Origin of the sequence: Enterobacter sp. 148H3 (genome assembly GCF_034107425.1) — a bacterium.
Classification (GTDB): Bacteria; Pseudomonadota; Gammaproteobacteria; order Enterobacterales; family Enterobacteriaceae; genus Enterobacter; species Enterobacter vonholyi.
In genome coordinates this window covers 282,255-339,925 of the sequence record NZ_JAWNEI010000002.1, presented here as the reverse complement: position 1 = coordinate 339,925, position 57,671 = coordinate 282,255, and the positions used below count along the sequence as shown (strand labels likewise).

The window sequence follows — 57,671 nt, the reverse complement described above, 5'->3', positions numbered from 1 at the left end:
CGCAGACCTTCAACCTGAATCTGACGAACACGTTCACGGGTCAGGCCAATTTCGCGGCCGACGTCTTCCAGTGTCGCAGCTTCATACCCCAGTAAACCGAAACGACGTGCCAGCACTTCACGCTGTTTGGCGTTCAGTTCAAACAGCCATTTGACGATGCTCTGTTTCATGTCATCGTCCTGCGTGGTGTCTTCCGGACCGTTATCTTTTTCATCGGCCAGGATGTCCAGCAGCGCTTTTTCGGAGTCGCCACCCAGCGGGGTGTCAACAGAGGTAATGCGCTCGTTGAGACGCAGCATGCGGCTTACGTCATCAACCGGTTTATCGAGTTGCTCGGCAATTTCTTCTGCGCTTGGCTCGTGGTCCAGTTTATGGGACAACTCGCGCGCGGTGCGCAGATAAACGTTCAACTCTTTGACGATGTGTATCGGCAGTCGGATCGTACGGGTCTGGTTCATAATAGCCCGTTCGATGGTCTGACGAATCCACCAGGTCGCGTAGGTTGAGAAACGGAACCCGCGTTCCGGGTCAAATTTCTCAACTGCGCGGATGAGACCTAAGTTGCCCTCTTCAATCAGATCCAGCAGAGCCAGACCACGATTGCCGTAACGGCGGGCAATTTTCACGACCAGTCGCAGGTTACTTTCAATCATGCGACGACGCGAGGCAACATCACCACGCAAAGCACGACGTGCGAAATAGACTTCTTCTTCGGCCGTTAACAGTGGGGAGTAACCAATCTCCCCAAGGTAAAGCTGAGTCGCGTCCAGTACACGCTGTGTGGCACCCTGCGATAACAGCTCTTCTTCAGCCAAATCGTTATCACTGGGTTCCTCTTCTACTAAGGCTTTTTCGTCAAAAGCCTCTACTCCGTTCTCATCAAATTCCGCGTCTTCATTTAAATCATGAACTTTCAGCGTATTCTGACTCATAAGGTGGCTCCTACCCGTGATCCCTGAACGAGACACCCTGGCTGGCATGCCCCGTCAAATTATCGCTGCGGCAAGTACTGCAGCGGGTTTACGGATTTCCCCTTGTAACGAATTTCAAAATGCAAGCGTGTAGAACTGGTTCCGGTGCTACCCATGGTAGCGATTTTTTGCCCCGCCTTAACTTCTTGTTGTTCCCGGACCAGCATTGTGTCGTTATGGGCGTAGGCACTCAGGTAATCATCGTTATGTTTGATGATAATAAGATTACCGTAACCGCGCAGAGCGTTACCGGCATACACAACGCGCCCATCTGCGGTCGCGATGATAGCCTGTCCTTTACTCCCTGCGATATCGATCCCTTTATTTCCCCCTTCGGAGGAAGAGAAGTTTTCGATAACCTTGCCGTCAGTTGGCCAGCGCCATGCAGAGATTGGCGAACTGGAGGTCATACTGCTGGCAGTCGGTTCAGTAGAGCTAACCACAGGTGCCGTTACCGGTGCTGTGACAACAGTCGCAGTCCCTTTATTATTCGGCAACATTTTGTTAGCAGTCTGATCACCTGAATCCTCAGAATACGTAATTACAGGTTGTGAAGCAACCACCGTGGTGGATTTTTGTGCAGGCTTAACGCTGTTATTTTGAGCTGTTACATCGGCCGCTGAAACGGTGTTGCCAGGCGTAAGCGGCGTCCCCGTCGCGTTGCCCACCTGGAGCGTTTGCCCGACTTCCAGACCATATGGGGCCTGGACGTTATTGCGCTGCGCGAGGTCACGGAAATCGTTCCCGGTGATCCACGCAATGTAGAACAGGGTATCGCCGCGTTTCACGGTATAGGTGCTGCCACCGGTGTAGCTGCCTTTCGGAATGTTCCCATACTGGCGGTTATAGACTATGCGGCCATTTTGGGTCTGAACAGGTTGTTCAACTGGCTGAACCTGCACTGGCTGTGTAACAGGATGTTGCACAGGCTGAATTTGTGGTGTTTGCTGCGGTGCAGCCGTCCCCATTTTAGGTGGCGGCGTGATTAACATTCCGCTGGACGTGTTACCGGAGCCGCTGTTTCCTCCGACGGAACTCACGGGCGCAGGCGCGTTGTTTGAACTTGTACAGCCTGCCAGCCAGAGCGAAACCAGTGATAATGCCGCAACACGGCTGATGGTGAATTTAGGGCTTCCCGCGCTCATTTATCCCCCAGGAATGTGTTAACTACCAGTGACTTAAAATTTACCGTGATGGCACGAATCTTTCGCGCCACACCATACGCTGAATTTGCCTTAATAACCCTGGATAATTCCGAGTCTCAGGCCAACTCCCCCTTCACCAGAGGCACAAAGCGCACGGCTTCCACGGTGTCGATAATAAACTCGCCGCCGCGCCGACGAACGCGCTTCAACAGCTGCTGCTCGTCCCCGACAGGCAGAACCAGAATGCCCCCCTCATCCAGCTGCGACAACAGAGCTGCAGGAATTTCAGGCGGGGCAGCCGTCACGATGATCGCGTCAAACGGGGCGCGCGCCTTCCAACCCTGCCATCCATCACCGTGTCGTGTCGAAACATTATGTAAATCAAGTTGTTTCAGGCGACGCCGCGCCTGCCACTGTAAACCTTTGATCCGCTCAACGGAGCATACGTGATGAACCAGATGCGCCAGGATCGCGGTCTGATACCCCGACCCGGTGCCAATCTCCAGCACGCGGGAGTCGGGCGTCAGCTCCAGCAGCTCCGTCATGCGAGCCACCATGTAAGGCTGCGAAATCGTCTGGCCCTGTCCGATGGGCAGCGCCACGTTTTCCCACGCTTTGTGTTCAAACGCCTCGTCTACAAATTTTTCACGCGGAACCAGGGCGAGCGCTTCGAGCACGTGCTCGTCGCTGATCCCCTGCGCGCGGAGTTGTTCCAGAAGAGTTTGTACACGTTTGTTTACCATTGCGCGTTCACTCCTGCGCGATCCAGCCAGCCCGACACCACATCATGCGCGCTATACGCGGTTAAATCTACGTGCAGCGGAGTAACCGAAACATAGCCTTCATCCACGGCGGCAAAGTCGGTATCCGGACCCGCATCGCACTTGTCGCCGGGAGGGCCAATCCAGTAAAGCGTGTTACCGCGAGGATCCTGCTGCGGGATCACCTGATCGGCAGGATGTCGGCTCCCGCAACGGGTGACGCGGATGCCTTTAATTTCATCAAGAGGAAGATCCGGCACGTTGATATTAAGAATGCGCCCGGTACGCAGCGGCTCGCGACCGAGCGCCCGCAGGATCGAACAGGTTACCACGGCAGCGGTGTCGTAGTGCGTGTGGCCATTTAACGAGACCGCCAGCGCCGGAAACCCCAGATGGCGCCCTTCCATTGCGGCCGCCACGGTGCCGGAGTAAATCACGTCATCGCCGAGGTTAGGCCCGGCGTTGATGCCAGAGACGACGATATCCGGACGCGGCCGCATCAGCGCGTTCACGCCCAGAAAAACGCAGTCGGTTGGCGTGCCCATCTGCACGGCAATATCGCCATTATCAAAGGTAAAGGTGCGAAGCGACGACTCCAGCGTCAGAGAGTTAGACGCTCCACTGCGGTTACGATCGGGCGCCACGACCTGCACGTCCGCAAATTCGCGGAGGTGTTTCGCCAGGGTCTGAATGCCTGGCGCGTGGATACCGTCATCGTTACTCAGCAATATTCGCATAATCACCCGAGGTGTTGATAAGTTCCCTGACAACACTGGTGGCAAAGCTACCTGCCGGCAGCCAGAAGCGTAACTCGACGGTCACGTCATCCCACCAGTTCCAGCTTAACTGCTGCGGATAAAGCAGCATCGCGCGGCGTGCCGCTTCAACTTTTTCCCGCACCAGCAAGGATTGCAATTCTGGCGCGTCCGCTACGGCTGACTGCTCGGCGGCCAGCGCGTCGCCCTGTGTTCCCCAGTCGCCCGTACCGGGCAACGCGGCGGTAATCATCAGCGCTTTTGCGTCCACGCGCGACTGCACATCAGCCATCTCTTCGGCCGTTGCCACAAACCAGCTTCCGCGTCCCGCTAATTGTAGCGCATCGCCAACAACAACTTGATTCGCGTCCGGTTTTTTCAGCCTTTCGCTCACAATCTGATTAAACAACGCGCTGCGGGCCGCCGACAACCAAAAACTGCGTTTATTCCTGTCACGTACCGGCGCATCGCTTTGCGCCCAGCGCAGCGCGCCCTGCAGGTTGCTGCCGCCGATGCCAAAGCGCTGCGCGCCAAAGTAGTTCGGTACGCCGCGGTCGCTGATGGCGTTCAGACGTTTTTCAACGTCTTCGCGGTGGGACACTTCGCGCAGCACCAACGTAAACGCGTTGCCTTTCAACGCCCCCAGACGTAGTTTGCGCTTGTGGCGGGCATATTCCAGTACCTTACAACCCTCAAGCTCAAATTTGCTTAAATCAGGCATCGCATTGCCGGGAACGCGCGCGCAGAGCCACTGTTCGGTGACGGCGTGTTTATCTTTCTGCCCGGCAAAGCTCACTTCGCGGGCATGAATTTTGAGAAATTTTGCCAGCGCGTCGGCCACAAAGCGGGTATTGCAGCCATTTTTCAGAATACGCACCAGGATATGTTCGCCTTCGCCATCCGGCTCAAAGCCCAGATCCTCGACCACGAGGAAATCTTCCGGGCTGGCTTTCAGCACCCCGTTCCCCTGCGGTTTACCGTGCAGGTATGTCAGGTTGTCGAAGTCTGTCATTTGCTTGCCTTCATCAGCAGCGCCACGGCTTCACAGGCAATACCTTCGCCACGCCCGGTGAAGCCCAGCTTCTCGGTCGTCGTCGCTTTGACGTTCACGTCGTCCATATGGCAGCCCAGATCTTCTGCAATAAACACGCGCATCTGCGGAATGTGCGGCAGCATTTTTGGGGCCTGAGCGATAATCGTCACGTCGACGTTGCCAAGGGTGTAGCCTTTCGCCTGGATGCGGCGCCACGCTTCGCGCAGCAGTTCACGGCTGTCCGCCCCTTTAAACGCCGGATCGGTGTCCGGGAACAGCTTGCCGATATCACCCAGTGCGGCCGCGCCCAGCAGCGCGTCGGTCAGCGCATGCAGCGCCACGTCGCCATCAGAATGCGCCAGCAGCCCTTTTTCATAAGGAATGCGCACGCCGCCAATGATAATTGGGCCTTCGCCGCCAAAGGCGTGTACATCAAAACCGTGTCCAATTCGCATTATGCCTTCTCCTGATGGGTCGAACGGGTAAGATAAAATTCCGCGAGCTGTAAATCTTCCGGACGCGTCACTTTAATATTATCAGCACGTCCTTCAACAAGCTCAGGATGGAAACCGCAGTACTCCAGCGCAGAGGCTTCGTCCGTGATGGTCGCACCTTCGTTAAGCGCGCGCGTTAAGCAGTCGTGGAGTAATTCGCGGGGGAAAAATTGCGGCGTCAGCGCGTGCCATAGATCGACGCGTTCGACGGTGTGGGCGATAGCCCGTTTGCCCGGCTCGGCGCGCTTCATGGTGTCGCGCACGGGGGCAGCCAGAATGCCGCCCACTTTGCTGGTTTCGCTCAGCGACAGCAGGCGCGCAAGGTCGTCCTGGTGCAGGCACGGACGCGCCGCGTCATGGACCAGTACCCACGGGGCGTTTCCGGCAGCCTGAATGCCTGCCAGCACGGAATCGGCGCGCTCTGCACCGCCATCGACAACGGTAATCTGTGGATGATTTGCCAGCGGGAGCTGCGCGAAGCGCGCATCGCCCGGGCTGATAGCGATGATCACCCGCGTCACCCGCGGGTGCGCCAGCAGCGCCGCCACGGCGTGCTCCAGGATCGTTTTATCGCCAATAGAGAGGTACTGCTTGGGACATTCTGTCTGCATGCGCCGGCCAAAACCTGCGGCCGGCACCACGGCGCATACGTCCGAAAAAGTTACTGCCATGTCGTAATCCTGGGCCTGATTATCGATTATTTTGTGCTGAGCCCTGATTGCGTTTAGACGCATCCGGAACCAGACGATAAAAGGTTTCGCCCGGCTTAGTCATACTGAGTTCATTGCGTGCGCGTTCCTCAATCGCCTCTTGCCCGCCATTGAGGTCATCAATTTCAGCAAAGAGTTGATCGTTTCGCGCCTTAAGTTTGGCGTTTGTTGCCTGCTGAGCCGCGACGTCATCGCTCACCCGGCTATAGTCGTGCAGTCCGTTCTTACCGAACCACAGCGAATATTGCAGCCAGATTAGCAAAGCCAGCAACAGCAGCGTTAGTTTACCCATCCTGCCCCCTGAAAAACGGCATCATCATCCCAAGACTTCCCCAGAGCACTACGCCGGGGTAACAGAGATGCCGCAACATCGCGGGCAAATGTACCACATTTTTTCCGCAGAATCGTCCTGCACAATATCGTTACACAGTTGGTTACGGTTTGAATTATGGCTGAAGTTAGCCCATGAGCCACAAAAATAACAGACCAAACATCAGAACCACCGTCACAATCGTGACCACGGTGCTGTAGAGGAGCTTACCGTTGAGCAGCGAGTGCAGCGCAATGCCGACGACAACCGCCACGGGCATTAGCGCCAGAAAGAAAGGCCAGGTGTAGAGAAAGAAGAACAGCGTGTTACCGCCGTAGATGAGAAACGGGATACCCAGCGCCAGCAGCCATGAGACGAAGCCAATGATGGCCCCAGGAAATGACCAGGTCGTTTCGTCGTCGGTCGCAAGCGGCTCCGACCCGGTGGTGGTGATGTAATGTTCACTGTTGCGCATAGCTAGTCCTGTGACCGTGACTCATCGTTCGGGAAGACAGCTCCCGAACGATACCGTCTCAGGATCTGATAATATCGTCCCGTCTGAGCAGGTCTAATAATTGGCTTACTAAATTTGTTACCAATTGTTGACCTTCCAGGTGAATTTCAGGCGATTCAGGCGCTTCGTATACCGCGTCAATTCCGGTGAAGTTGCGCAATTCTCCGGCACGCGCTTTTTTGTATAGCCCTTTCGGGTCGCGCGCTTCGCAAATCTCCAGCGGCGTATCGACAAACACCTCGATAAAGCGATCCTGACCGACGCGTTCGCGCACCATCTGGCGCTCGGCGCGGTGCGGAGAGATAAACGCGGTCAGCACCACCAGCCCGGCGTCGGCCATCAGGCTGGCCACTTCGCCCACCCGGCGGATGTTCTCTTTGCGGTCGTCGTCGCTGAACCCTAAATCGCTACACAGGCCATGGCGCACGTTGTCGCCATCCAGCAGGTACGTGCTTACGCCATGCTGATGCAATGCCTCTTCCAGCGCGCCCGCCACCGTCGATTTACCCGAGCCGGACAGCCCGGTAAACCACAGCACAACCCCACGGTGACCGTGGAGCTGTTCGCGCTGGGCAACGGTGACCGGATGAGGATGCCAGACGACGTTCTCATCATGGGCAGCCATTACTTGCCTCCCAGCAGATCGCGCGCGCCCCAGTGCGGGAAGTGTTTACGCACCAGCGCGTTCAGCTCCAGCTCGAAGGCGCTGAATTCTGAAGCCGCGGACGCCTGTTCGTTTGGCTCACGGACCATCCCCGCGCCGACGGTGACGTTCGTCAGGCGGTCAATAAAGATAAGCCCGCCCGTCACCGGATTTTGCTGATACGGATCCAAAACCAGCGGTTCGTCGAAGGTCAGATCGACCAGACCAATGCCGTTCAGCGGCAGCTCAGTGACGTCACGCTGGGTCAGGTTGTTGATATCCACCTGGAACTGAATGCCGTCCACGCGGGCGCGGGTTTTCTTGCCGGCAATTTTGATGTCATAGCTCTGGCCAGCGGTCAGCGGCTGTTCGGCCATCCACACCACATCAACGGACGCGCCCTGTACCGCCGCCAGCGTTTCCTGCGCGTCTACCAGAAGATCGCCCCGGCTGATATCAATCTCGTCTTTCAGCACCAGCGTAACCGCTTCACCGGCGCCTGCGTCCTGCAGGTCACCGTCGAAGGTGACGATGCGTGCGATGGTCGATTCCACGCCGGATGGCAGCACCTTGACGCGCTGACCGACCTTTACGGAGCCTGACGCAAGGGTGCCGGAGAAACCGCGGAAATCGAGGTTAGGACGGTTCACGTATTGCACCGGGAAGCGCATCGGCTGAGTGTCGACCACGCGCTGAATTTCAACCGTTTCCAGCACTTCCAGCAGCGTCGGGCCGCTGTACCACGGCATGTTCGCGCTTTGGGACGCGACGTTATCCCCTTCCAGCGCCGAGAGCGGCACAAAGCGGATATCCAGGTTGCCCGGCAGCTGTTCAGCAAAGGTCAGATAGCTCTGGCGGATCTCCTCGAATTTTTCTTCGCTGAAGTTCACCAGATCCATCTTGTTGACCGCCACCACCAGGTGTTTGATCCCCAGCAGCGTCGAGATAAAGCTGTGGCGACGGGTCTGATCCAGCACGCCTTTACGCGCGTCCATCAGCAGGATCGCCAGGTCGCAGGTCGACGCGCCGGTCGCCATATTGCGGGTGTACTGTTCGTGCCCCGGGGTGTCGGCGATAATAAATTTGCGCTTCTCGGTAGAGAAGTAGCGGTAGGCCACGTCAATCGTGATGCCCTGCTCGCGCTCCGCCTGCAGGCCATCCACCAGCAGCGCCAGGTCGAGTTTTTCACCCTGGGTGCCGTGACGTTTACTGTCGTTATGCAGGGAAGAGAGCTGATCTTCGTAAATCTGGCGCGTATCGTGCAGCAGGCGGCCAATCAGGGTACTTTTCCCGTCATCCACGCTGCCGCAGGTCAGAAAACGCAGCAGGCTTTTGTGTTGTTGCGCGTGCAGATACGCTTCCACGCCGCCTTCGTTGGCAATTTGTTGAGCAATAGTGGTATTCATGGCGGCTCCTTAGAAATAACCCTGACGTTTCTTCAGCTCCATGGAGCCTGCCTGGTCGCGGTCAATCACGCGCCCCTGTCGCTCGCTGGTGGTCGACACCAGCATCTCTTCGATGATCTCCGGCAGCGTCTGGGCGTTGGATTCCACCGCGCCGGTCAGCGGCCAGCAGCCGAGGGTGCGGAAACGCACCATCTGTTTTTTGATCACTTCACCCGGCTGCAGGTCGATGCGATCGTCGTCGATCATCATCAGCATGCCGTCACGCTCCAGCACAGGGCGCTCGGCGGCCAGGTACAGCGGAACGATTTCGATGTTTTCCAGATAGATGTACTGCCAGATATCCAGCTCGGTCCAGTTGGAGAGCGGGAAGACGCGGATGCTTTCGCCCTTGTTGATCTGACCGTTGTAGTTGTGCCACAGCTCCGGGCGCTGGTTTTTTGGGTCCCAGCGGTGGAAGCGGTCGCGGAAGGAGTAGATACGCTCTTTGGCGCGGGATTTCTCTTCGTCACGGCGCGCGCCGCCGAAGGCCGCGTCAAAACCGTATTTATTCAGCGCCTGCTTTAGCCCTTCGGTCTTCATGATATCGGTGTGTTTGGCGCTGCCGTGCACGAACGGGTTAATGCCCATCGCCACCCCTTCCGGGTTTTTATGCACCAACAGCTCGCAACCGTAGGCTTTCGCGGTTCGGTCGCGGAATTCGTACATCTCGCGGAACTTCCAGCCGGTGTCCACGTGCAGCAGCGGGAACGGCAGCGTGCCCGGATAAAACGCTTTACGCGCCAGATGCAGCATGACGCTGGAATCTTTACCGATGGAGTACATCATCACCGGGTTAGAAAACTCGGCGGCCACTTCGCGGATGATATGGATACTCTCCGCTTCAAGCTGCCGCAGGTGTGTAAGACGTTTTTGGTCCATAACCGTTCCTTAAGCCAAATTTACAACAGAAGAACCAAAGCCTTCTGTATCGGTTGTGTGTTGGAACCAGGCGAGCGTGCTGTGCAGCTGCACCACTTCACCCACCACTATCAGGGCGGGCATAGGGGCGTCTTTCGCCAGGGTTGCAAGATGTTCCAGCGTGCCCGTCGCAACGTGCTGATCGACGCGCGTGCCGCGAGAAATGACGGCAACGGGCGTCGTCGCCTCGCGACCGTGCTGAATAAGCTGTTCGCTGATGTCCGCCGCCTTCATCGTGCCCATGTATATCGCCAGCGTCTGGCGGCTCTGGGCGAGATGCGACCAGTCAAACGGCGTACTGTCGGCCTTGTAGTGGCCGGTCACAAAGGTGACGCTCTGGGCGTAATCGCGATGGGTCAGCGGAATACCGGCGTAGGCCGTCACCGCAGAGGCCGCTGTGATGCCGGGCACCACCTGGAACGGCACGCCCGCTTCGGCTGCCGCCTGCAGCTCTTCGCCGCCGCGTCCGAAAATGAACGGGTCGCCCCCCTTCAGGCGCACCACGGTTTTGCCCGCTTTGGCAGCGTCAACCAGCATCTGGTTGGTGTCGTGCTGCGGCACCGAGTGCTCGCCTGCCCGTTTGCCCACGCAGATTTGCTCCGCGTCGCGACGGATCAGCTCGCGCACGCCGTCGGTGACCAGATGGTCGTAGAACACGACGTCCGCGTCCTGCAGCACCTGCAGGCCGCGCAGCGTCAGGAGCCCGGCATCGCCAGGCCCCGCGCCTACCAGGATGATCTCCCCGCCCGTGCTGCCGGGGTTATCCAGTTCATCCTCGAGGATTTTCTGCGCAGCCGTTTCATTGCCGGCATGCATCAGGCTGGCGAAGCGGCCGCGAAACACGCGTTCCCAGAAGCGACGGCGTTCAGTCACGCTGGTCAGGCGGGTTTTCAGGTGGTTACGCCAGTAGCTGGCTTTCTCCGCCATGCGCCCGAGGCTGGTCGGCAGCAGCGCTTCGATTTTTTCACGCAGCACGCGCGCCAGCACCGGTGCGGTACCGCCAGAGGAGATCGCCACCAGCAGCGGCGAACGGTCAACGATCGACGGAAAGATAAACGAGCACAACGGCTGGTCGTCCACCACGTTCACAAGGCGATAACGGGCCTGCGCGGCGTCGGAGATCCGCCGGTTCAGTTCACGATCTTCGGTCGCCGCAATAACCAGCACCACGCTGTCGATTTGTGACTCGTGAAAATCTGCCTCTGCAACGACCTGCACCTGGGCCCCTGCGCGCTGCAGAAACGCGATTTTGCGATCGGCGATTTCACCCGTGCCAACAACCAGCACCGGTTTCTCTTTAATCGCAGCAAATAAGGGCAGATAGTCCACAGGCAACAACTCACTAACAACGAGGAATAGAGGGACTATAGGGGGCGGCTTAGACCGAATGAAATTACGAATTGGAATGAGTAGTTACTCAATGGAATAACGCCGTGAAAATGCTAATACCAAAAAGTGCTTAACGCGCGAAATTTCGGGCATTTAAGAGCAATTCAAATTGTGTATGGACGATCACAGTTTCATACTAGGCGGGTTATTATTTTGCTCTGTTTTTAAGGACTCACTATGTTTTCCGCAACGCGCCACCGTATTGCTGCCCTGGCGCTCGGCGTTTGCTTTATTCTTCCTGCTCAGGCAAAAAACCAACCTTATGGTGAAATCGCCAATATGCAGGCGCGGCATATTGCCACCGTTTTCCCTGGCCGCATGACCGGTTCGCCTGCGGAAATGCTCTCCGCGGACTATCTTCGCCAGCAGTTTGCTGAGATGGGTTACCAGAGCGACATCCGGTCGTTTCACAGCCGCTACGTCTATACCTCGCGAAATAAAACGAAAAACTGGCATAACGTGACCGGCAGTACGGTAATTGCGGCCCACGAAGGCAGCGCAAAAGAGCAAATTATTATTATGGCGCACCTTGATACCTACGCTCCGATGAGCGATGCCGACACGGATAACAACCTCGGCGGGCTGACGCTGCAGGGCATGGACGACAACGCTGCAGGCCTGGGCGTGATGCTCGAACTGGCCGAGCGGATGAAAGATATTCCCACCCAATATGGCATTCGTTTTGTTGCCACCAGCGGTGAAGAAGAGGGCAAACTCGGCGCTGAGAATCTCCTTAAACGCATGAGCGCCGAGGAGAAGAAAAATACGCTGCTGGTGATCAACCTCGACAACCTGATCGTCGGCGACAAGCTCTATTTCAACAGCGGGCAGAGTACACCGGGTACCGTGCGAAAACTGACGCGCGACCGTGCGCTGGCGATTGCCCGCAGCCATGGCGTTTATGCCACCAGCAATCCCGGCGGTAACCCGGATTATCCGCGAGGAACAGGCTGCTGCAACGACGGGGAAGTGTTCGATAAGGCGGGCATTCCTGTGCTGTATGTGGAAGCGACAAACTGGGCGCTGGGCAAAAAAGATGGCTACCAGCAGCGGGCTAAATCGAAAGCCTTCCCGGACGGGACAAGCTGGCACAACGTGATGCTGGATAATCAGCAGCACATCGATCGCGCGCTGCCGCAGCGGATTGAACACCGCAGCCGTGATATAGTGAAGGTGATGTTGCCGCTGGTGAAGGAGCTGGCGAAAGCGGGGAAAGCCTGAGGTTTTTAAGTATAGCGGGGCCTGATGCCCTCACCCCAACCCTCTCCCACAGGGAGAGGGTGGATAAAGGATCACCCTTCGTGCAGCCCGCACTCGCGCTTCAGCCCGAAGAATCGCGTCTCTTCTTCCGCCATTCCCGGTTCCCACTTACGCGTGGTGTGGGTATCCCCCACTGACAGATAGCCCTGATCCCACAGCGGATGGTACTTCAGCCCGTGTTTTTGCAGATACTGGTACACCGTCCGGTTATCCCAGTCGATAATCGGCAGCACTTTAAACACGCCGCGCTGCACCGCCAGCACCGGTAAGGTTGCCCGGCTGCCGGACTGCTCGCGGCGCAGGCCCGCAAACCACGTCTGAGCATTAAGCTCTTTCAGCGCCCGGTTCATCGGCTCGACCTTGTTGATCTCATTGTATTTCTCAATGCCCTCAACGCCCTGTTCCCACAGCTTACCGTAGCGCGCCTCCTGCCAGGCCGCGCTTTCCGTCGCGCGGTAGACCTTAAGGTTCAGCTTGAGCTTGTCCGTCAGCTCGTCAATAAACTGGTAGGTTTCCGGGAACAGGTAGCCGGTATCGGTGAGGATCACCGGAATGTCCGGACGGATCTGATTCACCAGATGCAGGCTGACCGCCGCCTGAATACCAAAGCTCGACGAGAGCACATATTCTCCCGGCAGGTTTTCCAGCGCCCACGCCACGCGCCCTTCGGCGTCCAGCTTTTCAAGGTGAGCATTGGTTTCTGCCAGCGCCAGAATACGTTCGACTTTTGGCAGGTCATTAAGGGCGTTTAGATCGAGTTCGGACATAGTTACCTCTCGTGGTTACTCCCAGAAATCCCTTGCGGGATCGAGCACCGGGCGAATGATGCCCGCACGCACCGTAAAGTCGCCGAAGCCTTCACCCGCTTCGCGCTCTTTCGCCCAGCGCCCGACAAGCTCGTCGATGGAATCAAGAATTTCCGGCTCGGTGATGTTCTCGCGGAACATGCGCGGAATGCGCGTGCCGATACGGTTACCGCCCAGATGCAGGTTATAGCGCCCCGGCGCTTTCCCCACCAGACCAAGCTCGGCCAGCATCGCGCGACCACAGCCGTTCGGACAACCGGTGACGCGCATAACAATATGCTCGTCCGGAATGCCGTGTTTTTCCAGAATCGCTTCCACTTTGTCGGTAAACGACGGCAGGAAACGTTCCGCTTCGGCCATCGCCAGCGGGCAGGTCGGGAACGATACGCAGGCCATCGAGTTTTCACGCTGCGGCTTAACCGCATCCATTAACCCGTGTTCGCGCGCCAGCTTCTCGATCTTCGCCTTCTGGCTTTCCGGCACGCCGGCAATAATCAGGTTCTGGTTAGCGGTAATGCGGAACTCACCTTTGTGGATCTTCGCAATTTCCAGCAGACCGGTTTTCAGCGGACGTCCCGGATAATCCAGAATACGGCCGTTTTCAATAAACAGCGTCAGGTGCCATTTATTGTCGATGCCTTTTACCCAGCCAATGCGATCGCCGCGACCGGTGAATTCGTAAGGGCGGATCGGCTCAAATTTGATGCCCGCACGACGCTCCACTTCCGCTTTGAACGTCTCCACGCCCACGCGCTCCAGGGTGTATTTGGTTTTCGCGTTTTTACGATCGGTACGGTTACCCCAGTCGCGCTGGGTCGTCACCACCGCTTCCGCCACGGCCAGCGTATGCTCGAGCGGCAGGAAGCCGAACTCGCTCGCGGTACGGGCGTAGGTTTTCTTGTTACCATGTTCGATGGACAGGCCGCCGCCCACCAGCAGGTTAAAGCCCACCAGCTTGCCGTTTTCGGCTATCGCCACGAAGTTCATGTCGTTGGCGTGCAGGTCGATATCGTTCTGCGGCGGGATCACTACCGTGGTTTTAAACTTGCGCGGCAGGTAGGTCTGGCCAAGGATCGGTTCTTCGTCGGTGGTCGCGACTTTTTCCTGATCGAGCCAAATCTCGGCATAGGCGCGCGTACGCGGCAGCAGGTGCTCAGAGATCTTCTTCGCCCACTCGTAGGCTTCGGCGTGCAGCTCGGACTCATACGGGTTCGAGGTGCAGAGCACGTTACGGTTCATGTCGTTGGCGGTCGCCAGCGCGTCCAGCCCGACCGAGTGCAGCATCTGGTGCACCGGCTTAACGTTCTTCTTCAGAATGCCGTGGAACTGGAAGGTCTGACGGTTGGTTAGACGAATGCTGCCGTAGATCGTGTTTTCACCGGCAAACTTGTCGATCGCCTGCCACTGCTTGGTGGTGATCACCCCGCCCGGCAGACGGCAGCGCAGCAGCATCGCGTGACGCGGCTCCAGCTTCTGCTCGGCACGCTCGGCGCGGATGTCGCGGTCGTCCTGCTGGTACATGCCGTGGAAGCGGATCAGCAGGAAGTTGTCGCCTTTAAAACCGCCGGTGAGACCGTCATTCAGATCTTCAGCAATGGTGCCGCGCAGATAGTTGCTTTCCAGCTTCATGCGCTCGGCGTCTGTCAGTTTACCTTCGACCACCAGTGGCCCTGGATGTTTTTCGCTCATTAGTAGACATCTCGCTGATAACGGCGCTCAACGCGCAGCTCACTTAAAAATTCATCCGCCGTTTCGGCATCCATACCGCCGAATTCGGCAATCACTTCCAGCAGTGCCTGCTCAACGTCTTTCGCCATGCGATTGGCGTCGCCGCAGACATAAATGTGGGCACCGTCATTGATCCAGCGCCACAGCTCTGCGCCCTGTTCGCGCAGTTTGTCTTGTACGTATACTTTTTCTTTCTGGTCGCGGGACCAGGCCAGATCGATGCGGGTCAGTACGCCTTCTTTCACATAGCGCTGCCACTCAACCTGGTAGAGGAAATCTTCGGTAAAGTGCGGATTGCCGAAGAACAGCCAGTTCTTACCAGACGCGCCGTCTGCCGCGCGCTGCTGCATGAAGGCGCGGAACGGCGCAATGCCGGTGCCCGGGCCAATCATGATGACCGGTGTTTCCGGGTTTGCCGGCAGGCGGAAGTTATCGTTGTGCTCGATAAAGACGCGCACTTCGCCCTCTTCTTCCACGCGATCGGCCAGGAAGCTCGACGCCCCACCCGCGCGCGCGCGGCCTTCGATGTCGTAGCGCACCACGCCGACGGTAACATGCACTTCACTCTCCACTTCGGCCTGCGAAGAGGCGATGGAGTACAGGCGCGGGGTTAGCGGACGCAGCAGGCCGATCAGCGCATCGGCATGCAGCTGAGCCGGAGAGAAACGCACCATATCGACAATCGGCGTCGTCGCGGCGTAATGCTGCAGCTGCGCCTTGTCGCCCACCAGCGGCAGCAGAGATTCGCTGCGCGTTAAGGTGGCATAATTTTCGACGATATTCGGGGTGTTCACCGTCAGTTCGAAATGCCACTGCAGCGCCTCGGATAACGGCAGCGATTTGCCGTCGACGGTGACAGGCTCGTCGCCTTTCAGCCACAGCAGCTCAACCAGCTCTTTCACCAGCGCCGGATCGTTCTGATACCAGACGCCCAGCGCATCGCCAGGCTGATAGCGCAGCCCCGAGTCGCCTAAATCGATTTCGATATGACGCACGTCTTTTTCTGAGTCGCGGCCGGTAATTTTCTGGTTCACCGACAGGCTCGCCGTCAGCGGCGCCTCTTTGGTGTACGGGCTGGTGTGGATGTCGTTAACAGCACCCGTCGCGGTGAACGCGGCCTGCGTCGAGGTCTCTTTCGGCACGCGCGCTTTTAGCACTTCAACGATGCGGGCACGCCATTCAGCGGCGGCGGTCTGGTATTCGACATCCGCATCAACGCGGTCCAGCAGACGCTCCGCGCCCAGCTCCGCCAGCTTGCTGTCGAAGTCTTTGCCGGACTGGCAGAAGAATTCATAGGAGGTATCGCCCAGGCCAAAGACGGCAAACGCCGTCCCATCCAGCTTCGGCGCTTTTTTCGAGAACAGGAACTTATGCAGCGCCACCGCTTCTTCAGCTGGTTCACCTTCACCCTGCGTAGAGGCGACCACCACCAGCAGTTTTTCCGACGCGATTTGCTTGAATTTATAATCCCCGGCGTTGACCAGGTTCACGTTCAGTTTAGCGGCCAGCAGGTCGTCGCGCAGCGCTTCGGCCACGCGGCGGGCGTTGCCCGTCTGCGAGGCGGAAATCAGGGTAATGGCCGGAATCTCAACGGCCGTAGCCGGTGCACCCGCCACAGCGCCAGGCTGCTGATTGAGCATTCCCCAGAAATAACCGGAGACCCAGGCAAGCTGAGTGGGAGAAAAATCAGAGGTGGCAGCCTGAAGGCGCGCCAGTTGCTCCGGGTTCAGGGGAAGCAAATTTGAAGGTGGGGCCTGTGTTGTCATGCGTCGTTATGTTCCAGTAGCCAAGCGGACTTTAAGCGAATAAATCCAAACTGAAGATAAGGTTAACGGCGAGGATAATAACAATTAAAGAAGGGATGGAAATAATAAATAACCAAATGGACTAACCTGTTTTACTTATCGTTCTTAACAGTAAAAGCGATTAATTAACCTATTGAAATATAATAATAAAATTAACAAAAACTGGACATTTAGCGGCTCAGTACCTATTGAGCCGTTTTAGTTAATGCTAAAAATTGTGCTTTCCGGTACTATGCGGCGGTTTTTTCCGCATTACTGAGAGCGATCATGTCCACCACACTGTTTAAAGATTTCACCTTCGAAGCCGCCCACCACCTTCCGCATGTCCCTGAAGGACATAAATGTGGCCGTCTGCACGGGCATTCGTTCATGGTGCGTCTTGAGATCACCGGTGAAGTTGATCCGCATACCGGTTGGATCATGGATTTTGCCGAGCTGAAGGCGGCGTTTAAGCCGACCTACGATCGTCTGGATCACTACTACCTGAATGAGATCCCGGGCCTTGAAAACCCGACCAGCGAAGTGCTGGCAAAATGGATTTGGGATCAGATGAAGCCGCTGGTACCGCTGCTAAGCGCGGTGATGATCAAAGAGACCTGCACCGCGGGCTGCATCTATCGCGGGGAGTGATTCTCCTCTTCCCCACGCACGTTTAGCGGCGTGAACTCATAGAGCACAAGCGCGTTACTTTCCAGCGATTCTGTAATTTGCCAGCCGTCATAAAGCCGTTCATCGCGTAAGGAAAGCGTTGGGCGCGCTTTGTGCGCAATCCAGCGCCACATCTCCTCATCAGGCCCGCTGTCGCTGTGTACTTCTTCAAGCAACGGATAGAGCGCACCGTTGTGCCGATCGAACAAATGTCTCTTTATGCGCCAGTGACCGCGCATTCCTCGCAGCTCAAGATGATACTGCTGGCGAAAACGCTGAATAAAAGCCTCCTCGCTGGAGAGCAGAGGATTGAAGACCACCACGTTACGCAACAGCAGCTGATATCGCCCCTGATGGCGGAGCAGCAGCACGCTCTTGTCGTTAACGAGCATCTCTCCCCGCAGACGCTGCCACAGCCAGAGTACCCAATAGATGGGCCGTGGAAGGCCGTGATTATATTGAAGCGCAAGGCTCGATGTATCGAGGGTGTTGTTCGCCCTCGCTTCCCCCTGTAAACCAGAATTAAGCCAGAATCCCGCCAGCCATACCTGTTCTGAAAGCCCGAGCAGATTCTGCATCAACAGCGCACCGCGAAAAAACCAGCCGTTGGTCGCCCGCGTATTCCCCGTAAGAGTATTCCACGAGAGTAACCATACCGGCAGCGTCCGCTGCCGCTGGCGAAGGGCGGCGAGGATCTGGCGGACCTTTAGCACCGGGTAATTTTCAGACGAGGAAAGATGCGCGGGATCCAGCTGCGCCAGATCGAGCAGCTCGTTGGCATCTGCCGGACATGCGAGGAAATCAGCCTCGTCCAGAATGTCAGAACGGAACAGCGCGTCACCGCTCAGCTCGCTACCATCGGGGGAGAAGCGATGCCACACCCCAAATTTTGCCTGCGGAAGGTAGGCCCTCAGCGCCGCCCGCTGCGCCCGCCAGGCGTGCTCCTGGGTTTCCTCGTTTGCCTGGGGAGACCAGTGCATGACGACGTGCCAGCCAGCGGTAATGTCGGGCAAAAATCGGTTAACCGAAAGCTGCAAAAAGCGCGTCAGGAGATCGCATCGGGTAGTGACCCCCGTGTGCAGCAGGACCGTCCAGCCTTTTTTCGCCACCCAGGTAAACAATTGCTGCAGATGATACCAACAGGCGTAGCCCGCCATTTGGGGATCGTCCCACCCCGTAGCGAACAGACGGCTGCTGAGAAAAGGTTCGGCGATATCAATACCCTCAATCGGGATCGCCTCGTGTAGCGCCTCCAGATGCCGACGAACATCCTCCCGCAGCAAATCGTCTAGCTCGCGCAGGGTGATGACCAGCCGCGTGCGGCGCAGCGCGGAAGAGAGCGGATAAAGCTGCTGCACATCCAGTATCCGCTCCTGACAGGGGGAGTAGGTTAGCGGCGAGGGTTCCCAACCGCGGGTCTCCGCGTCGTTAAGCAGGCTAAATAACGTATCCACCGCAACAGGGAAACGCTGTTCATCCACGGTCGTGCGCGGGCGGAACGCAAGGGGACGATGGCGCCCGGCCTTACGAAACTCACCCGGAGACATATTGTGATAGCGCTGGAAACTATCGGTCATCATACGTGTGCTGGCAAATCCATTCTCCAGCGCAATCTGATGCAGAGGGCGGCTGGTGAGACACAGGGCGTCAGCCGCTTTTTCCAGCCGCAGGGCAGTGATGTACTGCATAAAACTGGCTCCCGTCTCTTTTCGAAAGAGACGAGAGAGCCACGCTTCTGAGACGAACTCACTCTCTGCGATTTCGGCCAACGTAATGCGGCGGGTGTAGCTGGCGTCGATCCGCTCCAGTACACGGGCGATGCGCTTGCTTACGTTGGCGTGCTGGTTCCGGGGTTTCTGGCGGACGGGCTGCTGAAAGCGACCAATCAGCAGCAGCAGGATCTCGCTCAGCCAGCGATTCGCCTCCAGCCGGTAGCGATGCGGATCGTTGACCAGCGTCACCACCAGCAGCTGGCGCAGCAGGTGCCGAAGCTCGTCACACTGCGGCCAGCGCCCGCCTGACTCCTCCGGAACCGCATAATCATGGGCAAAAAAATCATTGTACAGCTGGATTACCCAGCGTCCGGATAGAACGACACGCAGAGTCACATTCGCGTTCTGGCTGATAAGCCTCCATCGCTGATGGCGGTTTATCACTACAAGGCCATTTGTCGGGACCCTTTCTTGTCCCGCCTCGGTTTGCAGTTCAGCTTGCCCTTCCAGCACCCACAGTATCGTCAGCAAATCGCCTTCATCCTGCGCGAACAGGCGAATGTCCTCAACGGCTATCGCAAACTCATTTCCACGATGTTCCATTCGCCCCCTCCACGAAGACAAAAAATGACGCACTCTTTTTTGTCATAACCGAATCATATGAAAAACAATCAGAAAAAAGGCGTCGATTTACAACAAAAAAGGACATTTTCCGGCAATGCGATCGACATAAACTCGAAACTAACACCATTTGGCAGGAAAAGGATAACAAAAATGACACATCCAATTGTTGACGCGCTGCGAGGCTCCGAGGCTCAGTTCACTGAATTACGCCGCGAGTTTCACCGACATCCCGAAACAGGCTTCGAGGAGCACAAAACCAGCGACCGCGTCGCGTCACTCCTGGAGCAGTGGGGCTATGAGGTCCACCGGGGAATGGCCAAAACCGGGGTAGTCGGCACCCTGAAGGTAGGAAACGGCAGCAAACGTCTGGGCCTGCGCGCCGATATGGATGCGCTGCCGATGCAGGAAAATAGCGGCAAAACGTGGAGCAGCACGGTTGAAGGTAAATTTCACGGCTGCGGGCACGATGGCCACACCACTACCCTGCTTTATGCCGCAGAGTATCTGGCCCGAAGCCGCAACTTTAGCGGCACGCTGCATCTGATTTTTCAGCCAGCCGAAGAGCTGCTGTATGGCGGGCGCGTCATGGTTGAAGATGGCCTGTTTGAACAATTCCCCTGCGACCATATTTTTGGCCTGCACAACATGCCCTCCCAGCCGCTTGGGAAAATTGGCCTGCGCGATGGCGCCATGATGGCCTCCTCTGACACCGTTCATATTGAAGTGAACGGCGTAGGGGGTCACGGCGCCGTTCCGGAACACACCGTTGATGCCACGCTGGTTGCCTGCCATATCACCCTCGCCCTGCAGTCGATTGTGTCGAGGAATATCACCCCATTCCAGCCGGTCGTCGTAACCGTGGGCAGCATCCAGGCGGGACATGCCCCGAATATTATCAACGATAAGGTATTAATGAAGCTGACCGTGCGCACGCTGGACGAAGCGGTGCGTCAAACCGTCCTGCAGCGAATCCACGACATTGCCGTGGCACAGGCTGAAAGCTTCAACGCCACGGCCACGATTCGTCATGTGAACGGCAGCCCGGTGCTGCGCAATAGCCCGCAGGCCAATGATATGGTGCGCACGGTGGCGACCGACCTGTTCGGTCAGGATGCCGTCACGTCGGTGAATGCCTTTATGGGAAGCGAAGATTTTGCGTTCATGCTCGAGAAAAACCCCAACGGCTGTTACTTCACCCTCGGCGCGGGCGATGAGCCGGAGCGCTGCATGGTGCATAACCCAGGCTACGACTTTAACGACAAGCTTCTGCTTACCGGCGCGGCACTCTGGAGTGCGTTGACCGAGCACTATCTGCGCTGATTCGCACCAACCCCGGAGGGCCGCACGATGAGTACCGTACCCCTGACAGGCACACCGTCCTACGCCGGTAACGATCGGCTGCTGGCCGGTATTGTGATGAGCGTTCTGACCTTCTGGTTATTTGCGCAGTCGGTGATAAACGTTGTCCCGGCAATGAAAAACAGCCTCACTATCTCCCTTGAAACCCTCACGCTGGCGGTCAGCCTCAGTGCGCTATTCAGCGGCTGTTTTGTCGTTGCCTGCGGCGGCTTTGCCGATAAGTTTGGCCGCGTGCGTATGACCTACATTGGCCTCGCGCTGAGCATCATCGGTAGCGCCTTGCTTTTCGTGTCGTGGGAGCCGGTTCTGTTTCTGCTGGGGAGAGCGGTACAGGGGCTGTCAGCGGCCTGCATCATGCCCGCAACTCTGGCGCTGATTAAAACCTGGTATCAAGGCAACGCTCGCCAGCGGGCAATCAGCTTTTGGGTCATCGGCTCATGGGGCGGCAGCGGGCTGAGCTCGTTTGTCGGCGGCGCCATCGCCACCACGCTCGGCTGGCGATGGATCTTCATTTTTTCCATGCTGGTGGCAGCGGCATCGCTGCTGCTGATCCGCGGCACGCCGGAAAGCCGAAGCGACGGCGCGAGCCGCCATAAGCTGGATATTGGCGGTCTGGTGAGCTTTGTCTGCATGCTGGTGCTGCTGAACCTGTTTATCAGCAAAGGCCACAGCTGGGGCTGGAGCAGCGGCCTGTCGCTGCTGGTGCTGGGGGGCGCCGCGCTGGCAGCAGCCTGCTTTGTGCTCACCGGGCGACGCAAGGGTGACGCGGCGTTGATTGATTTTGCCCTGTTTAAAAACCGGGCCTACAGCGCCTCGGTATTCTCTAACTTTTTGCTCAACGGCTGCATTGGCACCATGATGATCGCCAGCATCTGGCTGCAGCAGGGCCACCGTCTGTCGCCATTGCAAACCGGCATGATGACGCTGGGGTATCTGATTACCGTGCTGGCGATGATCCGGGTAGGGGAAAAGCTGCTTCAGCGCTACGGCGCGCGCCTGCCGATGATGACCGGGCCGCTGCTGACCGCAACGGGCATCACGCTCATCTCCTGCACGTTTTTAAGCAAGGAGATCTACATCGTCACCGTCTTTCTCAGTAACATTTTATTTGGTCTGGGGCTGGGATGTTACGCCACGCCGTCAACGGATACGGCGGTGATGAACGCGCCAGAAAACAAAGTCGGGGTGGCCTCGGGGGTGTACAAAATGGGCAGCTCGCTGGGGGGAGCGATGGGGATCGCGGTTACCGCGTCGCTCTATGCGCTGCTGCTGCCGCTGGGCATGGCCATCGCCGCACAGTATGCCCTCCTTTTCAACAGCGCGATGTGTCTCGCTTCGGTGGGAGTGACCTGGGCGTTACTCCCTTCAGGTCGGGCCCCGCGATAGGCGGGGCCACGAAAGGGTCAGGCAATATTCAGGTACTTGTGCGTCTGCATCGACAGGCGCCAGTTGCGCGCAATACAGGTTTCAATGCACAGGCGCGTCGCGTCGTCTTTCTGGCTGATCGGCTGTAGCGCAATGACGCGCTGCTTTTCATCCGTCAGCGTTGCCAGCAGTTCATCCAGCGCTTCGATATCACGCACGCGCCCAACCGGGTGCTTAATCTCATCCGCGCGTTCCAGCGCCTGAGACAGCACGTCATACCCGCCGCGCATATTCACTTTTGGCGATACCGTCACCCAGGTGGTGTGTGAACAGCGCACTTCATGGGTGCCGCTGGTTTCAATCTGGCAGCTGTAGCCGTTCTTTTCGAGCAGCTCGGTCAGCGGCGTCAGATCGTGGATGCAGGGCTCACCGCCGGTGATCACCACGTGACGCGCCGTCCAGCCCTGACGACCAATAATGGCCAGCAGATCTTCTGAACTGCCCGCGCCCCACTTATCGCTCTCTTTGGTTTTCGCCAGAATGCTAAACAGCGACACTTCCCGATCTGCGAGCTTATCCCACGTATGTTTGGTATCACACCAGGCACAGCCAACCGGGCATCCCTGTAAACGAATGAAAATAGCGGGAACGCCGGTAAAGTAACCCTCGCCTTGCAGGGTCTGGAACATCTCGTTAATCGGGTACTGCATAGTCATCTCAGTAAAGGGGATAAACGATAAGTATCGCAGATCCCCGCCTGATGGTCATGCTCCATCGGTGCTTTGCGCGCCAATCGCCGCCATAAAACGCTCGGTAATTTGCTGTGGACGGGTGATCGCACCGCCGACAACGACCGTATGCGCCCCTAGCGCCAGGCATCTGGCCGCGCGTTCAGGCGTATCCACGTTGCCTTCGGCAATTACGGGGACCGTTACGGCAGCCAGCACGGCCTTCAGGAACGCGCAGTCGTTCTCAGGAAGCGAATGGCCCACCGTTTCCGCCGTATAGCCATAAAGCGTGGTGCCGACGCAGTCAAAGCCCAGCGCCTGCGCCTTCACGGCCTCTTCGACCGTTGAAATATCCGCCATCAGCAATACTGAGGAGTAACGTGAGCGTATGCGCGTGACCAGCGTTTCCAGAGATTCTCCGCCGGGACGCTCCCGCGCCGTCGCATCAAGCGCAATGATTTCCGGAGATACGGCCATGAGCTCATCCACCTCTTTCATTGTCGCGGTGATAAATACCTCGCTTTCCGGGTAATCCCGTTTGATGATGCCGATAACAGGCAAAGAGACCTGCTGCTTAATGGCCTCGATATCCACCACGCTGTTGGCACGAATTGCGGCGGCCCCGCCCTGTGCCGCCGCCAGCGCCATTCGCGACATAATAAACGGGCTATGCAGCGGTTCATTTTCCAGCGCCTGACAGGAGACGACCAGTTTTCCCTTCAGGGTATCCAGTACAGTTTTCATTACGATAAGATCTCTTCCACTTCGTTTTTGATAATCGTGACGTGCGGGCCATAGATGACCTGAACACCGTTGCCGCGCACGATAACGCCACGCGCCCCGGTGGCTTTCAGCGCCGCGTCATTCACTTTGCTGCCGTCCTTGACCGTAACGCGAAGACGCGTGGCGCAGCAGTCCACCTCTTCCAGATTGTCTTTTCCGCCTAATCCGGCGATCACCGCAGCGGCGCGTTCGTTTTGCGGCAGGCTGACCTCGTCAGCCATCGCCTCCTTTTCCCGACCCGGCGTGGCGAAATCAAAACGGTTAATCAGATATCGGAAGGTAAAGTAGTAAAGGAAAAACCACGGTACGCCGGCCAGCGGAACGAACATCCAGTTGGTTTTGGCCTCCCCCTGCAAAATGCCGAACAGCACGAAGTCGATGAAACCGCCAGAGAAGGTTTGCCCGATGGTGATATGCAGCATGTGTGCGAGCATGAACGCCAGCCCGTCAAACAGCGCATGAAGGACGTAAAGCACCGGCGCAATAAACAGGAAGGAGAACTCAATAGGCTCGGTAATCCCGGTAAGGAACGAGGTTAACGCCGCAGAGAGCAGCAGCCCGGCAACGCGCTTTTTGTTCTCGGGTTTAGCCGTGTGGTACATCGCCAGACACGCGCCGAGCAGGCCAAACATCATCGTAATAAAGCGCCCGGACATGAAGCGTGACGTGCCCTCATAGAAATGCTGCGTGTTCGGGTCGGCCAGCTGGGCAAAGAAGATCCGCTGCGTGCCTTCCACGAGGTGTCCGTTGACGATTTCACTCCCGCCAAGCGCGGTAGTCCAGAAAGGCAGATAGAAGATGTGGTGCAAACCAAACGGGCCCAGCATGCGGAGAATAAAGCCGTACAGCAGGGTGCCCAGATAACCCGTAGCATCCACCAGCCCGCCCAGACCAAAAATCAGCTTCTGGAAATGCGGCCAGACCACGGTCATGAGCGCACCGACGAGTATCGCCGCCAGGGAGCTGATAATGGGGACAAAGCGCGAGCCGCCAAAGAACCCGAGGAACTGTGGAAGCGCAATTTTATTAAACCGATGATGGAGTGCGCAGGTCACCAGTCCAATCACCACGCCGCCAAACACGCCGGTTTCCAGCGTCTGAATACCCAGCGTCATGCCCTGCCCCACGGCCCCCGGGTTCTCCTGCGCCAGTTTGCCGGTGAGGATCAGCAGCGCGTTGATGGTGGCATTCATCACCAGAAACGCGAGTAATGCCGCCAGCCCGGCCGTGCCCTTATCGCTTTTTGCCAGCCCGACGGCCACCCCAACGGCAAACAGCACCGAGAGGTTCGCAAACACGATGGATCCTGCGCTGCTCATGATGGTGAAAATGGCCTGCAGCCAGCTCACGTCTAAAAACGGATAGGCTGCCAGCGTGTTGGGATTCGATAGCGCGCCGCCTATCCCCAGCAGCAGACCCGCCGCAGGCAACACGGCAATCGGCAACATAAAGGATTTGCCAAAGCGCTGCGCTTTTTCAAACCATCCTCCTGAAGAAGCCCCACTGAATATTTGCATCATTTTTTCATCCCCTCATTAAACGATGAAAATTTTTACCATATAAATATTTAATAGTGAAAATTATCATCAAAAACCAGGACGACGATCATACTTTTTCAAAATGACTGGCATCTTTCCCCCGCTTTCCGCCACACTAGTCGCAGAGAAACGCATTAAGGATCGAGCATGTCAGACCATGAAAACCTGCTGCTGAAGCTACGCCAGGAGGCTTCCGGGTACAGCCCAACACAACAAAAACTCGGCGAGTTTGTCCTCAGCGATCCTGCCCGGGTGCTCTATCTGACGATCACCGAGCTGGCGCGCGAGAGCCACACCAGCGAGGCCAGCGTCACGCGTCTTTGCCGGACGCTGGGCTGCAAGGGCTATAACGAATTTAAAATGGCGCTTGCGCTGGATATTCAGCAGGGCCAGCCCGCGCGTCAGGCGGGCGATGAGATTGATAACGTCGTGGATGAGTCGGTGCAAGCTTTGCAGGATACCGCCCGGCTCCTTGACCGCACGCTGCTTGAAAAGGCCGCACTGGCGCTGCACCAGGCGCAGTCCGTGCAGATTTATGGCGTTGCGGCCAGCGCGATCCTCGGGGAGTATCTGCACTACAAGCTGTTGCGGTTGGGCAAACCCGCGCAGCTGTTCAGCGATATGCACCGCGCGGCCATGAATGCGACAGCGCTTTCAAAAGAGACCCTGGTCGTGGCTATCTCCAGTTCGGGTTCAACGCGGGATTTACTCCACGTGGTGAAGCTTGCCCGCAAGCGCGGCGTTAAGGTTCTGGCACTCAGCAATACGCCACGCAGCCCGCTGGCATCCCTGAGCGACATGCTGCTGGTTGCGGCCAAACCAGAGGGTCCCCTTAGCGCGGGCGCACTCAATGCTAAGGTTGGGGTTATGCTGCTGGTCGAGCTGCTGACCACGTCCATGATTGCGCTGGATGGTCATTACGGCGACGTTAGCCAGCAAACAGCCAGCGCCACGCTTCCCCTTTTGCTCTGAAAATCATTCGCAGGCTAAATAAATCGGCCTGCGACTTATATTGTCTGATTTTCGTTAAGTGGGGTTTTCATCATTTATCCGGCAAATGTTTGGTGTAACAAAGTATTATATTTATTACATTTTGAATTAAGTCCACCATTCGGCATAGGCCTTATAAAATATATTAAATTCAACGAGTTAAAATTTAAATTTTAATAGATTGAATTTTTACCATTGCGATAATGTCCAATATCTTCACCTGATTTCCTTTCCTTAAAATAAGCTTAAGACGCCATTGATTTCGGCGTTTTATTATTTAAATGCCGTTTACTTTTGCACGCCTACAATCCGCCTCATCAATCATAATGAGACGGTATTAATGAAGATGTTATTGATTACAGGCGTGACCGGATTTCTGGGCGGTGCAGTTCTTGAAAAAATCCTGACCAACGAGCAATCCATAGAACTCCTTTTGCTTGCGCGCGCCAGCGATCCGCAGAGCGGGCTGGAGCGCGTGCTGGAGAATATGCGCAAGTTCAACGTTCCTGAGGACAAACTGGCCTCCCTGAATGTGGACAATATCCTGATTGGCGACCTCAGCCAGCCAGAAGCCTTCCTGAACGATCCCCGTCTGGATCGGGTCACGCATGTCGTGAACTGTGCGGCCGTCGCCTCATTTGGTAACAACCCGCTGATCTGGAAGGTCAACGTTGAAGGAACGCTGGCGCTGGCGCGCCGCATGGAGCAGGTCACAGGACTGCAGCGTTTCCTCCACGTCGGCACCGCGATGTCATGCACGCCGGAGCAGGATTCCCTGGTCGCCGAAAGCGCTGAATTCAGAGAGAATGCTGAACACCTGGTGGAATACACGTTTTCGAAGTCAACCATCGAACAGCTGATGCGCCAGGAGTGCCCTAACCTTCCCCTGCTCATCGCCCGTCCGTCCATCGTCGTTGGCCATACCCGTCACGGCTGCACGCCGTCGAGCAGCATTTTCTGGGTCTTTAGCATGGGCCTGATGCTGCAGAAGTTCATGTGCTCAATGGAAGACCGGATCGACGTTGTGCCAGTGGATTACTGCGCCGACGCGCTGTTAATGTTGCTTAACAGCAACGCGCGTCCGGGGGAAGTAGTACACATTTCTGCGGGGGAAGAGAATAGCGTTCGCTTTGCGGATATCGATCAGGCAATGGCGCAGGCGCTGGAGAAAGCCCCCGTCGGGGATAAATATGCCCAGGTCAGCTACGAAACGCTGGTCCGAATGCGCCGCGAGTTGAAACATATTTTTGGGCCATGCAACGAGCGTCTGATGCTTAGAGCCATGCGGTTATACGGTGCGTTTGCGACGCTTAACGTGCGTTTCAGCAACGATAAGCTGTTGAGCATGGGGATGCCGAAGCCACCCCGGTTTACGGATTATATCGCCCGCTGCGTGCAAACTACCCAGGGGCTGACCATTCCGGAGCAAATGGCGGTCGATTTTAAATAGCCAAAAAAAATGCCAGTCATTCGACTGGCATTTTCATTTTAAGGCTTAAGCAATTATGCCTGGCCTTTGATCTCTTTACGACCGTTGTATGGTGCTTTTTCACCCAGCGCTTCTTCGATACGAATCAGCTGGTTGTATTTAGCAACACGGTCAGAACGGCTCATAGAACCGGTTTTGATCTGGCCTGCAGCGGTACCCACAGCCAGGTCGGCAATGGTAGCGTCTTCAGTTTCACCAGAACGGTGAGAGATAACCGCGGTGTAGCCAGCGTCTTTCGCCATTTTGATCGCAGCCAGAGTTTCGGTCAGAGAACCGATCTGGTTGAATTTGATCAGGATGGAGTTAACGATGCCTTTCTCGATGCCTTCTTTCAGGATCTTGGTGTTGGTTACGAACAGGTCGTCACCAACCAGCTGGATTTTGTCGCCCAGTACTTTAGTCTGGTATGCGAAGCCAGCCCAGTCAGACTCGTCCAGACCGTCTTCGATAGACACGATTGGGTACTGTTTGGTCAGGTCTTCCAGGAAGTGAGTGAACTCTTCGGAGGTGAACGCTTTGTTGCCTTCGCCAGCCAGAACGTATTTACCGTCTTTATAGAATTCAGATGCTGCACAGTCCATCGCCAGGGTGATGTCTTTGCCCAGCTCGTAGCCAGCAGCTTTAACTGCTTCTGCGATAACAGCCAGTGCTTCTGCGTTAGAACCCAGGTTTGGCGCATAGCCACCTTCGTCACCAACAGCAGTGTTCATGCCTTTAGCTTTCAGAACTTTAGCCAGGTTGTGGAACACTTCAGAACCCATACGTACCGCTTCTTTCAGGGATTTCGCGCCAACTGGCTGAATCATGAATTCCTGAATATCAACGTTGTTGTCTGCGTGCTCACCACCGTTGATGATGTTCATCATTGGTACAGGCATGGAGTATTTGCCTGGGGTGCCGTTCAGTTCAGCGATGTGCTCGAACAGTGGCATACCTTTAGCAGCCGCAGCCGCTTTGGCGTTCGCCAGGGAAACAGCGAGGATTGCGTTCGCACCGAAGTTAGATTTGTTTTCAGTACCGTCCAGATCGATCATGATCTTGTCGATGCCAGCCTGGTCTTTGGCGTCTTTGCCAATGATTGCCTGAGCAATAGGACCGTTTACAGCGCCAACCGCTTTCAGTACGCCTTTACCCAGGAAGCGAGATTTGTCGCCATCGCGCAGTTCCAGCGCTTCGCGAGAACCGGTAGAAGCACCTGATGGAGCAGCAGCCATACCAACGAAACCACCTTCCAGGTGAACTTCGGCTTCAACGGTCGGGTTACCACGGGAGTCGATGATTTCACGACCGATGACTTTAACGATTTTGGACATTAGATTTTCCTCAGTACAAGTTAAACTAAAACTCCAGACAAACAACGCGTACCAAAGGTACGCGTTGCCGTTCTAACTTTTTTTACTTCGCCTGACGCTTCTGGTAGTCGCTGGCGGCTTTAACGAAGCCTGCAAACAGCGGATGCCCGTCACGTGGCGTTGAAGTAAATTCCGGGTGGAACTGGCAGGCGACAAACCACGGATGGTTTGGCACTTCAATGATCTCGACTAACTGATCATCCCCGGAGCGTCCCGCAACACGCAGGCCCGCGGCTTCAATAGGTTTCAACAACATGTTGTTGACTTCATAGCGGTGACGATGGCGCTCGGTGATGACCGGCTCGCCATACAGCTTGCGAACCACGCTATCGTCAGTCAGCTGGCAGGCCTGTGCGCCAAGACGCATGGTGCCACCCAGATCGCTCTTCTCGGTACGGACTTCGACGTTACCTTCTTCGTCACGCCATTCGGTGATAAGCGCCACAACAGGGTACTTACAGTCTGGCACAAATTCCGTAGAGTTCGCGTTTTCCATTCCCGCTACGTTGCGCGCAAATTCGATCAGCGCAACCTGCATACCCAGACAGATGCCGAGGTATGGAATATTGTTTTCACGCGCATAGCGCGCGGTGGCGATCTTGCCTTCTACACCACGGTAGCCGAAGCCGCCAGGGATAAGGATAGCATCCAGATCTTTCAGGATTTCAACGCCACGCGTTTCAACATCCTGCGAATCAATCAGCTTGATGTTAACGGAGACACGGTTCTTCAGACCACCGTGTTTCAGCGCTTCGATCACTGACTTATAGGCATCCGGCAACTCGATATACTTGCCGACCATACCGATAGTCACTTCGCCTGCCGGATTGGCTTCTTCGTAAATAACCTGTTCCCATTCAGACAGGTTAGCTTCCGGACAGTTCAAGCTGAATCGTTTACAAATATAATCGTCCAGGCCCTGAGATTTCAACAGGCCCGGGATTTTATAAATGGAATCGACATCTTTCATTGAAATAACGGCTTTTTCAGGCACGTTACAGAACAATGCAATTTTCGCACGTTCGTTCGCCGGCACCGCGCGATCGGAGCGGCAAACCAGGATGTCTGGCTGAATACCAATAGAGAGCAGCTCTTTAACAGAGTGCTGAGTCGGTTTGGTTTTCACTTCACCTGCAGCTGCCATGTACGGCACCAGCGTCAGGTGCATGAACAGCGCGTGTTCACGGCCAATGTCTACCGCCAGCTGACGAATCGCTTCCAGGAATGGCAGGGATTCGATATCACCCACGGTACCGCCGATTTCAACCAGCACCACGTCGTGGCCTTCGCCACCCGCAACAATGCGTTCTTTGATGGCGTTAGTAATGTGCGGGATAACCTGAACGGTTGCACCCAGGTAGTCACCACGGCGCTCTTTACGCAGAACGTCGGAGTAGATGCGACCAGTCGTGAAGTTGTTACGACGGGTCATTTTGGTGCGGATGAAACGCTCGTAGTGGCCAAGATCCAGATCGGTTTCAGCGCCGTCTTCAGTAACGAACACTTCCCCGTGTTGGATTGGGCTCATGGTGCCCGGATCGACGTTGATGTACGGATCCAGTTTCATCATGGTCACATTAAGGCCACGGGCTTCAAGAATGGCTGCGAGGGAGGCTGCGGCAATGCCTTTACCCAGAGAGGATACGACCCCGCCGGTCACAAAAATATAGTTCGTTGTCATGCTGAACCTGAGAAGTTAGGGTGAAACGATGGAATAACCAGGACGGGAAAGTAGTATACCCGAACACGGCGAGCGCCACAAACTTTCATTCTCCGTCTCCATTCCAGGCCATGACAAACATAAGGAGTGAGAAAATAGCCCCTTTTGGGTAAATGTTTTTGACGCAAATCAAGCGCTTGTCATTTAAAAAATCACACAAATTGCGCTTGATCGCAAAATTTCGTTAGAGATCACATTCCTGGCGCTTTACTTCCTGCCAGACTTCTTCCATCGCGTCGAGGTCAATACCGCTCATTTCCAGGCCTCGCGAGGCGACAATCCGCTCCACTTCGCGAAAGCGGCGTTCGAACTTAAGGTTGGCTTTTTGCAGCGCCGTTTCCGCTTTTACACCCAGGTGGCGAGAAAGGTTGACGGTCGCAAACAGCAGGTCGCCCATCTCTTCCTCAAGCTTTGCTTCATCCACCACCGCCTGCTGCGCTTCATGCATGACCTCGTCAATCTCTTCGTGCACTTTATCCAGCACCGGGCCGAGAGAGGTCCAGTCAAACCCCACCGCGGAGCAGCGTTTCTGAATTTTGTGCGCACGCATCAGTGCGGGCAGGCTCAGCGGAATGTCGTCCAGCGCGGAGTGCTGGGATTTTTCTGCCCGCTCGGCGCTTTTGATCTGCTCCCAGCGGGCCAGCACTTCGGTGCTGTTTCCTGCGGTAGCGTCACCGAAAATATGGGGATGACGGCGCTCAAGCTTGTCGCTGATTGCTGCGCAGATATCGTCAAAGTTAAAGCGCCCTTCTTCCTGCGCCATTTGTGCATAGAACACCACCTGGAACAGCAGATCGCCCAGCTCGCCGCGCAGGTCGTCAAAGTCTTCGCGGGAAATGGCGTCCAGCACCTCATAGGTCTCTTCCAGGGTGTACGGGGCGATGGTAGCGAAAGTCTGCTCTTTGTCCCACGGGCAGCCGTTTTCCGGGTCGCGCAGGCGTTTCATGATGCCGAGCAGGCGGTCGATTTGAGTCATAATTCTGTCCTGATAAAAAAATGCCGGGTGGCGGCGTTGCCTAACCCGGCCTACGGAAGAGGATGTTTAGCCGCCGTGCAGACGACGCGCGTCAATCACATCCGGCACCTGGTTCAGCTTGCCAAGCACGCGGCCCAGCACCTGCAGGTTATAGATTTCGATGGTCATATCGATGGTGGCAAGCTGCTCGCGGGTATCGCTGCGGCTGGCGACGCCCAGCACGTTGACCTTCTCGTTGGCAAGAATGGTCGTGATGTCGCGCAGCAGGCCGCTGCGGTCGTTGGCGGTAACGCGCACCACCAGCGAGTAGCCAGCGGAATAGCTTTCCCCCCAGACCGCTTCCACGATGCGCTCAGGCGCATGGGACTGAAGCTCGGCAAGCTGGTCGCAGTCGGAACGGTGAATTGAAATCCCGCGCCCCTGGGTGATAAAGCCGACGATATCGTCGCCTGGAATTGGCTGACAGCAGCGGGCAATGTGGTGCATCAGGTTACCTACACCCTCGACCACCACGCGGCCGTTGTCTTTACTGCGCTGCTGCGGCGCGTAGGTTTTCTGCTGCAGCTGCTTCAGCGCCGCAGCATCCTGTTCTTCCGCGCTTGGCTTATTGAACTGCGCCTGCAGGAAATTCACCATCTGATTCAGACGAATATCACCGCCGCCAATGGCCGCTAACAGCTCGTCAAGCTCGTTGAAGTTGTAGCGCGGCAGCAGGAATTTTTCCGCCTCTTTCAGGCTGATTCCGATATGCTCCAGCTCGTCGTCGAGGATCTGGCGACCGGCAAGGATGTTCTTGTCACGATCCTGCTTACGGAACCAGGCGTGAATCTTCGAGCGCCCGCGGCTGGTGGTGACGTAGCCCAGGTTAGGGTTAAGCCAGTCCCGGCTCGGGTTGGGCTGCTTCTGGGTAATGATTTCAATCTGGTCACCCATCTGCAGCTGATAGGTGAACGGTACAATACGCCCGCCGATTTTCGCCCCGATGCATCGGTGTCCCACATCGCTGTGGATATGGTAGGCAAAATCAAGCGGCGTAGAGCCGGCCGGCAGGTCGACAACGTCCCCTTTCGGCGTAAAGACATACACCCGATCGTCAAAGACCTGGCTGCGCACTTCGTCGAGCATCTCGCCGGAATCGGCCATCTCTTCCTGCCACGCAATCAGCTTGCGCAGCCAGGCAATGCGGTCTTCGTGGCCAGAACGCGCCCCACCGGAGGTGCCTTCTTTGTATTTCCAGTGCGCGGCAACGCCCAGCTCGGCGTCTTCATGCATCTGTTTGGTGCGGATCTGAATCTCAACCGTTTTACCGCCAGGGCCAAGCACCACGGTATGGATAGACTGGTAGCCGTTCGGTTTTGGGTTGGCGACATAGTCGTCGAACTCATCGGGCAGATGACGGAAGTGAGTGTGTACTATCCCCAACGCGGCGTAGCAGTCCTGCAGACGCTCGGCCACGATGCGCACGGCGCGCACGTCAAACAGCTCGTCAAAGGCGAGGTGTTTCTTCTGCATTTTGCGCCAGATGCTGTAGATATGCTTAGGCCGACCATAGACTTCGGCGCGCACGTTCTCTTCTTTCATCGCCTGGCGCAGGCCGCCGACAAACTCCTCGATATAGTGCTCGCGGTCGATACGGCGCTCGTGCAGAAGTTTGGCAATCCGTTTATATTCCGCCGGGTGCAGATAGCGGAAGCAGTAATCTTCCAGCTCCCATTTCAGCTGACCAATCCCTAAGCGGTTCGCCAGCGGCGCATAGATGTTCGTACACTCTTTGGCGGCCAGCACGCGCTCGTCTTCCGGCGCATCCTTTACCTCTCGCAGGTGGGCAATACGCTCGGCCAGCTTGATGACCACGCAGCGGAAATCATCCACCATGGCCAGCAGCATCCGGCGAACGTTATCGACCTGCTCTGAGGAGACGGAATCGGTATGAGCGGCTTTAAGCTGACGAATGGCCGCCATATCGCGCACGCCGTGGATCAGCGCGACGACGGATTTCCCGACGCTATCGCGCAGCACGTCTTCGCTGACCACGTCCGCATCCGCGAGGGGGAAGAGCAGCGCGGCCTGCAGCGTTTCGATGTCCATGTTCAGCATGGATAAGATTTCAACCATCTCCACGCCGCGCCACAGGAGAAGATCGGCGTCGGGATGCCCCTGCGTGGTGCGCAGACAATAGGCCCAGGTTTCGGTTAAGCGTTCACACGACTGCTGGCTGGAAATTCCCAGACTTGCGATCCATTTTTGTGGGTCAAACTCCCCAGCTTTATTGAGATGTGCACTTCTTACCGCAACCATTGTCCTCTCCTTTAGGGACCAGGGCCTGTCGAAGTCGACAAGCCAAACAAATTAGATGTGCTCGAACAACACCATCGATTCCAGATGCCCAGTGTGCGGGAACATGTCCAGCATTGCCAGACGCTGAATCTGGTAACCCGCGCTGAGTAATGCCTCGCTGTCCCGGGCAAGCGTTGCCGGGTTACAGGAAACATAGACCACACGCTTCGGCGCGAGTTTAATAATATGTGCCATCACGCCCGGGGCACCGGCACGTGCCGGGTCGAGCAAAATTTTATCAAAGCCCTGCTTTGCCCACGGCTGTTGAGTGACATCTTCCTCAAGATTTTGATGAAAGAATGTCACATTTTGCAAGGCGTTCTGCCGCGCGTTCTCCTGCCCTTTCGCCACCAGCGCCTCAACGCCTTCCACGCCGACGACGCTGGCCGCTTCTCGCGCCAGCGGCAGCGTGAAGTTGCCCATTCCGCAGTACAGATCGAGCACCCGATCGCTTTTCTGGACATCCAGCCACGCCAGCGCTTTCGCCACCATCTGCTGGTTAACGCCATCATTGACCTGAATGAAATCCCGCGGGCTAAACGTTAAGCGTAGCCCGTTTGACGCATACCAGGGCGCCTCACCGGTAACCTGCTCAAGTATCTCGCTTTGTGGTGCCAGGAAAAGCGCCAGGTCGTGGGAATGCGAAAAGCGTTCCAGTTTTTCGCGATCTTTTTTCGACAGCGGCGCGGTGTGGCGCAGCACCATCAGCGGGCCATTGTTTGCCATGACCAGTTCGACGTGCCCGAGATGGCGTACGCCGTCCAGCCCGGAGAGGCAAATGCGCACTTCCGGAAGCAACGCCTCAAGATGGGGCACCAAAATGGGGCACTGCTTCACGTCAACGATGTCGCTGGAGCCGGCCTTGCGAAACCCCATCTCCAGACGATCCGTTTTTGGCTGATAGCTGAGGCTCAGGCGCGCGCGACGACGATAGCCCCAGGGCTCGTCGGCAACAATTTCGTTAACGTCATGTTTGAGCAGACGCGCCAGCGCGCGGCTTTTACTTTTTTGCTGTAATTCTGTACTCGCATGCTGTTGCTGGCAGCCCCCACAAACGCCAAAATGCGGGCAGCGGGGCTTCACGCGCTCCGGGCTATCGTTGAGACGACGCTTAACCTGTCCGCGCGCGAACTGGCGTTTATCTTCCGTCAGCGTAATTTCTGCTCGTTCTGCTGGCAGTAAACCTGTTATAAACAGAGCCTTACCATTGTGACGTGCTACTCCCTGACCAAACGGATCGAGGTCCGTGGCTTCAACAGTAATGATTTCACGCGTCGTCACGCGTCGCTTTGCAGAGTAGAATTGCGCCATCGCCGAGATTTTTCTCACATAAACATAATTATCTTAATTGTCCCATAACGGAACGCCATGACCAACTACAGCCTGCGCGCGCGCATGATGATTTTGATCCTCGCCCCCACCGTTCTCATCGGTTTGCTGCTGAGTATCTTCTTTGTGGTGCACCGCTATAACGATTTGCAGCGGCAGCTGGAGGATGCAGGCGCCAGCATCATCGAACCGCTTGCCGTATCGAGCGAGTACGGCATGAACCTGCAAAACCGCGAATCCATTGGGCAGTTAATCAGCGTACTCCACCGCCGCCACTCGGACATCGTACGCGCCATTTCCGTTTACGACGAACATAACCGGCTGTTTGTCACCTCGAACTTTCATCTCGATCCGGCGGCCCTGAAGATCCCGGACGGTACGCCGTTCCCGCGCCACCTCACCGTATTGCGGCGCGGCGATATCATGATCCTGCGCACGCCGATCGTGTCGGAAAGCTATTCCCCCGATGAGTCCGCGCAATCCGACGCCAAATCCAGCAATAATATGCTGGGATATGTGGCGCTGGAGCTGGATCTCAAGTCGGTCCGGCTACAGCAGTACAAAGAAATCTTCATCTCTGGCGTGATGATGCTGTTCTGCATTGGCATTGCGCTGATCTTCGGCTGGCGCCTGATGCGCGACGTGACGGGCCCCATCCGCAACATGGTTAACACGGTTGACCGCATCCGCCGGGGACAGCTCGACAGCCGTGTGGAAGGCTTTATGCTGGGCGAGCTGGATATGCTGAAAAACGGCATCAACTCGATGGCGATGTCGCTGGCGGCGTATCACGAAGAGATGCAGCACAACGTTGACCAGGCGACGTCCGACCTGCGCGAAACGCTGGAGCAGATGGAGATCCAGAACGTTGAGCTGGATCTGGCGAAAAAGCGCGCCCAGGAAGCGGCGCGTATCAAGTCTGAATTCCTTGCCAATATGTCGCACGAGCTGCGTACGCCGCTCAATGGCGTGATCGGCTTTACCCGCCTGACGCTCAAAAGCGAGCTCAACCCCACTCAGCGCGATCACCTGCACACCATTGAACGCTCGGCCAACAACCTGCTGGCGATCATCAACGACGTGCTGGACTTCTCCAAGCTGGAAGCGGGCAAGCTGATCCTGGAAAGCATTCCCTTCCCGCTGCGCAGCACGCTCGATGAGGTTGTGACGCTGCTCGCGCACTCATCGCACGATAAAGGCCTGGAGCTGACGCTTAATATTAAAAACGACGTGCCGGATAACGTTATTGGCGATCCGCTGCGCCTGCAGCAGGTCATTACCAACCTTGTCGGGAATGCCATTAAATTCACCGAAAGCGGTAATATCGACGTCCTGGTAGAGAAACGCTCGATCAGCAGCAATAAGGTTCAGATTGAAGTCCAGATCCGCGATACCGGCATCGGTATTCCGGAGCGCGACCAGTCGCGTCTGTTCCAGGCGTTCCGTCAGGCGGACGCCAGTATCTCCCGCCGTCATGGCGGCACCGGTCTGGGGCTGGTGATCACCCAGCGTCTGGTGAACGAGATGGGCGGCGATATCTCTTTCCACAGCCAGCCGAACCGCGGTTCAACCTTCTGGTTCCACATTAATCTGGACCTTAATCCGAACGTGCTGACCGACGGTCCGATGACGGACTGCCTGAAGGGCAAGCGACTGGCCTATGTTGAGCCTAACGCCGCAGCGGCGCAGTGTACGCTCGACATATTAAGCACCACGCCGCTGGAGGTCGTCTACAGCCCAACCTTCTCCGCCCTGGCCGTTGAGCATTACGACATCCTGCTGATGGGGATCCCGGTCACCTTTACCGGCGAGCTGACCATGCAGCAGGAGCGGCTGGCGAAAGCCGCGTCGATGACGGACTATCTGCTGCTGGCACTGCCTTGCCACGCTCAGCTGAATGCAGAAGAGTTAAAAAATGACGGAGCCGCCGCGTGTCTGCTGAAACCGCTCACCGCGACCCGTCTCCTGCCCGCGCTCACGGAATATTGCCGTCTTAGCCAGCATGCCCTCCCGCTGATTAACGATGAGCAAAAATTGCCGATGAGCGTGATGGCGGTGGATGATAATCCGGCCAACCTGAAGCTGATTGGTGCATTGCTTGAGGACCAGGTTCAGCATGTTGAGCTGTGCACCAGCGGCGCGCAGGCGGTTGAACAGGCTAAGCAAATGCAGTTCGATTTAATTCTGATGGATATTCAGATGCCGGGAATGGACGGCATCCGGGCCTGCGAGCTGATCCACCAGTTGCCGCATCAGCAGCAAACGCCGGTCATTGCGGTCACCGCACATGCGATGGCGGGCCAGAAGGAGAAGCTGCTGAGCGCCGGGATGAACGATTACCTGGCAAAGCCCATCGATGAAGAGAAACTTCATAGCCTGCTGCTGCGATATAAGCCGGGTCATATCGGCGGGACGTACACGGTTTCCAGCGAGCAGGCTGAGGTAAGCGTTAATCAGAACGCCACCTTTGACTGGCAGCTTGCGTTGCGCCAGGCGGCAGGTAAACCCGATCTCGCCCGCGACATGCTGCAAATGCTGGTCGCGTTTCTGCCGGAGATCCGCAATAAGGTGGAAGAGCAGCTGGTGGGTGAAAATCCGGAAGATCTGCTGGACGCGATCCACAAGCTGCACGGCAGCTGCGGGTACAGCGGCGTGCCGCGGCTGAAAAACCTCTGCCAACTGCTGGAGCAGCAGCTGCGTGCCGGTACGCCGGAATCGGAGCTTGAACCGGAGTTCCTGGAGCTGCTGGATGAAATGGATAATGTGACGCGGGAAGCGATGAAGGTGTTGGGGAGCTGAGGTAAATGCCCGGTGGCGCTACGCTTACCGGGCCTACAATTGCGGGTGCGGCCTGATGCCCTTACCCCGCTCCTCTCCCACAGGGAGAGGGAGAACTACATTCCCTGCCCCACTTTCAGCACCGCAGCGATATTCCTTGCGGTCATCCTGACGTTCTCGCTGGCATTTTCCAGCGCGTCTTCCAGCGAGCAAATGGTGTAGATCACGCTAAACACCGCATCAATGCCGTGATCGTGTACGACGCCAACGTCCGCCGTCAGGCTGCCTGCAATGCCGATAACGGGTTTGTTAAAGCGTTTCGCCACCTTCGCCACCCCCACCGGGACTTTGCCGTGGATCGTCTGGCTATCAATGCGGCCTTCACCGGTGATCACCAAATCCGCATCGGCCACCTGGTCGGCCAGGTGTAGCGCATCGGTCACGATCTCAATGCCCTGGCGCAGCTGCGCGCCGCAAAAGGCGTACAGCGCCGCCCCCATGCCACCCGCCGCTCCGCCGCCAGCAAGGTTTAGTACGTCGATATCCAGATCCCGGGCAATGACTCTCGCATACTGAGCCAGCGCGTTGTCCAGGGTGACGATCATCTCAGGTGTGGCACCCTTTTGCGGTCCAAATACGGCTGACGCACCGTCCTTTCCGGTGAGTGGATTCGTGACATCACATGCAACTTCTATCCGACACTCCGCCAGACGTCTGTCCAGCCCGCTCAGGTCGATACGCGCGAGTTTTCCCAGTTCGCCTCCGCCCTGCCCAAGAGGTTGTTCGCTCGCGTCGAGCAATTTAGCGCCCAGCGCCTGCACCATCCCTGCTCCGCCGTCATTGGTGGCGCTGCCGCCAATGCCAATGATGATATGCTTAACGCCCGCATCCAGCGCATGCCGAATCAGTTCGCCCGTGCCCCAGGAGGTGGTTTTCAGGGGATTACGCTGTGAAGGGACGACCAGCTCCAGGCCGCTTGCCGCCGCCATTTCAATAAAGGCGCTCTGCTCGTCACCGGATAAGCCATAAAACCCGTCCACGCGCTCACCCAGCGGGCCGGTCACCGGAACATGCACAATGCGTCCATGCGTTGCCGCGATCATCGCCTCAACCGTCCCTTCGCCACCGTCCGCGACCGGGATTTTGACGTAAACCGCCTCGGGAAAGATCTCGCGAAAACCACGCTCTATCGCTGTCGCAACCTCAAGCGCACTCAAACTTTCCTTATACGAGTCCGGTGCGATAACAATTTTCATAAGCCATCCTTACGCATAGTCGTTACGTTAAGCATACACCACGTAAAAGACCGCTCATGGGAGCGGTCCCAATGCGTTTATCGTACCATGCACGGGCGTTTATTGTCGAATGTCCAGTCGGGGATCAGATACTGCATCGCCATCGCGTCATCGCGCGCGCCCAAACCGTGTTTTTGATACAGCTCATGGGCTTTCATGACCTGCTCCATATCCAGCTCAACCCCCAGCCCCGGTGTGGAAGGCACCTGAACCATGCCACCTTTGATCTCAAACGGCTGCTTAGTCAGACGCTGATTACCCTCCTGCCAGATCCAGTGCGTGTCGATAGCGGTAATCGTCCCCGGAGCGGCAGCGGCAACGTGCGTGAACATTGCCAGCGACACGTCGAAGTGGTTGTTAGAGTGCGAGCCCCAGGTCAGGCCAAACTCATAACACATCTGCGCCACGCGCACCGAGCCCTGCATCGTCCAGAAGTGCGGGTCCGCCAGCGGAATGTCGACAGACTGCAATGACAGCGTGTGTCCCATCTGACGCCAGTCGGTAGCAATCATATTGGTCGCGGTTGGTAGCCCCGTTGCTCGGCGGAATTCCGCCATCACCTCACGGCCCGAGAAGCCTTGCTCAGCCCCACACGGATCTTCCGCATACGCCAGCACGCCTTTCAGCTGTTTACCAATTTTGATCGCTTCATCAAGCGACCATGCTCCGTTAGGATCCAGCGTCACGCGCGCCTGTGGGAAACGTTTTGCCAGCGCGGTGATGGCTTCCGCCTCTTGTTCCCCGGCCAGCACGCCGCCCTTCAGTTTGAAATCATTAAAGCCATATTTTTCGTACGCGGCTTCCGCCAGGCGCACCACCGCATCCGGGGTCATCGCCTCGTCGTGGCGGAGTCGGTACCAGTCGCATTGTTCATCAGGCTGGCTCTGATACGGCAGCGGTGTCAGCCTGCGGTCGCCGACAAAGAACAGATAGCCCAGCATTTCCACTTCGCTGCGCTGCTGTCCTTCACCCAACAGCGACGCGACGTTGACGCCCAGATGCTGACCCAACAGATCCAGCATCGCGGATTCAATCCCGGTCACCACGTGAATGGTGGTACGCAGATCGAAGGTCTGCAGGCCACGTCCCCCGGCATCGCGATCGGCAAAGGTGTTGCGCACGGTGTTCAGGACATTTTTGTACTCACCCAGCGTTTTGCCCACGACCAGCGGAATGGCATCTTCCAGCGTCTGGCGGATCTTCTCCCCGCCCGGAATTTCGCCCACGCCCGTATGGCCGGAATTGTCTTTGATAATGACAATATTGCGGGTAAAGAATGGCGCATGCGCGCCGCTCAGGTTCATCAGCATGCTGTCATGGCCCGCAACCGGAATGATTTGCATGGAAGTGACGACAGGGGTCGTAAAGGTACTCATCGTGTAATCCTTTTATCAGTGACGTCCAAAAACAGGGCGCTTACGGTCAAATGTCCAGCCGGGGATAAGGTACTGCATCGGGCCCGCGTCGTTACGCGCGCCGCCCGGTAGCTTTTTATACGCCTCATGGGCTTTATGGATCCGATCCCAGTCCAGCTCCACGCCCAGACCCGGCGCATACGGTACGGCAATTTTGCCATCTATGATTTCCAGCGGATTTTTCGTCAGTCGGGCTTCACCTTCCTGCCAAATCCAGTGGGTATCGATGGCGGTCGGGTTACCCGGCGCCGCCGCGCCAACGTGGGTAAACATCGCCAGCGAAATATCAAAGTGATTGTTCGAGTGACAGCCCCAGGTGAGCCCCCACTCATCGCACAGCTGGGCCACGCGGACTGCGCCTGAGAGCGTCCAGAAGTGCGGGTCCGCCAGCGGTATGTCGACGGCGTTAAGCATCACCGCGTGACCCATTTCGCGCCAGTTGGTGGCGATCATATTGGTCGCGACAGGTAGCCCGGTGGCGCGACGGAACTCAGCCATGACTTCTCGACCCGAGAATCCTTGCTCCGCGCCACAGGGGTCTTCTGCATAGGTCAGGACATCGCCCAGCCCTTTGCACAGACTAATGGCTTCATCCAGCAGCCATGCGCCGTTGGGATCGACGGTGATCCGTGCATCAGGGAAGCGTTTTTTCAGCGCCCGGGCCGTTTCAATCTCCCGCTCGCCGGGCAGCACGCCGCCCTTCAGCTTGAAATCCTTAAAGCCGTAGCGATCCTGCGCCGCCTCGGCCAGCCGCACCACCGCGTCGCTGGAGAGCGCTTCCTGATGGCGCAGCTGATACCAGTCGTGATCGCCCGCGGTTCGGGCCAGATAGGGGAGATCGGTCTTATTGCGATCGCCAACGTAGAACAGATAGCCCAGCACGGTGACCGCATCGCGCTGTTTGCCGGGACCCAGCAGCTCGCAGACCGGAACACTGAGCGCCTTGCCCAGTAAATCGAGCAGGGCGGCCTCCAGGGCGGCAACCGCGTTGACGCGCAACTCGAACGTCCAGGCACCTTTACCGAACGTATCAAAATCTGCCGACTGATTGCCCTTATGCACCCGCTGAACCACCTTGTTCAGACGGGCGACCTCCTGACCCACGACCTGCGGAATGGCATCAACCAGCGTCTGATAAATCACCTCTCCGCCAGGAGCCTCGCCCACGCCGGTGTTCCCTGCGCTGTCTTTCAGCACGACGATATTACGGGTAAACCATGCGTTATGTGCACCGCCTATATTGAGCAGCATGCTGTCCTGCCCGGCCACCGGGATGACCTTCATCTCCGTGACGGTTGGGCTCGATTGCGTTGTCATGATCCACGCTCCGCAACAGGTTTAAGTTCGACGCGTTTGATATCCCCCACAAGCACCAGGTAACTCAGTACCGCCACCAGCGCATGCACACCCACGTAAATCAGCGCACCGTTGAAAGAGCCGGTGGTGCCGACGATGTAGCCGATAGCGATGGGCGTAACAATCCCGGAGATGTTGCCGAACATGTTGAACAGACCGCCGCTCAGGCCGCTGATCTCTTTCGGTGCCGTATCCGCCATCACCGCCCAGCCCAGCGCGCCAATGCCTTTGCCGAAGAAGGCCATCGCCATAAAGCCGATAATCATCCACTCGGCATTGACGTAGTTACAAAACACCATTGTCATGGAGAGCAGCATGCCGAGCACGATAGGCGTTTTACGTGCGATGTTCAGGGAACCGGTGCGGCGCATCAGCCAGTCGGAAATCACCCCGCCGAGCACGCCCCCCACGAAGCCGCAGATTGCCGGGACCGAGGCGACAAACCCCGCTTTCAGAATCGACATGCCGCGTGCCTGCACCAGGTACACCGGGAACCATGTAATGAAAAAGTAGGTTAAGGCGTTAATACAGTACTGGCCCAGATAGATGCCGATCATCATGCGCGAGCCGACGAGCTGCTTGATCTGCGCCCATTTCTGGCTGAACGGGACTTTCGCCGTCGAGGATTTCTGATCCATGTTGATCAGCGCTCCGCCTTCCGCGATGTACTCCAGCTCTTTTTTGTTTACGCCAGGATGCTGGTTAGGTTCGTGGATCACTTTCAGCCAGATAAAGCTGATGACAATCCCGAGTCCGCCCATAAAGAAGAAAACGTGTGACCAGCCCACCTCATGGGTCAGCCAGCCCATAATGGGCGCAAAGATCACCGTCGCGAAGTACTGTGCGGAGTTGAAAATCGCCACCGCCGTTCCCCTCTCCTGCGCCGGGAACCAGGCCGCCACAATGCGGCTGTTGCCCGGGAAGGAAGGTGCTTCCGCTAGCCCCACCAGGAAGCGCAGCGTGAAGAGCGCCACGATAATGCCGAAGCCGCTGAAGATATCGACGAAGCCCTGCAGCAGGGTAAAGGCAGACCAGATGAAGATGGACCAGAAATAGACGCGTTTCGAGCCAAAACGGTCCAGAAGCCAGCCGCCAGGAATTTGCCCGATGACGTAGGCCCATGAGAATGCGGAGAAAACGTAACCCATCCCCACCGGATCAAGGCCGATATCTTTTGCCATTTCCGAACCGGCAATCGACAGCGTGGCGCGGTCACCATAGTTAAAGGACGTGACGATAAACAGCATCACCACTATCCAGTAGCGGGCATTGGTACGCTTTTCAGCGCTGCTCGCTGCGTGGCTTAATGTACTCATTGTTGCACTCCTGAAACATAGCTTTCGCCTGGTTCATTCTGTACAGCACCGGTAGGGTAATCAGAATGAGATTGGTTTTTGTGGTTTTGGTACGGCCTGACGCCGTTTTATAGTGACCAGAAAAGTATATGAAGGAGTGCCTCATCACCTCACCGTGCAGAAACACAGTATTAAAGGATCTATGAGAGGTTGTTTATGGCATAAGCCCAAAGCAGTGGAAGATGCTTCACGGAATTGAGGATTTGGTGCGGCTTCGTTGCCGGGTGGCGGTTAAGCCTTACCCGGCCTGGAGAACTATTTAAGCAGCGTTGCCCAGTGTTCAACCCACGGGTTTGATTCGCTTTCTGGCTCCGGGTGCTCACCCGCGTCAATCAGCAGCATCTCGCCGACGCGCTGGGCGCTCTGTTCCTGCAGGAGCGCATCGAACTGCTTGCCGCCGCCGCAGAAGTTAGCGTAAGAGCTGTCGCCGAGGGCGATGATGCCGTAGTGAACATCTGGCTGATAGCCAATCTGGTCTTTAATGCCCTGGAACAGCGGCACGATGCTGTCCGGCAGGTCGCCTTGCCCGGTGGTGGAGGTCACCACCAGAATGTATTTATCTTTATACTTTTCCCAGTCCGCCAGCTCCGGATCTTCATAGACCGTGGCTTTATGGCCCTGGCTGGCGAGTATTGCCTCAGCCTCTTCCGCTACCAGCAGCGAGTTGCCGTACATTGTGCCGACAAAAATGCCTACTTCAGCCATGCTATTTTCCCATATTGAATGCGTTTACTGTTCATCCTGAACGTTGCCCGATACAAACTCAACCCTTTCATTTTCGGGGAGTTGTCCCAGCCAGCCAAACTGTGACAGCGCCTGCATCCAGACGTCGTCCAGCCCCGCGCGGATAGTCAGCGGCTCGCCGGTAAACGGGTGCGTCAGGCTGAGCTCACTTGCGTGCAGCATCAGACGATGGCAGCCAAAGTGTTCGGCCGCGCTGCGGTTCTGGCGTAAATCACCGTGTTTGCTGTCGCCAATAATCGGGTGGCGCAGATGCGCAAGATGGCGTCGCAGCTGGTGCTTACGCCCGGTTTTGGGCAGAAGCTCAACCAGGCTGTAGCGTGTGGTCGGAAATTTGCTGGTGGCCACCGGCATTTCGGTCGTCGCCATGGCGCGATAATCCGTCACGGCGGGCTGCGGGCCTTTGTCATCGCGGGCAAATTTATCGGCGATTTTGTCCAGCTCCTCCACAAGCGGGTAGTCCAGCGTGGCGGACTCGGTCAGCCAGCCCCGCACGATCGCGTGGTAGCGCTTCTGGATCTGATGTTGTTCAAACTGCTGCGCCAGCAGACGCCCCGCCTCGCTGGAAAGCCCCATCAGCAGCACGCCGGAAGTTGGCCTGTCGAGACGATGGGCGGTAAAAACATGCTGACCAATCTGATCGCGAACGGTCTGCATCACCACCACTTTCTCATCACGATCGAGCCAGCTGCGGTGCACCAGCCAGCCAGACGGTTTATTCACCGCCACCAGCCACTCATCCTGATAGAGGATCTCAAGCGTCATGCATCTTCACCGGCAAACAGGGAATCCAGTTTTTCCAGTTCCACCAGCATGACGTCGCGCGCAGGGTGCGTCGCTTCGAGCGCCATTTCATAATAGGGAGAGACAGCAAACGCCTGCGGCAGCGGGTGACCGCCCTCAAGCAGGGCGTGCATCCGCGGAATTAACACCCACTGCAGCCATTCAAATGGGGCCAGCGTATCCAGGCAGAAAGGCTGGGTGCTCGCGAACGCTTCTGGCTGCGGCGCAGTCTCCTGCCACAGCTGATGTTGGCGCAAAAGGGCTTCGATGGCGTGCAACTGAGCACGAACGCTATCGTGTTGCGTCATAGTAACCTCAACTGAAAAAGTGAACGGCGCGCAGCATAGCATTGCGGAAGGCAGAAATAAAAAAAGGGAGCACTGTAAAAACAGTGCTCCCGGTTCGTTCCGCAGCATTCCAGCTACAATTCGTGCTCCCTGCTCATCCGTGACAACTTTTCCTGAAGCCCGAAGGCCTGGTCATCCGTCTACCTTTCGCATCGTGCACACATCTTCCTGACGTGTTTGTTTCATCCTGAAACGTCCTGGCCTTCCTGACCCACCGACCATCCTGACCGGTTCTCGTTCTCCTTCCTGGAGGTGTCCCTTACGCATCCTGCGTTATCCACTTCGCTTCATCCTGAAGCCTTCCTGCAGCGCCATCCTGACGAGTCCTGAGTGAGAAACGCCATCATCCTGATGTTCGTTTCTCGTGTCGGCTTCCTGTCGACGGAGATAGAATCCGCTATTCCGCTTCGTCTTACAACCCACTCAGCCAGCGTTGTAAGACGCGAGGACTCCCTAAAAATAATAGGCAGAACAACTAATTCATTGAAAAATAGAGTGATATTAATCTGAATTTAATGAGGTAATACTGAATGTTCCAGCGATCTCTCACAAACGTTGTAAGAGATCTCTCACACGCGATATAGCATCAGGGATTACAGAAGTGGCTCAAGTCGGGTGAGGAAATCCGCAAGAGAGGGAGCGAGAGTCTCGCGATTGCGGGTACCGATAGTCTCTTTAACCACTTCACCTGACAGGTTACAGACGGAGATAACGTCGACCTCGCTGTCCAGCGTGGCAATAAAGAGCGTCGGAGAAAGCTTAAGGCGTTTTTGCGTGACAAGATGACCAATCAGGTTTTCCTGAACACGCTGCAGATCGTCTTCGCTCCAGGTCTGCAACAGCGTCAGCGTCATATCGGCAAAGCGCGCGGGCATATCCCCTGCGAACTGCGCGGTATAAAATGCGTGAACCGCTGGTTGTACCACAATGTCCATTGCCCGCTCAACAGCATTTACATTTTGCTCGCCGTCAAAAGGTTTTGGTTGCCAGATAACGTAATCGTCGAGCGAAGAGATAATACACGGTGAAGGTACGCCATATAAATCAGAACTTTGCGGCCACGTGCCCTGCTTTTCATGCCATGCGTCGCAGTAGCGGGTCGTAAAGGTAGTGAGGGCATTTACAGTTTCGATGTCCACCGATTTCTCTCTTCTTGTCAGACAGGATAAACTCAGGCCATAAGTGTACCTGTAAAGTGGCTATGAAACATGTCTTACGAAAATCATCAGGCGTTAACCGGCTTAACGCTGGGTAAATCGACCGATTACCGCGATACCTACGATGCAAGCCTGCTGCAGGGCGTTCCGCGCAGCCTGAACCGCGATCCTCTGGGTCTGCACGCAGACGCGCTGCCGTTCGTGGGTGGCGATATCTGGACGCTGTACGAACTCTCGTGGCTCAACGCACGCGGCCTGCCGCAGGTGGCGGTGGGCCACGTTGAGCTGGACTATGCCAGCGTTAATCTCGTCGAGTCTAAAAGCTTTAAGCTCTATCTCAACAGCTTTAACCAGACAAAATTTAACAGCTGGGACGACGTTCAGCACACGCTGGAACGTGATTTAAGCGCCTGCGCGCAGGGAAAGGTGAGCGTTTCATTGTATCGCCTGCACGAGCTGGAAGGGCAGCCAGTCGCCCACTTCAACGGAACCTGCATCGACGATCAGGATATTGAGGTGGAGAATTATGAATTTAGCGCCGATTACCTCGAAAACGCGGCGAGTGACAAGGTGGTCGAAGAGACTTTGGTCAGCCATCTGCTGAAATCCAACTGCCTGATCACGCATCAGCCAGACTGGGGCTCGGTGCAGATCCAGTACCGCGGCCCGAAAATCGACCGGGAAAAATTGCTGCGCTACCTGGTGTCATTCCGACATCACAACGAGTTCCACGAGCAGTGCGTGGAGCGCATCTTTAGCGATATTCAGCGCTTCTGCCAGCCAGAAAAACTGAGCGTTTACGCGCGCTATACCCGCCGCGGCGGTCTGGACATCAACCCGTGGCGCACGAACACCGATTTTGTGCCGGCGACCGGACGGCTGGTGCGTCAATAATATAAATATTTTCACAATATGCGCGGTATCTTCCGCGCTTTAGGTTGTGAAACGTCACGCGCCAGGGCTATTGTAATCAACAGGGAAAGACGATAATCATCCCGTAAGGAGCTCACTTGATTACACATATTAGCCCGCTTGGCTCAATGGATATGTTGTCGCAGCTGGAAGTGGACATGCTTAAGCGCACGGCCAGCAGCGATCTTTATCAACTGTTTCGTAACTGTTCACTTGCCGTACTGAACTCCGGAAGCCTGACAGATAACAGTAAAGAACTGCTGTCCCGCTTCGAAAGCTTTGATATCAACGTGCTGCGCCGCGAGCGTGGCGTGAAGCTTGAAGTCATCAACCCGCCGGAAGAGGCCTTTGTTGACGGGCGTATCATTCGTTCACTTCAGGCTAACCTGTTTGCCGTGCTGCGTGACATCCTGTTTGTTAACGGGCAGATCCACAACGCAGGTCGTTTCCAGCATCTCGATCTGGAAAGCTCGGTCCATATCACCAACCTGGTGTTCTCCATTTTGCGTAACGCCCGTGCCCTGCACGTTGGCGAAGCGCCGAACATGGTTGTCTGCTGGGGCGGCCACTCCATTAACGAAACCGAATACCTTTATGCCCGTCGGGTTGGAACGCAACTCGGCCTGCGTGAGCTGAATATCTGTACCGGCTGCGGTCCGGGTGCGATGGAAGCACCAATGAAAGGAGCGGCGGTTGGGCATGCGCAACAGCGTTATAAAGAGGGACGCTTTATCGGCATGACCGAACCGTCCATCATCGCCGCTGAGCCACCTAACCCGCTGGTTAATGAGCTGATTATCATGCCGGATATTGAGAAGCGTCTTGAAGCGTTTGTCCGTATCGCCCACGGCATTATCATCTTCCCGGGCGGCGTGGGGACAGCGGAAGAGCTGCTCTATCTGCTGGGTATTCTGATGAACCCCGCCAACAAGGATCAGGTTCTGCCGCTGATCCTGACCGGGCCAAAAGAGAGCGCCGACTACTTCCGCGTGCTGGACGAGTTTATCGTGCACACGCTGGGTGAAGCCGCACGTCGTCACTATCGCATCATCATTGACGATGCCGCGGAAGTGGCGCGCCAGATGAAAAAAGCGATGCCGCTGGTGAAGGAGAACCGTCGCGATACCGGCGATGCGTACAGCTTTAACTGGTCAATCCGTATTGCGCCAGACCTGCAGATCCCGTTCGAGCCAACTCACGAAAATATGGCGAACCTGAAACTCTACCCGGACCAGCCGGTGGAAGTCCTGGCTGCCGATCTGCGTCGCGCCTTCTCCGGTATTGTCGCGGGCAACGTGAAAGAGATGGGCATCCGCGCCATTGAACAGTACGGTCCGTACAAGATCCACGGTGACCCGGAGATGATGCGCCGCATGGACGACATGCTGCAGGGCTTTGTCGCCCAGCACCGCATGAAGCTGCCAGGCTCAGCCTATATTCCTTGCTACGAAATCTGCACATAACGCTTAGCGATATCTCATCAAAGCCGGGTCGCCCTGTTGCGCGTCCCGGCTTTTTTTATTCCCGATGTAATTCATACGAATCACTTATGTCTTTAACAAACTACGCACAAACGCAAACGATTACCTTGTTTTCTCAACCGTAAATTATCAGACTTAATCCAAATTTCCCGCCAGAAAATACTAAAAACACATATCTTTACAGCTAAAGACACCTATATCACGGGTCAGTCTTTCAGCTCACATGTCGTTGGTGGTAGCCTTCGCGCCCGTAAATTCTCTTTGGTGTTTTTTTAACAGATAAATGGTCTAAAGATGCCCACATCATAAGTGGATTATTGCATTTGGGATCAGGATCACTGATAGATTCATAACTAGAATGTATCTTTCCGCCCGCCAATAGTTACGGGCAAAAATTATTAAAAAACCGTCACTGAACGAATTTCATATTACCGTCAGGCACTTTTTCATCGGATTTGACTAAAAACCTGACAATTCGCTTCCTCCAGGAGATATAGATGGAAACCACTCAAACCAGCACCGTTGCTTCGATTGAATCCCGAAGTGGTTGGCGCAAAACGGATACCATGTGGATGCTTGGCCTTTACGGCACGGCAATCGGCGCTGGTGTACTGTTCCTTCCTATCAACGCAGGCGTCGGCGGTCTGATTCCGCTGATCATTATGGCTATCATTGCTTTCCCGATGACCTTCTTTGCACACCGCGGTTTGACCCGCTTCGTGCTGTCCGGTAAAAACCCGGGCGAAGACATCACTGAAGTGGTTGAAGAGCATTTCGGCGTGGGCGCAGGTAAGCTGATTACCCTGCTCTACTTCTTCGCGATTTACCCTATCCTGCTGGTTTACAGCGTGGCGATTACCAACACCGTTGAAAGCTTCATGCTGCACCAGCTGCACATGACGCCGCCTCCGCGTGCCATCCTGTCTCTGATCCTGATTGTCGGCATGATGACCATCGTGCGCTTCGGTGAGCAGATGATTGTGAAGGCGATGAGCGTGCTGGTGTTCCCGTTTGTGGCTGCACTGATGCTGCTGGCCTGCTACCTGATCCCACAGTGGAACGGTGCAGCGCTGGAAACCCTGTCCCTGAGCAGCGCATCGGCGACCGGGAACGGCCTGCTGATGACCCTCTGGCTGGCGATTCCGGTAATGGTCTTCTCCTTCAACCACTCTCCAATCATCTCTTCCTTCGCCGTTGCGAAACGTGAAGAGTACGGTAACGGCGCAGAGAAGAAGTGCTCCAGCATCCTGGCACGCGCTCACATCATGATGGTTCTGACCGTTATGTTCTTCGTCTTCAGCTGCGTACTGAGCCTCTCCCCGGCAGACCTGGCTGCAGCGAAAGAGCAGAACATCTCTATCCTGTCTTACCTGGCGAACCACTTTAACGCACCGCTGATTGCGTGGATGGCACCGATCATCGCGATTATCGCCATCACCAAATCCTTCCTGGGCCACTACCTCGGCGCACGTGAAGGCTTCAACGGTATGGTGATTAAATCTCTGCGCGGTAAAGGCAAGAGCATTGAAATCAACAAGCTGAACAAAATCACCGCGCTGTTCATGCTGCTCACCACCTGGGCAGTAGCGACCCTGAACCCAAGCATCCTTGGCATGATTGAAACCCTGGGCGGCCCGGTCATCGCGATGATTCTGTTCCTGATGCCGATGTACGCGATTCAGAAAGTCCCTGCTATGCGTAAGTACAGCGGTCATGTGAGCAACGTGTTTGTGGTTATCATGGGTCTTATCGCAATCTCTGCGATCTTCTACTCCCTGTACACCATGTTCTGATTACCACCCGCGCCGTTTTCGGACGGCGCACTCCTCCCTCTCTGACTGAAAGCAATGGACGCATCATGATTAGCGTATTCGATATCTTCAAAATCGGTATTGGTCCTTCCAGCTCTCATACCGTCGGACCGATGAAAGCCGGTAAGCAGTTCACGGATGACTTGATTGCACGCGGCATCTTGCACGACATTACGCGCGTGGTTGTAGATGTGTACGGCTCGCTTTCCCTGACCGGGAAAGGCCACCATACCGATATCGCGATTATCATGGGCCTGGCGGGAAACCTGCCGGATACCGTTGATATTGATGCGATCCCTGGTTTCATCCAGGACGTTAATACCCACGGGCGCCTGCTGCTGGCGAACGGCGAGCACGAGGTTGAATTCCCGGTTGACCATTGCATGAATTTCCATGCGGACAACCTGTCGCTGCACGAAAACGGCATGCGCATTACCGCGCTGGCCGGCGAAAAAGCGGTATACAGCCAGACATATTACTCAATCGGCGGCGGCTTTATCGTCGACGAAGACCACTTTGGTCAAACCAGTACTTCCTCTGTCGAGGTGCCGTATCCGTACAAAACGGCGGCAGACCTCCAGCGCCACTGCCAGGAGACGGGCCTTTCCCTCTCCGGCCTGATGATGAAAAACGAGCTGGCGCTGCATAGCAAAGAAGAGCTCGAACAGCACTTCACTAACGTCTGGGAAGTGATGCGCGGCGGTATTGAGCGCGGGATCACCACCGAAGGCGTTCTGCCGGGCAAGCTTCGCGTACCGCGTCGTGCGGCAGCGCTGCGCCGTATGCTGGTGAGCACCGACAAAACGACAACGGACCCGATGGCCGTGGTGGACTGGATCAACATGTTCGCCCTGGCGGTAAACGAAGAGAACGCCGCAGGAGGCCGCGTGGTCACCGCGCCGACTAACGGCGCCTGCGGTATCGTTCCGGCGGTGCTGGCGTACTACGACAAGTTTATCCGTGAAGTGAACGCGAACTCACTGGCGCGCTACCTGCTGGTGGCCAGTGCGATTGGTTCGCTGTATAAGATGAACGCGTCTATTTCCGGTGCGGAAGTGGGCTGTCAGGGTGAAGTCGGCGTGGCGTGCTCTATGGCGGCGGCGGGTCTGGCGGAACTCTTGGGCGCAAGCCCGGCGCAGGTGTGCATCGCTGCGGAAATCGGTATGGAACACAACCTGGGGCTGACCTGTGACCCGGTTGCCGGCCAGGTACAGGTGCCGTGCATCGAGCGTAACGCGATTGCCTCCGTGAAGGCGGTTAACGCGGCGCGAATGGCGCTGCGCCGCACCAGCGAGCCTCGCGTCTGTCTCGATAAGGTTATCGAAACCATGTACGAAACCGGTAAAGATATGAACGCCAAATACCGCGAAACCTCTCGCGGCGGCCTGGCGATGAAGATCGTAACCTGCGATTAAGCCTCTCAGGAAGCCTCGTTTTGCGAGGCTTCTTCCTGTTTTCCCCACCATTCATAGTTTCACGCTGCTGACAGTGTTACCCTTCATGCATGAGATAGAAGGGAGATTATCTGTGGCCGTTCATTTACTTATCGTCGATGCACTTAACCTGATTCGCCGTATCCATGCGGTACAGGGGACGCCTTGTAAAGACACCTGCCTGCACGCTCTGGAACAGCTTATCCGCCACAGCGAGCCCACCCATGCGGTCGCGGTTTTTGATGACGAAGACCGCAACACGGGCTGGCGACACCAGCGTTTGCCCGACTACAAAGCCGGACGCGCACCGATGCCGGACGATCTTCACGCTGAATTGCCCATGCTGCGCGCCGCATTTGAACAGCGGGGCGTCCCCTGCTGGGGCGCACAGGGAAATGAAGCCGACGATCTCGCTGCCACTCTGGCCGTAAAGGTAGCCAGCGCCGGGCATCAGGCCACTATCGTTTCAACTGACAAAGGCTACTGTCAGCTGCTCTCCCCAACTATCCGCATTCGCGACTATTTTCAAAAACGCTGGCTGGACGCGCCGTTTATTGCCAGCGAGTTCGGCGTCTCGCCTGAGCAACTGCCGGATTACTGGGGGCTGGCAGGCATCAGCAGCTCTAAGGTTCCGGGTGTCGCCGGTATTGGGCCGAAGAGCGCCGCGCAGCTGCTGGCCGATTTTCAGAATCTGGAAGGGATTTACGCCCGTCTGGATGAGGTGCCGGAAAAGTGGCGCAAGAAGCTGGAGGCGCATAAAGAGATGGCGTTTATCTGCCGGGAAATCGCAACGCTACAGACGGATTTACAGCTCGACGGGAATTTACAGCAGCTGCGTTTAGAACGTTAAAACCACTACACAGTTTTTTTGCCCGGTAAGCGCAGCGCCACCGGGCAAAACAAAGCACGTACTATCGCTCGTCGCGACGTCCGCCGACCGCAGCCCACCAGCGACGAATGTGCACCGTCACCTCTTCGCGGTCGTGATACAGCTGACGCGCCTGGATCTCCACGTTAATACCGTGTTCATCCATCTGCTCCTGAATGTAGGCCAGGTTCTGCGACACTTCCTCATAGCGCTTTTTCATCGGCAGCTTGAGGTTGAAAATGGTCTCACGACACCAGCCGTTGACAAGCCAGGAGGCCATCAGCGCGGCGACTTTTGCCGGCTTCTCAACCATATCGCACACCATCCACGAGATGTTGTTACGGTTCGGGCGATAGCGGAAACCGTCTTCACGCAGCCAGGTGACCTGCCCGGTGTCCATCAGGCTTTGCGCCATTGGGCCGTTATCAACGGACGATACCCACATGTTGCGTTTCACCAGCTGATAGGTCCAGCCGCCCGGGCACGCGCCAAGGTCGACGGCGTACATGCCGTTTGCCAGACGCTCATCCCACTCATCCGCCGGGATAAAGACGTGGAACGCCTCTTCCAGCTTGAGCGTGGAACGGCTTGGCGCATCGGCCGGGAAGCGCAAACGCGGGATGCCCATAAAGAAGGGAGAGTTGTTGGTGGTGTACGAATAGCCTGCATAGCAGCAGCCCGGTGCGATAAAGAAGATATGCACCACCGGACGCTTCGGCGTTTCGTAGTTCGTCAGCACGCCCGCATCACGCAGCGCCGCACGCAGCGGCACGGTGAACTTACGGCAGAACTTCATCAGCTCTTTACTTTCGTTGGTATCCGCCACTTCAACGCGCAGATCGCCGCCTTTTTCAACCACGCCCTGCAGCATGCCGACAATTGGCGTGATGCGGTCTTCCGGCGGAAGATCCTTCAGCAGCTCACCCGCAACAAACATCTGGCGAGCAAAGATCAGCGAGCTGAACGGCAGCTCGCGTGCAAGCTTGTCTGCGTCTTCGGGCTGGTAGCACTCGAATACCACATAGCCCGCGTTCTCTTTTACGCGGGCAAAGCCGAAGACTTCGCGCTTCGCCGCTTTATCGGTAATTTCCGCGGCGCACTCTTTCTCAAACCCCGGGCGACAATATAAAACAACCTTATTCATGAACAACGCCCTTGCGTTTCAGACGGATAGCTCCGATAAACATTAATACCCAACCCGCCAGGAAGCTGAAGCCACCGACGGGTGTAACGAACGCCCACAGGCGCAGATGTGAGAGCGCAAGGCAGTACAGGCTACCGCTGAATAACACGGTACCCAGCGCCATAAACACGCTGCTCCAGTAAAACCAGATACTGATACGACGCTGCATCGCCACCGCCAGCCCAAAAATAGCCAGCGTGTGGAATGCCTGATATTCAAGGCCGGTCTGGATCCAGCCCATCTCTACAGCGCCCAAAGACTTGCTTAATACATGTGCGCCAAAGGCGCCCAGTGCAACAAAAATAAAGCCACTCACCGCGGCAAAAATCAGCATGAATCGGCTGGTCATGTTTAAGTCCTGAGTTGATGCGTGCCCGGCACACAAACGTTATTGTTCATACCTGAAGCGGAATTTTTCTTGCTCGGTTGCCGCTTTCGCCAGTATCCACTGCCGGAAGGCGGCTATTTTACCCAGTTCTGCCTGACTGTCATGACAAACCAGATAAAACGCATTCTTGCTGACCAGTACATCATTAAAAGGGCAGACCAGGCGGCCAGCCTCAATTTCGGACTGCGCCATAACGTTGTTCGCCAACGCCACGCCTTGTCCGTGAATGGCAGCCTGTAACACCATCGCACTGTGGCTAAAGATGGGTCCCTGCTGCACGTTTATATGAGTAAGACCTAATTGACGGGTATAAGTTTGCCAGTCGCGGCGAGAGGCATCATGCAAAAGCGTATGCTGCGCCAGGTCAGCGGGAGACTTCAGCGCCTTGTCGCCCGTTAACAGCAGGGGAGAACAGACCGGCAGGAGATATTCTGCGTATAATTTCTCAACACGCAAGCCCGGCCAGTTACCGCGACCGTAAAAAATGGCGACATCCACATCATCGGCCAGCTTGTCCTCCTGACGATCTACCGCCTGGATTCGAACGTCGATCCCCGGATAAGCTGAGTTAAAGCTTGAGAGTCTGGGCACCAGCCACTGAATCGCAAAACTGGGCAATAAACTGACAGTCAGGGCACCTTTTGCACTGCGAGCCTGCAGCTTACGCGTGGCTTCCGTAAGCTGGGAAAAAATCTCTTTAATATCCTGAAAATAGCTCTGCCCCTCTTCGGTCAACAGCAACGAACGGTTGCGTCGACGAAACAGCTTAAGGCCCAGAAAATCCTCCAGAGACTTGATTTGGTGACTTACTGCGGCCTGTGTCACAAAAAGCTCATCTGCTGCGCGGGTAAAGCTCAGGTGACGTGCTGCTGCATCAAAAACACGTAATGCATTAAGAGGTGGCAATCGCTTTGACATGGTTATCTGGCTTAGATGTTAACGGATTTTAACAAACAGGAAACAACGTTTAACCTATTAGTTTTTTTTATCTGAGCCATTATAATTTGTCCGTTGAGGAACTACCAGCAAATACCTATAGTGGCGGCACTTCCTGAGCCGGAACGAAGAGCTTTTTTCGGAATGCGTGTTCTGAAGGGCTTTTGGCTTACGGTTGTGATGTTGTGTTGTTGTGTTTGCAATTGGTCTGCGATTCAGACCACGGTAGCAACGCTACCAATTTTTCACTTCCTGTACATTTACCCTGTCTGTCCATAGTGATTAATGTAGCACCGCCAATTTGCGGTGCTTTTTTTTCGCTTGCGATCTGTTAATGCTCGATCTCTTTCATCTCTTTCACGTCCGTGCGGTTGATCTGCTGCTTGTTCCCGTTAGCATCTTTGTACGAAATCATCCCGGTATCATTATCGGTAGTCGGTTTCCCTTCCGAAACGATAGAACGACCATCGTTGGTGTGCATCACGTAGTTATTACCAGAACAGGCGCTCAGGGCAAAAGTAAACGCACAGGCAGAAATGATTGCAGCTGTCTTATTCATGATTATTCTCCTTTAGCAATTAATGCTATTCAAACCTCGATTTATAACAGGCTAAAACATCCGCCTAACACTATTTAGCATAACCTGCTTTTTTAGGGTCATCAGGATAAGCAGACAATTCTGATAGATATCAACCTCCTTGCCCTGCAGCTGAAATTGCGCGACGATCGCTATATTGAAATGAGGAATCCCATGAACGCTTTCAGCCCTGCGCAGTTCCGCGCACAGTTTCCGGCCCTGGCCGATGCCGGTATTTATCTGGATAGCGCCGCCACCGCCCTTAAGCCCCAGGCGGTGATTGAGGCCACTCAGCAGTTCTACAGCCTGAGCGCCGGGAACGTGCATCGCAGCCAGTTTGCCGAAGCGCAGCGGTTAACCGCGCGCTACGAAGCCGCACGCGATCAGGTCGCGCGCCAGATCAATGCCGAAAGCGGGAAAAACATCGTCTGGACGCGCGGCACGACCGAAGCCATCAACATGGTGGCACAGTGCTACGCGCGCCAGCTGCTTCAGCCGGGCGATGAGATCGTCGTCAGCGAGGCGGAACATCACGCCAACCTGGTGCCGTGGCTGATGGTGGCCGAGCAAACGGGATCACGCGTGGTGAAGCTTCCGCTGGGTGCAGACCTTCTGCCCAATGTGGCTCGCCTCCCCGAGCTGATTACCTCCCGCAGCCGCATTCTGGCGCTCGGACAGATGTCGAACGTCACGGGAGGTTGCCCGGATCTGGCTCAGGCCATTCGCGTAGCCCATGCCAGCGGGATGGTGGTGATGGTTGACGGCGCTCAGGGCGTGGTGCACTTCCCCGCCGACGTGCAGGCGCTGGATATCGATTTCTATGCCTTCTCAGGACATAAACTTTATGGACCAACCGGTATTGGGGCGTTGTACGGCAAGCCAGAACTGCTGGCAAAAATGACGCCGTGGCTTGGTGGCGGCAAAATGATTACCGAAGTGTCGTTCGAGGGCTTCAAAACGCAGGACATCCCCTATCGTCTGGAAGCCGGTACGCCGAACGTGGCGGGGGTGATTGGCTTAAGCGCGGCGCTGGAGTGGCTGGCAGAAACAGACATTGTTCAGGCTGAAAGCTGGAGCCGGGGACTGGCGACGCTGGCAGAGGAAGAACTCAAAAAGCGCCCGGGCTTCCGCTCGTTCCGCGTTCAGGACTCAAGCCTGCTCGCCTTTGATTTTGCGGGCGTACATCACAGCGACATGGTGACGCTGCTGGCCGGATAC

Annotated in this window: 50 protein-coding genes (2 of these 50 cut by a window edge); 13 read left to right on the top strand and 37 right to left on the bottom strand. The window is 56.3% G+C overall.

The genetic code is table 11. The annotated features are described in order from the left end of the window. From rpoS to cysG, 13 genes are all read right to left on the bottom strand, one after another. On the bottom strand, positions 1-932 hold the 5' portion of the coding sequence (gene rpoS, locus USH94_RS03820) for an RNA polymerase sigma factor RpoS (protein ID WP_008499600.1). It extends 61 nt beyond the left edge of the window; the window shows 932 of its 993 coding nt (coding positions 1-932); the start codon lies at positions 930-932; the stop codon falls past the left edge of the window. Between the two features lie 59 nt (positions 933-991). Continuing rightward, a complete protein-coding gene (gene nlpD, locus USH94_RS03815; RefSeq protein WP_111965460.1) occupies positions 992-2,116 on the bottom strand; it encodes a murein hydrolase activator NlpD in 1,125 nt (374 codons plus the stop codon). 116 nt (positions 2,117-2,232) lie between these two features. Next, the gene (locus tag USH94_RS03810) at positions 2,233-2,859 is read right to left on the bottom strand and encodes a protein-L-isoaspartate(D-aspartate) O-methyltransferase (RefSeq protein ID WP_111965459.1); all 627 of its coding nucleotides are present in this window, start codon (positions 2,857-2,859) and stop codon (positions 2,233-2,235) included. After that, the gene (gene surE / locus USH94_RS03805) at positions 2,853-3,614 is read right to left on the bottom strand and encodes a 5'/3'-nucleotidase SurE (protein WP_111965458.1); all 762 of its coding nucleotides are present in this window, start codon (positions 3,612-3,614) and stop codon (positions 2,853-2,855) included. Before surE ends, USH94_RS03810 begins: the two co-directional genes overlap by 7 nt. Further along, positions 3,595-4,644, bottom strand: coding sequence for a tRNA pseudouridine(13) synthase TruD (gene truD, locus USH94_RS03800; protein ID WP_111965457.1), 1,050 nt, complete (start codon positions 4,642-4,644; stop codon positions 3,595-3,597). The genes surE and truD overlap by 20 nt, the downstream gene beginning before the upstream one ends. Further along, entirely contained in the window at positions 4,641-5,120 is a 480-nt protein-coding gene (ispF, locus tag USH94_RS03795; RefSeq protein WP_111965456.1) for a 2-C-methyl-D-erythritol 2,4-cyclodiphosphate synthase, read from the bottom strand. Before ispF ends, truD begins: the two co-directional genes overlap by 4 nt. Beyond that, positions 5,120-5,830, bottom strand: a complete 711-nt coding sequence (ispD, locus tag USH94_RS03790) for a 2-C-methyl-D-erythritol 4-phosphate cytidylyltransferase (RefSeq protein WP_111965455.1) — start codon at positions 5,828-5,830, stop codon at positions 5,120-5,122. Before ispD ends, ispF begins: the two co-directional genes overlap by 1 nt. Positions 5,831-5,849: 19 nt before the next feature. Continuing rightward, complete coding sequence (ftsB, locus tag USH94_RS03785; RefSeq protein ID WP_008499609.1) at positions 5,850-6,161, bottom strand: cell division protein FtsB; 312 nt, start codon at positions 6,159-6,161, stop codon at positions 5,850-5,852. Positions 6,162-6,327: 166 nt separating this feature from the next. Further along, positions 6,328-6,654 (bottom strand): DUF3561 family protein, encoded by a 327-nt coding sequence (locus USH94_RS03780; RefSeq protein ID WP_008499610.1) that lies wholly within the window; start codon positions 6,652-6,654, stop codon positions 6,328-6,330. A gap of 58 nt (positions 6,655-6,712) precedes the next feature. Continuing rightward, positions 6,713-7,318, bottom strand: coding sequence for an adenylyl-sulfate kinase (gene cysC / locus USH94_RS03775; RefSeq protein WP_111965454.1), 606 nt, complete (start codon positions 7,316-7,318; stop codon positions 6,713-6,715). Further along, positions 7,318-8,742 (bottom strand): sulfate adenylyltransferase subunit CysN, encoded by a 1,425-nt coding sequence (gene cysN, locus USH94_RS03770; protein ID WP_111965453.1) that lies wholly within the window; start codon positions 8,740-8,742, stop codon positions 7,318-7,320. Before cysN ends, cysC begins: the two co-directional genes overlap by 1 nt. Before the next feature lie 9 nt (positions 8,743-8,751). Continuing rightward, entirely contained in the window at positions 8,752-9,660 is a 909-nt protein-coding gene (cysD, locus tag USH94_RS03765; RefSeq protein WP_008499613.1) for a sulfate adenylyltransferase subunit CysD, read from the bottom strand. Between the two features lie 9 nt (positions 9,661-9,669). Further along, complete coding sequence (cysG, locus tag USH94_RS03760) at positions 9,670-11,019, bottom strand: siroheme synthase CysG (protein WP_181574044.1); 1,350 nt, start codon at positions 11,017-11,019, stop codon at positions 9,670-9,672. Between the two features lie 246 nt (positions 11,020-11,265). Between cysG and USH94_RS03755 the strand changes: the two genes are divergently transcribed. After that, entirely contained in the window at positions 11,266-12,309 is a 1,044-nt protein-coding gene (locus tag USH94_RS03755) for an aminopeptidase (RefSeq protein WP_111965451.1), read from the top strand. Between the two features lie 71 nt (positions 12,310-12,380). On the opposite strand, the gene cysH is transcribed toward USH94_RS03755, so the two are convergent. From cysH to cysJ, 3 genes are read right to left on the bottom strand one after another with little or no spacing between them, the layout of a single operon-like run. Next, positions 12,381-13,115, bottom strand: coding sequence for a phosphoadenosine phosphosulfate reductase (gene cysH / locus USH94_RS03750; protein WP_111965450.1), 735 nt, complete (start codon positions 13,113-13,115; stop codon positions 12,381-12,383). Between the two features lie 15 nt (positions 13,116-13,130). Next, complete coding sequence (gene cysI, locus USH94_RS03745; protein WP_008499617.1) at positions 13,131-14,843, bottom strand: assimilatory sulfite reductase (NADPH) hemoprotein subunit; 1,713 nt, start codon at positions 14,841-14,843, stop codon at positions 13,131-13,133. Continuing rightward, positions 14,843-16,648, bottom strand: coding sequence for an NADPH-dependent assimilatory sulfite reductase flavoprotein subunit (gene cysJ / locus USH94_RS03740; protein ID WP_111965449.1), 1,806 nt, complete (start codon positions 16,646-16,648; stop codon positions 14,843-14,845). The genes cysI and cysJ overlap by 1 nt, the downstream gene beginning before the upstream one ends. 306 nt (positions 16,649-16,954) lie before the next feature. On the opposite strand from cysJ, the gene queD reads away from it, so the two are divergent. Beyond that, entirely contained in the window at positions 16,955-17,317 is a 363-nt protein-coding gene (gene queD / locus USH94_RS03735; protein ID WP_111965448.1) for a 6-carboxytetrahydropterin synthase QueD, read from the top strand. Here the strand turns inward: queD and USH94_RS03730 are convergent. Next, the gene (locus tag USH94_RS03730) at positions 17,302-19,650 is read right to left on the bottom strand and encodes a helix-turn-helix domain-containing protein (protein ID WP_111965447.1); all 2,349 of its coding nucleotides are present in this window, start codon (positions 19,648-19,650) and stop codon (positions 17,302-17,304) included. The two genes, queD and USH94_RS03730, sit on opposite strands and share 16 nt — an antisense overlap. A gap of 171 nt (positions 19,651-19,821) precedes the next feature. On the opposite strand from USH94_RS03730, the gene USH94_RS03725 reads away from it, so the two are divergent. After that, positions 19,822-20,991, top strand: coding sequence for a M20 aminoacylase family protein (locus USH94_RS03725; RefSeq protein WP_111965446.1), 1,170 nt, complete (start codon positions 19,822-19,824; stop codon positions 20,989-20,991). 27 nt (positions 20,992-21,018) lie between these two features. Beyond that, complete coding sequence (locus USH94_RS03720) at positions 21,019-22,416, top strand: MFS transporter (RefSeq protein WP_320731316.1); 1,398 nt, start codon at positions 21,019-21,021, stop codon at positions 22,414-22,416. Positions 22,417-22,433: 17 nt separating this feature from the next. On the opposite strand, the gene queE is transcribed toward USH94_RS03720, so the two are convergent. The 3 genes from queE to USH94_RS03705 are packed head-to-tail and all read right to left on the bottom strand — an operon-like array spanning position 22,434 to position 25,426. Continuing rightward, positions 22,434-23,105 carry a 7-carboxy-7-deazaguanine synthase QueE gene (queE, locus tag USH94_RS03715; protein ID WP_023333236.1) on the bottom strand — a complete coding sequence of 224 codons (672 nt, stop codon included), beginning with the start codon at positions 23,103-23,105 and terminating at the stop codon, positions 22,434-22,436. Between the two features lie 54 nt (positions 23,106-23,159). Then, positions 23,160-23,867, bottom strand: coding sequence for an N-acetylmannosamine-6-phosphate 2-epimerase (locus USH94_RS03710; RefSeq protein WP_111965445.1), 708 nt, complete (start codon positions 23,865-23,867; stop codon positions 23,160-23,162). Next, positions 23,867-25,426 (bottom strand): PTS transporter subunit EIIC, encoded by a 1,560-nt coding sequence (locus USH94_RS03705; protein WP_111965444.1) that lies wholly within the window; start codon positions 25,424-25,426, stop codon positions 23,867-23,869. The genes USH94_RS03710 and USH94_RS03705 overlap by 1 nt, the downstream gene beginning before the upstream one ends. A gap of 165 nt (positions 25,427-25,591) precedes the next feature. On the opposite strand from USH94_RS03705, the gene USH94_RS03700 reads away from it, so the two are divergent. Beyond that, positions 25,592-26,416, top strand: a complete 825-nt coding sequence (locus USH94_RS03700) for a MurR/RpiR family transcriptional regulator (RefSeq protein WP_111965443.1) — start codon at positions 25,592-25,594, stop codon at positions 26,414-26,416. A gap of 358 nt (positions 26,417-26,774) precedes the next feature. Beyond that, entirely contained in the window at positions 26,775-27,884 is a 1,110-nt protein-coding gene (locus tag USH94_RS03695; RefSeq protein WP_111965442.1) for an SDR family oxidoreductase, read from the top strand. A 53-nt stretch (positions 27,885-27,937) separates the two neighbouring features. Here USH94_RS03695 and eno read toward each other — a convergent pair whose 3' ends face one another. The 5 genes from eno to rlmD all read right to left on the bottom strand — a co-directional run bounded on the left by eno (position 27,938) and on the right by rlmD (position 35,619). Continuing rightward, positions 27,938-29,236, bottom strand: coding sequence for a phosphopyruvate hydratase (gene eno, locus USH94_RS03690; protein WP_024909267.1), 1,299 nt, complete (start codon positions 29,234-29,236; stop codon positions 27,938-27,940). An 82-nt stretch (positions 29,237-29,318) separates the two neighbouring features. Further along, complete coding sequence (gene pyrG / locus USH94_RS03685; RefSeq protein WP_032648095.1) at positions 29,319-30,956, bottom strand: glutamine hydrolyzing CTP synthase; 1,638 nt, start codon at positions 30,954-30,956, stop codon at positions 29,319-29,321. Between the two features lie 223 nt (positions 30,957-31,179). Beyond that, positions 31,180-31,971 carry a nucleoside triphosphate pyrophosphohydrolase gene (mazG, locus tag USH94_RS03680; RefSeq protein WP_111965441.1) on the bottom strand — a complete coding sequence of 264 codons (792 nt, stop codon included), beginning with the start codon at positions 31,969-31,971 and terminating at the stop codon, positions 31,180-31,182. 66 nt (positions 31,972-32,037) lie between these two features. After that, positions 32,038-34,269: a GTP diphosphokinase gene (gene relA, locus USH94_RS03675; protein ID WP_008499628.1), complete on the bottom strand. Its 2,232-nt coding sequence runs from the start codon at positions 34,267-34,269 to the stop codon at positions 32,038-32,040. Between the two features lie 51 nt (positions 34,270-34,320). Beyond that, positions 34,321-35,619, bottom strand: coding sequence for a 23S rRNA (uracil(1939)-C(5))-methyltransferase RlmD (gene rlmD, locus USH94_RS03670; RefSeq protein WP_111965440.1), 1,299 nt, complete (start codon positions 35,617-35,619; stop codon positions 34,321-34,323). A 57-nt stretch (positions 35,620-35,676) separates the two neighbouring features. Between rlmD and barA the strand changes: the two genes are divergently transcribed. Then, complete coding sequence (gene barA, locus USH94_RS03665) at positions 35,677-38,436, top strand: two-component sensor histidine kinase BarA (RefSeq protein ID WP_111965439.1); 2,760 nt, start codon at positions 35,677-35,679, stop codon at positions 38,434-38,436. A gap of 95 nt (positions 38,437-38,531) precedes the next feature. Here the strand turns inward: barA and USH94_RS03660 are convergent, their stop codons facing one another. From USH94_RS03660 to syd, 8 genes are all read right to left on the bottom strand, one after another. Further along, positions 38,532-39,671: a glycerate kinase gene (locus tag USH94_RS03660; RefSeq protein ID WP_111965438.1), complete on the bottom strand. Its 1,140-nt coding sequence runs from the start codon at positions 39,669-39,671 to the stop codon at positions 38,532-38,534. Between the two features lie 77 nt (positions 39,672-39,748). Further along, positions 39,749-41,086 (bottom strand): glucarate dehydratase, encoded by a 1,338-nt coding sequence (gene gudD, locus USH94_RS03655; RefSeq protein ID WP_111965437.1) that lies wholly within the window; start codon positions 41,084-41,086, stop codon positions 39,749-39,751. Positions 41,087-41,101: 15 nt separating this feature from the next. Continuing rightward, on the bottom strand, positions 41,102-42,442 hold the full coding sequence (locus USH94_RS03650; RefSeq protein WP_111965436.1) for an enolase C-terminal domain-like protein: 1,341 nt from the start codon (positions 42,440-42,442) through the stop codon (positions 41,102-41,104). Further along, positions 42,439-43,797 (bottom strand): galactarate/glucarate/glycerate transporter GudP, encoded by a 1,359-nt coding sequence (gene gudP / locus USH94_RS03645; protein ID WP_111965435.1) that lies wholly within the window; start codon positions 43,795-43,797, stop codon positions 42,439-42,441. Before gudP ends, USH94_RS03650 begins: the two co-directional genes overlap by 4 nt. Positions 43,798-44,091: 294 nt before the next feature. Further along, positions 44,092-44,541 carry a flavodoxin gene (locus USH94_RS03640; protein WP_111965434.1) on the bottom strand — a complete coding sequence of 150 codons (450 nt, stop codon included), beginning with the start codon at positions 44,539-44,541 and terminating at the stop codon, positions 44,092-44,094. A gap of 24 nt (positions 44,542-44,565) precedes the next feature. Further along, positions 44,566-45,342 (bottom strand): tRNA pseudouridine(65) synthase TruC, encoded by a 777-nt coding sequence (gene truC, locus USH94_RS03635; protein ID WP_111965433.1) that lies wholly within the window; start codon positions 45,340-45,342, stop codon positions 44,566-44,568. After that, entirely contained in the window at positions 45,339-45,668 is a 330-nt protein-coding gene (locus tag USH94_RS03630; RefSeq protein WP_047173524.1) for a YqcC family protein, read from the bottom strand. The genes truC and USH94_RS03630 overlap by 4 nt, the downstream gene beginning before the upstream one ends. A 632-nt stretch (positions 45,669-46,300) precedes the next feature. Continuing rightward, the gene (syd, locus tag USH94_RS03625) at positions 46,301-46,846 is read right to left on the bottom strand and encodes a SecY-interacting protein (protein ID WP_111965432.1); all 546 of its coding nucleotides are present in this window, start codon (positions 46,844-46,846) and stop codon (positions 46,301-46,303) included. 69 nt (positions 46,847-46,915) lie between these two features. Here syd and queF point away from each other — a divergent pair, with 69 nt between their 5' ends. The 5 genes from queF to xni all read left to right on the top strand — a co-directional run bounded on the left by queF (position 46,916) and on the right by xni (position 53,351). Further along, positions 46,916-47,758: an NADPH-dependent 7-cyano-7-deazaguanine reductase QueF gene (gene queF / locus USH94_RS03620; protein WP_111965431.1), complete on the top strand. Its 843-nt coding sequence runs from the start codon at positions 46,916-46,918 to the stop codon at positions 47,756-47,758. Between the two features lie 116 nt (positions 47,759-47,874). Next, the gene (gene ppnN / locus USH94_RS03615) at positions 47,875-49,239 is read left to right on the top strand and encodes a nucleotide 5'-monophosphate nucleosidase PpnN (protein WP_023309027.1); all 1,365 of its coding nucleotides are present in this window, start codon (positions 47,875-47,877) and stop codon (positions 49,237-49,239) included. 515 nt (positions 49,240-49,754) lie between these two features. Continuing rightward, complete coding sequence (locus tag USH94_RS03610) at positions 49,755-51,050, top strand: HAAAP family serine/threonine permease (protein WP_111965430.1); 1,296 nt, start codon at positions 49,755-49,757, stop codon at positions 51,048-51,050. 65 nt (positions 51,051-51,115) lie between these two features. Then, complete coding sequence (locus USH94_RS03605; protein WP_111965429.1) at positions 51,116-52,483, top strand: L-serine ammonia-lyase; 1,368 nt, start codon at positions 51,116-51,118, stop codon at positions 52,481-52,483. 112 nt (positions 52,484-52,595) lie between these two features. Continuing rightward, the gene (gene xni / locus USH94_RS03600) at positions 52,596-53,351 is read left to right on the top strand and encodes a flap endonuclease Xni (protein ID WP_111965428.1); all 756 of its coding nucleotides are present in this window, start codon (positions 52,596-52,598) and stop codon (positions 53,349-53,351) included. A 61-nt stretch (positions 53,352-53,412) separates the two neighbouring features. Here the strand turns inward: xni and rlmM are convergent, their stop codons facing one another. From rlmM to USH94_RS03580, 4 genes are all read right to left on the bottom strand, one after another. Next, on the bottom strand, positions 53,413-54,513 hold the full coding sequence (gene rlmM, locus USH94_RS03595; RefSeq protein ID WP_111965427.1) for a 23S rRNA (cytidine(2498)-2'-O)-methyltransferase RlmM: 1,101 nt from the start codon (positions 54,511-54,513) through the stop codon (positions 53,413-53,415). Continuing rightward, positions 54,506-54,901, bottom strand: a complete 396-nt coding sequence (locus tag USH94_RS03590) for a DUF423 domain-containing protein (protein WP_023309031.1) — start codon at positions 54,899-54,901, stop codon at positions 54,506-54,508. The genes rlmM and USH94_RS03590 overlap by 8 nt, the downstream gene beginning before the upstream one ends. Before the next feature lie 39 nt (positions 54,902-54,940). Beyond that, positions 54,941-55,858 carry a glycine cleavage system transcriptional regulator GcvA gene (gene gcvA / locus USH94_RS03585; RefSeq protein WP_032643156.1) on the bottom strand — a complete coding sequence of 306 codons (918 nt, stop codon included), beginning with the start codon at positions 55,856-55,858 and terminating at the stop codon, positions 54,941-54,943. Between the two features lie 349 nt (positions 55,859-56,207). Then, positions 56,208-56,435 (bottom strand): YgdI/YgdR family lipoprotein, encoded by a 228-nt coding sequence (locus USH94_RS03580; RefSeq protein WP_008499648.1) that lies wholly within the window; start codon positions 56,433-56,435, stop codon positions 56,208-56,210. Between the two features lie 192 nt (positions 56,436-56,627). On the opposite strand from USH94_RS03580, the gene csdA reads away from it, so the two are divergent. Continuing rightward, positions 56,628-57,671, top strand: partial view of a cysteine desulfurase CsdA gene (gene csdA / locus USH94_RS03575; protein WP_111965426.1) — the 5' portion only. It continues 162 nt past the right edge of the window; the window shows 1,044 of its 1,206 coding nt (coding positions 1-1,044); the start codon lies at positions 56,628-56,630; its stop codon lies beyond the right edge, outside the window.

Coding starts and splice junctions, on each gene's coding strand:
- nlpD (WP_111965460.1), bottom strand. CDS start 2,116: ATGAGCGCGGGAAGCCCTAAATTCACCATCAGCCGTGTTGCGGCATTA.
- USH94_RS03810 (WP_111965459.1), bottom strand. CDS start 2,859: ATGGTAAACAAACGTGTACAAACTCTTCTGGAACAACTCCGCGCGCAG.
- surE (WP_111965458.1), bottom strand. CDS start 3,614: ATGCGAATATTGCTGAGTAACGATGACGGTATCCACGCGCCAGGCATT.
- truD (WP_111965457.1), bottom strand. CDS start 4,644: ATGACAGACTTCGACAACCTGACATACCTGCACGGTAAACCGCAGGGG.
- ispF (WP_111965456.1), bottom strand. CDS start 5,120: ATGCGAATTGGACACGGTTTTGATGTACACGCCTTTGGCGGCGAAGGC.
- ispD (WP_111965455.1), bottom strand. CDS start 5,830: ATGGCAGTAACTTTTTCGGACGTATGCGCCGTGGTGCCGGCCGCAGGT.
- ftsB (WP_008499609.1), bottom strand. CDS start 6,161: ATGGGTAAACTAACGCTGCTGTTGCTGGCTTTGCTAATCTGGCTGCAA.
- USH94_RS03780 (WP_008499610.1), bottom strand. CDS start 6,654: ATGCGCAACAGTGAACATTACATCACCACCACCGGGTCGGAGCCGCTT.
- cysC (WP_111965454.1), bottom strand. CDS start 7,318: ATGGCTGCCCATGATGAGAACGTCGTCTGGCATCCTCATCCGGTCACC.
- cysN (WP_111965453.1), bottom strand. CDS start 8,742: ATGAATACCACTATTGCTCAACAAATTGCCAACGAAGGCGGCGTGGAA.
- cysD (WP_008499613.1), bottom strand. CDS start 9,660: ATGGACCAAAAACGTCTTACACACCTGCGGCAGCTTGAAGCGGAGAGT.
- USH94_RS03755 (WP_111965451.1), top strand. CDS start 11,266: ATGTTTTCCGCAACGCGCCACCGTATTGCTGCCCTGGCGCTCGGCGTT.
- cysH (WP_111965450.1), bottom strand. CDS start 13,115: ATGTCCGAACTCGATCTAAACGCCCTTAATGACCTGCCAAAAGTCGAA.
- cysI (WP_008499617.1), bottom strand. CDS start 14,843: ATGAGCGAAAAACATCCAGGGCCACTGGTGGTCGAAGGTAAACTGACA.
- cysJ (WP_111965449.1), bottom strand. CDS start 16,648: ATGACAACACAGGCCCCACCTTCAAATTTGCTTCCCCTGAACCCGGAG.
- queD (WP_111965448.1), top strand. CDS start 16,955: ATGTCCACCACACTGTTTAAAGATTTCACCTTCGAAGCCGCCCACCAC.
- USH94_RS03730 (WP_111965447.1), bottom strand. CDS start 19,650: ATGGAACATCGTGGAAATGAGTTTGCGATAGCCGTTGAGGACATTCGC.
- USH94_RS03725 (WP_111965446.1), top strand. CDS start 19,822: ATGACACATCCAATTGTTGACGCGCTGCGAGGCTCCGAGGCTCAGTTC.
- USH94_RS03720 (WP_320731316.1), top strand. CDS start 21,019: ATGAGTACCGTACCCCTGACAGGCACACCGTCCTACGCCGGTAACGAT.
- queE (WP_023333236.1), bottom strand. CDS start 23,105: ATGCAGTACCCGATTAACGAGATGTTCCAGACCCTGCAAGGCGAGGGT.
- USH94_RS03710 (WP_111965445.1), bottom strand. CDS start 23,867: ATGAAAACTGTACTGGATACCCTGAAGGGAAAACTGGTCGTCTCCTGT.
- USH94_RS03705 (WP_111965444.1), bottom strand. CDS start 25,426: ATGATGCAAATATTCAGTGGGGCTTCTTCAGGAGGATGGTTTGAAAAA.
- USH94_RS03700 (WP_111965443.1), top strand. CDS start 25,592: ATGTCAGACCATGAAAACCTGCTGCTGAAGCTACGCCAGGAGGCTTCC.
- USH94_RS03695 (WP_111965442.1), top strand. CDS start 26,775: ATGAAGATGTTATTGATTACAGGCGTGACCGGATTTCTGGGCGGTGCA.
- eno (WP_024909267.1), bottom strand. CDS start 29,236: ATGTCCAAAATCGTTAAAGTCATCGGTCGTGAAATCATCGACTCCCGT.
- pyrG (WP_032648095.1), bottom strand. CDS start 30,956: ATGACAACGAACTATATTTTTGTGACCGGCGGGGTCGTATCCTCTCTG.
- mazG (WP_111965441.1), bottom strand. CDS start 31,971: ATGACTCAAATCGACCGCCTGCTCGGCATCATGAAACGCCTGCGCGAC.
- relA (WP_008499628.1), bottom strand. CDS start 34,269: ATGGTTGCGGTAAGAAGTGCACATCTCAATAAAGCTGGGGAGTTTGAC.
- rlmD (WP_111965440.1), bottom strand. CDS start 35,619: ATGGCGCAATTCTACTCTGCAAAGCGACGCGTGACGACGCGTGAAATC.
- barA (WP_111965439.1), top strand. CDS start 35,677: ATGACCAACTACAGCCTGCGCGCGCGCATGATGATTTTGATCCTCGCC.
- USH94_RS03660 (WP_111965438.1), bottom strand. CDS start 39,671: ATGAAAATTGTTATCGCACCGGACTCGTATAAGGAAAGTTTGAGTGCG.
- gudD (WP_111965437.1), bottom strand. CDS start 41,086: ATGAGTACCTTTACGACCCCTGTCGTCACTTCCATGCAAATCATTCCG.
- USH94_RS03650 (WP_111965436.1), bottom strand. CDS start 42,442: ATGACAACGCAATCGAGCCCAACCGTCACGGAGATGAAGGTCATCCCG.
- gudP (WP_111965435.1), bottom strand. CDS start 43,797: ATGAGTACATTAAGCCACGCAGCGAGCAGCGCTGAAAAGCGTACCAAT.
- USH94_RS03640 (WP_111965434.1), bottom strand. CDS start 44,541: ATGGCTGAAGTAGGCATTTTTGTCGGCACAATGTACGGCAACTCGCTG.
- truC (WP_111965433.1), bottom strand. CDS start 45,342: ATGACGCTTGAGATCCTCTATCAGGATGAGTGGCTGGTGGCGGTGAAT.
- USH94_RS03630 (WP_047173524.1), bottom strand. CDS start 45,668: ATGACGCAACACGATAGCGTTCGTGCTCAGTTGCACGCCATCGAAGCC.
- queF (WP_111965431.1), top strand. CDS start 46,916: ATGTCTTACGAAAATCATCAGGCGTTAACCGGCTTAACGCTGGGTAAA.
- USH94_RS03610 (WP_111965430.1), top strand. CDS start 49,755: ATGGAAACCACTCAAACCAGCACCGTTGCTTCGATTGAATCCCGAAGT.
- USH94_RS03605 (WP_111965429.1), top strand. CDS start 51,116: ATGATTAGCGTATTCGATATCTTCAAAATCGGTATTGGTCCTTCCAGC.
- rlmM (WP_111965427.1), bottom strand. CDS start 54,513: ATGAATAAGGTTGTTTTATATTGTCGCCCGGGGTTTGAGAAAGAGTGC.
- USH94_RS03590 (WP_023309031.1), bottom strand. CDS start 54,901: ATGACCAGCCGATTCATGCTGATTTTTGCCGCGGTGAGTGGCTTTATT.
- gcvA (WP_032643156.1), bottom strand. CDS start 55,858: ATGTCAAAGCGATTGCCACCTCTTAATGCATTACGTGTTTTTGATGCA.
- USH94_RS03580 (WP_008499648.1), bottom strand. CDS start 56,435: ATGAATAAGACAGCTGCAATCATTTCTGCCTGTGCGTTTACTTTTGCC.